The sequence below is a fragment of the Enterococcus lactis genome, from assembly GCF_015751045.1.
Lineage (GTDB): Bacteria > Bacillota > Bacilli > Lactobacillales > Enterococcaceae > Enterococcus_B > Enterococcus_B lactis.
In genome coordinates this window covers 1-57,671 of the sequence record NZ_BNJW01000017.1, presented here as the reverse complement: position 1 = coordinate 57,671, position 57,671 = coordinate 1, and the positions used below count along the sequence as shown (strand labels likewise).

Genomic DNA, 57,671 nt, shown 5'->3' with positions numbered 1-57,671 from the left:
CTGTTTTTCTTGTTTTTTCTATATGGTTTACCACCTGCCTCTTCTTGGCCTTGCTTGGTTTACATATCTGGAGGCATTCGGTTCGATCCTTTTCGGAGAATCATCTTGATCCACTTCCCAAGGATACAACCCATCTTCATTTTTCTTATATTGACTTAAATCTGATTCTTTCAGATTATTTTTATGATCATTTTTCCGACGTATTTTAAGACCTAAATAGAAAACACCAAATGCAGCTAATGCAGCAAAGCGAATGAATCCAACCATTCTTCTCACTCCTTCTTTTGATCATACATTCGATAGTTAATCAATCCTGATAAAAAGTGCTCTGCATCATCGATCCTCATACGAAAACGATCATGACGTGCAAAAAAGCCATATTTTATTGTTTCTGGTTCTTTGAAGAATTGAGCAAATTCAGGGAACATGACCCCAGTAGTAATCTCATGTCTCACCCTTTTTTTCATTACTGTATTTATTCTTTCTTTTACCTTATAGAAGTCAGTTTCTTCAGCAAAAATCGTTTTTCTCCACGTGCTGAACTCCAATTTTCTCATCATTTTTGAAGCAGCGACAAGCAATTCCAGCATCGTAGGATAAGCAGTATCTCTTTTATCAATAAAGTCGATATTATCTAACGCATTTTTTATACCGAAGCGATAATATTCTTCTGTCTGGCTATGTTTCAGCATTTCATTGGTCGCATAACTTAACCAATGATCATGATACTTTTGATAGTCGTTCGCTACGAACTGGTCCATCAAACCTTGACATATAGCAAAAACTTCTTTATTGCCTAAAATCTCATATGCTCGAAGCAAAGAGAATAAAATTTCACCATCATAATAAATGATCCGAAATTTTTCTTTCGTTTCTAGTTGTGCATTAAGTACATGAATCGTTCGATGCTCATTTGTTAAAAATTTAGCGGAAACAGTTTCTATCAGACGATTTAGGATTGGAACGTATTGTTCATCACCTGTTTGTTGGATGTATTTTGAAAAAGCTAAGATTGCTGTAGCCTGTGCTCCTAGCTTATATTCAATCTCTGTGTTTAAATAATCCTTGATTAAAAAATAACCGTCAGTCTCCGAAGTCAGATTTTCAATCCCCCAAGATAAACCTTTTTCAACATCTAAGAGCATTTTTTCATCTGAAAAGTATTCTGCTGCTTCGGCTAACGCATATAAAGACGAAAAGTGTCTCACGGAATTGTAACCTTTAAGCAGTTGATTATAACAAGGATAATATCCGTAAATAAATTTCCCTGTAGCAGTTAGCTGGTTTTGTAGATACATACTTCCTTTTTCGATCACTAAATCTGTTATTTCTGATAAATTTTCATATGAAACTTCCCGTAAGTAATTTCCATTACCGTAATCTTTCAAAGGATAAATATGACCGTCTTCAAAATAAAAAGATTTTGTTTTAAAATAATAGAACGCAGAACGCTCCAAGTAGCTGAGATCTGTCTCTTCACGACCATACTTGCGTTTCACATAACTGCGGTAATTTTGAGCGTCGATTCTTAAATCAGGAAGATTCTTCCCAACTTTATGTGTTTTACTAGGTTTGATGATCGCATTTGCTACCAGTTCTTCTTTTAAAAAACTTCTTTTTCTCAACCCATCGATTCTCACATTGAAATCAATGTAATTATTTCTTCTGATTTTTTTTAAGCGCTGTATAAACTGTTCATAGTTGGTTTTTTCTTCTTCAATAGCAATATCAATTCTTAAATAAGTCGTCTGATCCAGCTTATTGACATGGTAAGCTGTCAAAAAATTCCGCCAAATCATATCAAAATTACTGCCGTAGAATTCAAAGATCTTTCCTCTATTCGTAAAATCTCCTGTAGAGACGATCAACAATTGTTTTGATACATTTGTTTCAATTGTTTCTATCATTTCTTTGATTGCTGGCAAATAGCTTTCTTTTGTCTTAACTAGCACTCAATCACCTCATATTAAAAAGAAGTTGCGGCAAACAAAATCTGAACATCCGTTTTTATCAAAAAATCATAGATACGGAACTGCTTGCCGCAACGGCTTCTTTCTTAATTATTCATTGTTATCTGTTTTTTTATTTTTTTTGATTTTCCAAATTCCTAAACCAGATAGTGTAGACAGAGCTGCTCCTAACCAAGAAAGTGAACTATGAAGTGTCTCAGCAGTTTTTGGCAAGGATTTCGGTGTAGAACCACCTGTAGTACTTGGTTTTGGTGTATTTGAATGACCATGTCTTATTGGCATCTGGCCTGGATCTCGATCATGAGAATGTATGTCTCCCATTGGATGATTAACATCAGCGTCAGCATCGGCGTCAGCATCAGCATCGGCGTCAGCGTCGGCGTCAGCATCTGCATCCGCGTCAGCATCTGCATCTGCATCCGCGTCAGCATCCGCATCCGCGTCAGCATCCGCATCAGCATCCGCGTCAGCGTCAGCATCCGCATCCGCGTCAGCATCCGCGTCAGCATCGGCATCTGCGTCAGCATCGGCATCCGCATCAGCGTCCGCATCAGCATCGGCATCGGCATCGGCATCCGCGTCAGCATCAGCATCGGCATCGGCATCGGCATCCGCATCGGCATCAGCATCAGCGTCCGCATCAGCATCCGCGTCAGCATCGGCATCGGCATCGGCATCCGCGTCAGCATCCGCGTCGGCATCAGCATCGGCGTCCGCATCCGCGTCCGCATCCGCATCAGCATCGGCATCGGCATCTGCGTCAGCGTCGGCATCCGCGTCAGCGTCAGCGTCGGCATCGGCATCGGCATCCGCGTCGGCGTCAGCATCAGCATCCGCATCAGCGTCAGCATCGGCATCCGCGTCGGCATCCGCGTCAGCATCGGCATCCGCGTCAGCATCAGCATCCGCATCAGCGTCAGCATCGGCATCCGCGTCGGCATCGGCATCCGCGTCGGCATCAGCATCAGCATCCGCGTCAGCATCTCCTTCATCATCATCTGGAATAATTGCTGCTGTTGGCGCACTTGCTACACCATTTTCATCATAAGCAATCAATTGGATCTGTTCTAAGGGCACAACATCTTCTGCCGAGACTGGAATAGCAAAATTACCATTTTCATCTGCTTGTCCCTCTGCAATCATATTTCCTTCGTCATCATAAATACGAACTGTGGCATTGGGATCTGCCATCCCAGTCACCTCATAACCATCAGTAGAATTACCTGTAACTTCTACGTTATAAGGAGCAGTGACTTCTTCAGCTGCATAAAACACTGGAGAATAGCCATCAACATTCGAAGCAATAGAGATCGATAGAATGTCTGATTTAAGAATGGTACCGATAAATCCTGCTTCATAAGGAACAGTCATGTCGACACCTGCATTTGTTAAGTCTGCATAAGTAGGATCTTGGATCGTTGTCGGTATAGTAACAGTCGTTTCACCCAAAATACTTGCATCAGCAAGATTACCAAGGAAAGAAGAACCGACATTCACCAATGCCAAAGCGGTATTAAACGTAAGATTGAACGCTGGCTTGACTGTAACTGCTAAAGCAGTATTGATTGTTCCGGCCGCTGCATCTCCAAGAAGCCCTCCAATTGAAGTTGCCTCGATTGCTTGAACTGCATTATTGATTCCGTTCAATATATTACTTAAATTTTCTCGTATCACGGTTTCCAAGGCACCGTCTAGCTCTCCGTAGATGTATTCATCCCCTTGCATTTGAAGCTGCAATTCTACTTCAGCAGAAGTCAGTGTACTTAGATTATTCAATAAAGCAAGTTGTTCATAAACTTCCGAAAGGTTCACTGTAGCTAAAGGATTCAAATTAATCAAATCTTCTACTGCTCCTACCAAAGTAGTCACCGCTCCATCTACAATATTTAATAGAGGTGCTAAACTATTTACTGGAAGCAAAATATCTGTGTAGAAAGTACCAGTTCCATTCGGAGTGACCAATCCTTGCATTTCTTCTGGAATAGCTAAGACAGCACGACGCGTTCCATTAATCACGCTAACATCAATACCACTATTCGCTGATATAACAAAATCAACATCCCGACTCGCCCCCTGAAGAAGAAATGGGGCAGCAGCTGTAGTCCCACTAGTATTCGTTGTACTTAAATTGTTAAACAGTTGCCCACTGATTACATCTGCATGTACTTGTTGAGAACCAATAGTAAATAATGGCGTAGCCATTGAGATTGGTGTGATCCCTAACATCACACCAGCTGCAATGGATGTACCGGCAAGCAAGATTTTTTTCGATCTACTTTTTGCCCGTGCCTTCTGGTTCATACTTTTTTTATAATCCTTTTTCATTTTTTCCTCCTGTCACCCTTCTATCGTTCATCCCCAAATTTTTGATCGTTATAAAAAAGAAAAGATTACAACACCCCTTAGCTATCATTTTTTAATCAAAAAGATATCTTTTTGTGCAGATTTTGTTTTCAACTTAAGTCAGAGGAAGTTTAACAACATCTCAATGATAAATCTATTATTAAGTTTTAATCTTTTTTTAAATAACTATCCGGTTTTCACGAAAATAAAGTACAAAATAATCGATTTTCTATTTTTAGTATAAAATTATGCTTTTTTTATGAGATGAATTATAATGAAATTAAGTATAAAAGAATAAAAAATATTTTTATCTTTTTTGAAGTAAATTTATTCAAAAATAAATAAAATAACACAGAAATCAATATTTCGTTTATCAAACTAAAGGTATAGCTTTTCATATAACAAACTTTTTTTATTATAAATTGTTTTTTCTGCATACATTTTTTGTTAAAAATAACATTATTTTTTAATATCAAGATAACTTAAGTACTAATTATTGATTGGAGGAACTAAAATTCATGGATTTTTATTCATTATTGGAAAAGACCACACGTTTACAGATTACTATTCTTGATACCATCTATCATTCCAATAAAATTTGGTCTATCGAACAATTAGCTGAATTCACTGCTTGTGACAAACGTTCTGTACAAAATTATTGTGAACAAGTACGCACCCTCTCCATTAGCGATCAGTTCAGAAAGGAAGGACGTAATTATTTATTTTTAGGTACCAATTCGGATTTTCAAGAATTGATTCTTTCCATTTTGAAGCGCTCGCCTATTTTTCATCTATTGAAAAATTTATGCCTTGACTCGAAAGTAACGATTGCGGAATTCTCTGAAGATAATAATATCAGTGAATCCATCCTTCGGCGGCACATTACTCGCATCAATCAGATACTAAAAAAATATCAACTGCAGATCAAAACAAAAAAAGGCGAGATGTATTTCAAAGGAAGTGAGATGCAAATTCGTTATTTGATTTATTTGATACTATGGCCATCCTATCGCAGTGTTGAATGGCCTTTTGCTTCAATAGAGTTTCATCAATTATTTTCAGAAGTGGAGGATTCTTTTGCTATCGTTCATCAAAAACCAAATAAGATAAAAATGATCGAATGGTCCTTTATACTAGCTGTTACTTATCTTCGTTCTCAACAAGGACACGTTATTCCAGCAAAAGAGTTACCTAATTTTTCACTCGACCTTTGGAATGGCTTTGAAAAAATGGCTGAAGAGTTAACAACGAATTATAAACGTATGCGTTTCAGTCTGACAGATAGCATGTTCTTGTTTCTTTAGATGCAATCTCGGGCTGCTTTTTATTTGAAAGAGGACTATCTGCAAACTGCTTTGCGTATCCATACAAAAATTGCGACTCCTGTAAAACAACTGCAGACTAGTTTTTATTCTTATATTCACTCCAATCGATTCAAGTCTGCCCAAATCCATTCAAAAAAGTCGCTGTTGAACAGCACACTGCTCGCAAATGGGATGCATGGATTGCTATTTCCTCAATTTTCGATCGTCAAACATGAAATTACCTCTTTTATCGAGATGAGTTATCCGGCATTCCACCGAGAAATCAACCGATTGACGGAACAATTTAAAAACGAATCTGAGGAACTTGATTGGTTGCATTCTTGGAATTTAGCAGAAGCGTTCATGTTGATCATTTCTCCTACTTACTTTAATAAAGAAATCAAAATCAAATTTGAGAGTGACCTTCCGATTGGTTTGGAGTTAGCATATATGGAAATTCTTCAAGAACAGCTGAGTATGTATTTAAATGTTGTGTTTACTAACGACCTTTTATTTAAGCCGGAATTGATCATCCGAACAACTGATACTTCTTTAAAAACCGTTACTTATGAAGAAGATGTACCTTGCTTGACAATTAGTTATGAAATGTCTAGTGAACAAATCTATTTACTTAGTCAAGAAATCAAAAAACTTCTTGAATAGACAAAAAGACACGACTCCCTAAGAAGTCGTGTCTTTATCCAACAAATTATTATAATTTAGTCACTTCAGCAGCTTGAGGACCGCGCGCACCTTCAACAATCGTAAATTCTACTTCTTGGCCTTCTTCTAGGCTCTTGAAGCCGTCTCCTTGAATTGCTGAGAAATGAACAAATACGTCATCTCCGCCATCTACTGTAATAAACCCAAATCCTTTTTCATTGTTGAACCATTTAACTGTTCCGTGTTCCATAAATGTATAGCCTCCAAAAAAGTTCTTGCAAGTAACCTTGCAAGAACATTATACCCAATTTAGAAAACGCTCGCAAGCTTTCGCTCGTTTATTTTCCAAATTATTTTTAAGACTGATATGATGGAGAAAATAGTTATTTTGCTGCTTCGAAACGTTTGTTTACTTCGTCCCAATTAATAACATTCCAAAATGCTGCAATGTAGTCTGGACGTACATTTTTATATTTCAAATAGTAAGCATGTTCCCAAACATCTAAACCTAGAATTGGTGTCTTACCTTCCATCAATGGAGAATCTTGATTTGCAGTAGAGGTAATAGCTAATTTCCCATTTTCCAGTACAAGCCAAGCCCAACCAGAACCAAAACGTCCAGCTGCTGCTTTTTTGAATTCTTCTTTAAAAGAAGAAAAATCGCCAAAAGCTTCATTAATTGCTTCTTTTATTGCCCCAGTAGGTTCACCACCCGCATTCGGTGCCATGATTTCCCAGAAAAATGAATGGTTAGCATGTCCACCACCATTGTTGCGTACAGCTGTTTTGATATCTGTTGGAACAGCATCCATATCAGATAATAATTCTTCTATTGTTTTTTCGCCTAATTCTGGATATTTTTCGATTGCTGCATTTAAATTCGTTACGTAAGTATTGTGATGCTTGTCATGATGCAGGTGCATCGTTTCTTCATCAATATAAGGTTCCAATGCGTCATATGCATAAGGTAAATCTGGTAATGTGTAAGTCATAAAAATTCCTCCTCAATGTTTTCTTTATAATGTCTACATTACAAAGAATAACAAAGAGAAGGAAATTCTTCAATAGTTATGCCTAGTCGTCTTTTTCTCCTTGGCCTACTTCTTCTTCAAAAACCTCAGTTTCTTTGAAAATGAACAACTTGCTGAAAATGTAATTAGCTAGGATAACAATAATTTGAGTGATAATTTTTGCCACATATTCATTGCTGTTCATGACATTGATTAATAATACCATTGCTCCCATGTCCAACCCGTAAGAAAGGATGCGGTAAAAGAAGAACTTACCACATTCAATAAGTGCATGTGTAAAATTCGGTGATTTTGAATGGAATACCCAAAGTTTGTTCGTCACAAAAGCAAACAATACAGAACAAAACCATGAAATAGAATTGGACAGAGCCATACTTAAATCAAAATATTGGCGTGCGAGGGCAAAACTAACAAAGTTCACAATCGTAGCCAAACCACCAAAAAAGAGATAAACCAGTATCTCCCAATATCCCTTTGCTTCTAAATATCCTTTTATTTGTCGATACTGCTTCATGAGCCAACCTACCTTATTAGAAATTCTTATTTATCATACTCTATTTTTCAGTAACTTTCATCTTTATTTAAAAAAATTAATTTTTTTGGTCTTTTACATGTGTCTCTGCTTGGATCGTTACATGTGTAATCCCATACTTTAATTTTAATAAAGAAGTTATACGCGGATAAGCCTTTTCAATCTCGCTTAGCAGCTGATCTTCAAAATCAATATGTCCGTCGAAAATAATAATCTTTTCGCTATACTGCCAAATATGGACATGATGAACATCTTTTACCCCTTCGATTGCTTTGATTTCTTGCTCCATTTTTTCATAGTCGATTGTAGGTGCACTTTGTATCAAAATAGCCGCAGCTTTTTTAATCACTATTATTGCTTCTAACAATATATATATCGAAATGATCAATGTAATAACTGGATCAATCCAATAGATACCGAAAAATCGAATCAAAACTGCTCCGATAATCACACTTATCGAGGACAGTGTATCGCTTAACAAATGCAGATAACTAGATTTTATATTCAAACTTTCGTCTGCTTCTTGTCTCAACAATAACGTCGAAAACAAATTCGCGAGCAATCCGATAACTGCTACTATCAGCATCAAATGACTATTTATCTTTTCAGGGGAATTGAACCGTTTGAATGCTTCAGCAGCTAAAAACAAGGATAATATGATCAGTATGAATGAGTTGATGAACGCACTCAATATTTCTAAACGTTGGTAGCCATACGTATGCTTTTCATTTGCTTCTTTTTGGGCCATTTTTTGTGCTCCATAAGAAAAAATGATTGCTAATGTATCACTAAGGTTATGAAAAGCATCTGAAACAAGAGATAAACTTCCCGACGCAATCCCTCCAATAAATTCTGATAAAGTGATCACCGCATTCAGCACCACTACCCCAAATAGCTTTTTTGATGATCTCTGTGGCTGTGTATGCACGATTCGTTCCTCCATTTTATTTGTATTGGTTAATCTTAAATCAAGAATAACATTTTTTTGATATTTCACCAATCATTCAGATGTTTCCTTAAAGCACTTGTATTTCACTTGATACTTCGCTAGAATTGCAAGTGATGACACTACTAGATGAGGAGTACTTATGACAACAAAACAATTAATTATCAGTTCCTTTATACGATTCAAAGACCTTAAGGAGGCGAGAAACGTTCCATTTTGGAAAGCTATTGTCTATCTTCTGGTTTTGAGTGTAATTATGGCTCTGCCAATCTCTTTCCAAGTTTTTCAAGTCTTAAATAACATTCAATTGGATGGACAAAAGATTGCTACCCGCATTCCTGATTTTACAGTCCAAAGCGGACAGCTTCAAACAAAAGAAAAAGAAGGTTTCATTTACCAAACAAACTCCATTATCTTTACATTTGATCCAGAGGGAAAACGTACAGAACAAGACATCTCTACTGATTTGATGGGAAATTTCGTTAGTGTCGGGATGTTAAAAGACAAACTTATCATTGCTCTTCCCAATACAGTCACTACCTCTGCTTTATTGAATAATAATCAGTTAGAACTTCCCTACACCAATGAATCTTTAAAAAATTTAACAGGTAAGCAGCTTCGATCCTTCTTAAGTGAAGCATCTATACCGATTTGGGTAAAAGCCCTGACCTTTCTATTTTCGATTTATCCTAGTTTCTTGAATCTGCTGATCACTTTACTATTTGCCAATGTCGCTGCTTTTCTCTATGCACGCTTTCGACTAACAAAAGCTACTTTCCTTGATTGCTTGAAGACATTGATTTATTCAATCTCGTTACCGACTATCATTGCAACACTCTTGATGATCTTTCTCCCTTCTTTTGACACTAGTGCATTTATTGCTTTTGCAGGTATCTTTATTTTTGCTCAAGCTGTCAAAGGATGGTCAAAAATATCGATCAGTTAGAAATACAGACAACTTATTATTTCAACTTCAATAAACTCTTTTAGAGGTTGTGGCAGAAGCTACTTCTGGAACACCGTTTATTCGGAAAAAGAGTTGTGACACATCTTTTGTCACAACTCTTTTTTATTTATACAATATTAATTTCTAAAAAAGCATGGCACTTCAAAGTTCTTCTTATATGCGCTACACTTAAAGTAAAGAAAGGCGGGTAATTAACTATGTCAGAAAGAATCATTTACGCAGATCGTCCATTTCGTGACGAATTTATCGAAGAAATCCATACTATAGCGCCTAGTTATGTCTTCAAGACAGAATTACAACCAGAAGATCTACCAAATGTAGAAATCAGTTTGGGTTGGAACTCAAACTATCAAGAAAAACTATTAGCCTCTTCTAACTTGAAATGGGTACAGTCTATCTCAGCGGGAGTTGATCAACTCCCACTTGAAGCATTTTCAAAAAAACATATCTTACTTTCAAATGGAAGTGGTATCCACAGTGAATCGATCACCGAGCACGTATTAGGAATCATTCTAGGTTATTCTCGCGGTCTTTTCCAAGCACAAAGGGCACAGAGTGAAATGAAATGGTTAGGTTCCTCAATCCATTACCAACCTATCCAAGGGAAAAAAATATTAATCATTGGAACTGGCCATATTGGAAAAATGATTGCAAAGAAAGTCAAAGCATTGGATATGATTTGCTATGGAATCAATACATCCGGTCATCCAGCAGAAGGAATGGAAAAAACTTTTTCTTTAAAGCAACTTCAGGAAGTTCTTCCTGAAGTAGATTTCGTCGTCAATATCTTACCTCTAACGGAGGAAACAACTGGACTCTTTGATCAACACATATTTGAACACTTTGATTCAAAAGCTGTATTTATCAATGTCGGTCGTGGCGCTTCTGTTAAAACGCAAGATTTGATACAAGCATTAAACAAGCAGCAACTTTCCTTTGCAGCATTAGACGTTTTTGAGGAGGAGCCTCTACCACAAAATCATCCTCTTTGGAAAATGGACAATGTACTGATCACGTCCCATATTGCAGGTTTGACACCTGATTTTCAAAAGAAATTAATGTCTATTTTTTTAACTAATCTAAAAAGCTACCTTGCTACTCATGACCTTCAAACCAATCAAGTCAAATTGTCTGCAGGATATTGATAGCTGAATCAGCCTATTTTAAGCAAGAGGGTGTGACAACTTGTCACACCCTCTTGCTTCTATTGTTTTTTAAAGTGATAGGTTGGTTCTTCTAGTTTTGGATCATAATCTACAAGTAAATCATATCCTTTAAAAAACCATTCATCTGCATCCTCAATAAAAAACAGTGTCCCATCTATTTCCACTTTCTTGACAGGATGTTCAGGCTGTTCCACTGACATCCCAATCGAAAAACCATCATGAACTTCTGTTTTGCCGTAGACTTTTCCAAAAAAACGTATTCCGTAAGTTTCTGGCAGATCGATTTCTGATTCAAACCATTTTTGTGCTTTTGGCGTTACTGTTAATTCCATCCTAACAACCTGCTTTCTATTGATTCATCTTATCGTCTAAAATATCCACATCGCCTGTCTCACCAATCACTAGCAGATTATCGTTTTCACGAACGTATTCATCTGCTGCAGGTGAAGCGATCACCGTTTGATCTACTCTGCGAATTGCAACTACTGTTAAGTCAAAACGTTGTCTAAAATTTAATTCAGATAATGTTTTATTGAAAAATCTAGGATTGGATACTCGGATTTCTGCTAAAGAATATTTATCTGATAACTCTAGGTAATCTAAAATATTCTTTGATACTAAATTATGCGCAATCCGTATTCCCATGTCTCGCTCGGGATGGACGACGCGATCAGCTCCGATCTTTTCAAGTACTCTGGCATGATACTCATTTTGGGCTTTTGCTAAAATATTTGGTACGCCCATTTCCTTTACCATCAGAGTAACTAAGATACTGGCTTGAATATCTTCTCCAATAGCGACAATTACATGATCGAAATTTCTTATGCCTAATGATCGAAGTGTCATTTCATCCTGTGCATTTGCCACAACAGCATGAGTGGCTATATTCATATATTCATTGACCCGATCTTCATTACTATCAATAGCCAGTACTTCTTGACCAGCTTCGATCAGTGTTCGGCAGATACTTCCGCCAAATCGTCCAAGACCTACAATTGCAAAATTTTGTTTCACCGTTTTCCTCCTTTAGTATCTTCTTTTCTCAGTATAACAAAGCCTTTACAAAAACAAAAGCAAGCATTCTTTTGCGGAAAAAGAGGTTGTAAAAGAGACGTTCAACCTTGAGCGACGACAAAATCGCGCCTTATTACCGATAGCAGTCTCTTGAATACCGTTTATTCGGAAAAAGGGACTGCGACACGACTTTTGTCACAGTCCCAAACTTTCCCCACTATCTTTCTTGTATAGTTTGTTTCACTATAATTTTTCGCCAGTCACACTCTCTACAATTCCTTTGGCAATCATGTCGATATTATTTCGGATATTTGCTACATCATTTGTATTCGTTATGAAGCCTGACTCAGCTAAACGGTAAGGTATCCCTCTTGATTGCAATACATTCATGTTTAGTAAGTCGGCTCGCAGATTGATCCCTCCTGTGTTTTGTACCGATCCCCAAAGACCTACATAATTTCGTATGACATTGGCGATTGCATAATTTTGTGCAGTCAATGAGTTCCCATTACGATGAGCGATTACATGACCGCCCGTGCTAACCCCAATGACGCCACTGTCTAAATGAAATTCTGATACAGAAGAAAATGAACTGCTAATCGTATATGCACCTTGCATACGTTGAGAATCTTGATACATATCTGCAACTGTATTATAAAAAGTGATCCGATTCCTCGTTAAACGAGCAGCCCATCTTTGTAAATGAGGCATCAATTCTCCTCTAGTAAAATCACGCTCATTGACACCATTATAAGAAGCTCCAGGATCATTGACTCCATGTCCCATCACAAATAGATGATTAATAGATGTCTGATAAGGATTCGTCGTTGGTCCAGGGGCTGCTGCACCTTTTTTGACAATTACGACTTGGATTGCTTCCATTCTCAATTTTTGATTTGTTGTTCCCGAAATATTGTTGTTACTAACGTAATTTTGCCAGCCAATTGAACGAACATGGCTACTATATTCTATATTTCCTGAAAATGATGTATTCGAAATATTTAAACGAATTGCTTCCATTCTAAGTCCTTTGCCAACTGTACCTGCGGTTAATCCATTCGTTTGGCTATTTTGCCAGCCAATTGATTGATTGTGTGTTTGATAATTTAAAGTCGGAATTGTAATTTTTCCTTGATCATAATAGGCAATACCAATTGGAGGAGCTGTTTGTCCTTTAGGTACTAACTTAACTTGCATTGCTTCCATCGCAAAACCAAATCCTGAACTACCTGCCTCTTCGCCATTTTTGGTCCACCCTAACCAACCAAAATAAGCAGAATGAACGCGATAATAAATATCATAAAACCTACTTAGTTCTCCTGTTAAGCGAATACGTATAACCTCTGTTCTTAGCTTCTGATTAGTAGTTCCTGATATTTCACCGCTCTTAACATACCCCTGCCATCCAACACTTTGAATATGACTATTATACTCAATAGAACCAGGTATCTTATTACCAGAGATGCTTATTCTTATTGCTTCTATTCTTAAACCTTGGCCAACAGTACCTGCTGTTGCACCATTTGTTTGATAGGACTGCCATCCAATGGATTGACTATGTGTTTGATAATTTACATTTGGCAAATCTAAGGTATTTTTATCATAATAAGCTGTGCTAATTACTGGACCATCCATATTTTTACCCATTAATTGTATTTGAATTGCTTCCATGGCATAAGAAAAATCAGTACTACCTGCCTCACCACCATTTTTTGTCCATCCTAACCAGCCAAAATTTGCTGAATGAACACGATAATAAACATCATAATATTGACTTAACTGACCTGTTAAACGAATACGTATAGCTTCCATACGAAGTGAATTTCCCGTTGTACCAGAGTTACCACCATTTCTAATATATGATTGCCATCCTTGTCCTTGAATATGACTGCTATATTCAATGTCACCATTTAATGAACTGTTGTTCACTTGAATTCTAATAGCCTCTATCCTTTTTTTCTGTCCAGTTGTTCCAGCAACTTCTCCATTAGCAGTTGGTGTTTGCCAACCAATATCTTGTACATGTGTTTGATAGGTGATCGTAGGAGTCGCAGCTAACGCACTTCGTCTATAAATTGGTGAACGACCTGTGGTTTCGTCAGAAGTTTGTGCTGTTTCTTTTGTCTGAGATTCATTTTTTTCAGCTTCTACAATGACCGTGAATTCACCGAGGACTTTTTCAGCGTTCTTCAACTCTACCTTAGCTTCCCCAGCTTCTTTTGCTGTTACTTTACCGTTCTCATCTACTTCTATTACTGATGGGTCAGAAGATTCCCATAACGGATCCGATATGATACTTCCATCGGGGACACTCGTGTACTCAAGTTGTTTTGTTTCTCCTTTCTTCAATACTATAGATGATGAATCAGGTACGATAGAATCAGCCTCTTTTTGTTCTGGTTCCATATATTCGACCATCACTTTTACTGTCAATGTTTTTTCTGCTGCCTCTTCTAATACTGCGTCGTCTGAAAAATCTACTTCATAGATATAGCTTAATGGAGTCTGTTCGCTTGAATAAAAGTGACTCCCATCATACTGCCATTTTTCTGTTTCTAAAGTCGTTTGTTCTTTCTCTGGTTTCAGCGTCTCATCATTTATTTCCCATTTATTATCCATTTTGTTTGCAATACTTGTAACCGTTTGATTTTCTCCCTTAAAATACGTTAATTCGCTATTTTGGGAAAGATCAATTTTTGAAAGTTGGTTAGATGAAACATCTAAATACGCTAATTTCTTTAATTCGTGTACATCTAATTCTTTCAGCTCATTGTTTTGTACTTCGATCTTCGTTAAATTTTTAAAGAAATTGACTCCCTCTAGTGTCTGTATCTGTAACCCTTCCAAGTTTAACTGTGTTACTTCCAATAATTCATTTGATAAGTAACCATCTTTATCTGTATCAACCATTTCCAACAACCAATTTCGAAAATGATTATCAGGAAAATTACTTTTATTGATTTCTATTTTTTCTGTTATTTCATTATTTTCTGAATATTCTCCCGAGTCTTCTTCCTTAGCTGAGTCCTGTGGCAAGGAGTCGTTTGTGCTTTCATGGGGCGTCGACTCACTCATTGGTTGTGTGGAAGTCTCTGTTGTATGTTCCATTTTTAGCTCATCAGAAGTGCTGCTTTGAGTAACAGCATAAGCATTTGGCGCAATTGATCCTGTCAATAACAACAGGCTTAAGAATAGTCCTATCCACTTTTTCTTCATAATTTCCTCCCATGTTCTTTCGCTTTTCGGATAAAAATTTCTCCTATTACTATTAAACTATAAAAAAAGAAAAATGAACAGTTGGTGAACAGAAAAAGAGATTAAAAACAGGATGAATCCTTTATTTTATGTAAAAAAAGAGGGTAGATTAGCTAAATCTTTCCCTCAAAAAATCATTATTTCACCAAACCATGTTTGAATGCATAGATAGCGGCTTGTGTACGGTCTTCCACTTCTAGCTTAGCCAATATATTGGAAACATGTGTTTTTACTGTTTTCAGTGTAATGAACAATTCGTCCGCTATTTCCTGATTACTTTTCCCTTCAGAAATCAGCATTAAAATTTCATTTTCACGATTCGTTAGTTCTTCATGTAATACAGGCTCATTTCGCCGACTCATTTTTTCCATCATTTTTGTTGTCACTTCTGGTTCTAATACTCGCTCGCCGCGTTGCGTTGCCCTTATAGCATCAGCAATTTCATGTGCGGTAGAAGTCTTCAACAAATACCCTGCTGCACCTGCTTCAATGGCAGGATAAACTTTTTCGTCATCAATAAAACTGGTTACGATAATGATTTTAGCTTCTGGCCAATCTTTTAAGATTGCTTTTGTTGATTCGATACCATCCATTTCTTCCATGACTAAGTCCATTAAAATGACGTCCGGTCGAAGTGTCATCGCCTTCTCATAGCCTTGTCGTCCATTTTCAGCTTCTCCAATTACTTCAATGTCTTCTTGAATAGATAAATAAGAAGAGACGCCTAAGCGCACCATTTCATGGTCATCTATTAATAAAACTTTTATCATCCTTATCTATGCCTCCTTCATCAAAGGGACCTTGATTTCTACACTTGTACCTTGCCCTTTAAAACTAATGATTTTTACTGTTCCACCAATACCAGCTACTCGTTCTTTGATATTGTTCAATCCATAACTTCCCGTTTTCGTTTCATTCATATTAAACCCTGTTCCGTCGTCAATAATACGCAATAAAAGATTATTGTCTATTTTATGCAAATATACCTCTAATTCATTGGCTTTGGCATGTCTTAATGTATTTGATAACAATTCTTGAACGATTCGGAACAAGTGATCCTCAATGGAACTAGATAGTTTTACATCTTCTACATCCCATTTCAGCGAAATCTGGATTTTATTTTGCAATTCCTTCAATAACTGCTCGATACCTTGCTTTAAACTTTTCTCTTCTAAATTGACTGGACGCAGATGAAGAAGCAGCGCACGCATCTCAGACTGGGAAGCGTTGATGATCTCTGCTACCATTTTCAACTGCTTGCGGAACATTTCTGGTGTCTCGCTTTTTTCTGCTTGCTCCGTTAATGCCGACATCATCATCATTGCTGCAAATAATTGTTGCGAAACTGAATCATGCAGCTCACGGGCTAATCGATGTCTTTCTAATTCTAAAATTTCTTCTTTGGTTTGTCCATCTACATATTGGGGACGGCTCGTTACAATTTGTAATTCACTAGATACTTCAATCATTTTTTCTTTTATTTTAGTGATTTCCTTATCAATATCTTTGATGTATAAATCGTCCGATGCACTTGGGATCGGAAGAAGCAACAATTTGGATTCATAATTGCCAGAAGAGAGTGCACGCAGCTTTTCTTCGATTTTCCCGTATTTTGTCTTTTGAATAAGTGATAATAATAGAAAGACGATTAATCCTACACCTAAGGAAATAGCTAACAAATGGAAGATAAGCGGAACATATAATAAACGTGCACGCAGTAATTCTCCCCACCAATGACTTTGATTACTGGCATAAAAATAAGTAAAAAGTGAAAATAGAATAATAAGGAAAGCCGCAATCCCCGAATAAACAGCTAGCATCGCTCTGGATATTTTTCCCATCATATTCGTATCACCTCGATATCTCCAATCAAGGTATTAGTAATAATCTTCAGTCTACGAGGATTTTCATCATAATCACTGCTGTAGATTTTGATTTGTTCATTTTTCAAAGAAAATTGCTCTTCTTCAAACAAGACATTTCCTACTAATGTCGCATGCTCTAATCGGATGGCTACGCCCAAAGGTACTAAGATTCGTGTTCTGCCTATCCCTTTTCTTACAATCACAATATTATCATCTTTTGGCAAAAGCGTATTGCCCAAATCTATGATAGTATCACCAGAAATGACGGCGATGTTGATATCGTCCCATTCATAGACGTCGTTTCCAATACGTTGGTTACCGAATAATTGCTGTCTTTTCCGCTCATTATTATGTGTTTTTAATTGCTCTGTTTGGACCATCATGATCTGTTTCTTTCGCCAAAAAGCATTTTTGGTTAAATCTATCCCTGAAATCTCTACACCTTTTAGTCCAATAAATAAAACGGCAAATACAGCCATCATCCATAAAGCAGGACTGTTGACTAAGCTAAAAAAAATGACCAAACTTCCTAATATCAATTGAAAATTTTGAAATTTAGTACGAGGATGTTTGCGCATAGCTAGATATATATTGAAAATACCGAATATCACTAAAAGCAAAAGTCCAGTATTGTTTACGATTTGCCAAACAGCAAATAACAGCAGTAGTGCTTCAACTACCACAAAAAAACGCCAAGAACTATTCATCGCTCTTTCTCCCTCCTGACACATTCTCATTTCATCATACCTATTTTTTTAACTGTTGGCTATAGGACTTTAGATGTAAGATCGTTTGTTGAAATCTAAAATACACAAAGAGAAAAAGATCTAGAGTGTATCATCAGTAAGATGAACTCTCTAGATCTTTCAGTCAGACTACGCTTGTTCTACTTTGACGATTTTAACTAACATATCGCCACCTGGAGTAGCAATAGTTACTTCATCATTTTTACGTTTGCCAATCAATGCTTGCGCAATAGGAGAATCATTGGAAATTTTGCCAGAAAACGGATCTGCTTCAGCACTTCCGACAATCGTGTACTCTTCTTCTTCTCCATCTGGTAGTTCGATGAATGTAACTGTTTTACCAATTGATACCTCATCTGCATCTACACCGTCGTTATCGATGATTTGAGCAAAACGAATCATATTTTCAATTGTTGTGATTCTTCCTTCAACAAATGCTTGTTCATCTTTCGCTGATTCATATTCAGAGTTTTCGGAAAGATCTCCGAAACCGCGGGCAATTTTGATTCGTTCAATGATTTCCCCGCGTTTGACTGTTTTTAGTTCTTCTAATTCTTTTTCTAATTTTTCTTTACCTTCTAGAGTCATTGGATAAACTTTCTCTACCATGTGTAACGTCTCCTTTTTTCGATAAAATACCGCAAAAGGTAATCTTTTGAGGAATATAGTCCAAAAAAGATTACCACGCTTTTCTTCAAATGTAAATGTTTTTCTAAAAATGATCAATGTCTAGAGCCTGTTTTCTAAGAATTATTTACATATTTTTCCACTAATTCCATATGTTCTTCATAAGTTTTAGCGAAATAAACATTTCCAGTGCTCGTATCTGCTACGAAATAATAATAGTCATTTTCTGCTGGTTCTAATACTGCCTTGATTGCCTCTTCGCTTGGATTGTCAAAAGGTCCAGGTCCATAGCCGGTATTGGTATACAAATTATATGGTGAATCTACAGCTGTATCTTCATACGTCACTAATTCTTTGTGTTCACCTAATGCGTATAAAACAGAGATATCTGACTGAAGTGGCATATTTGCTTTGATTCGGTTAAAGAAGACTTGTGCAATGTTTTTACGATCATTTTCTTTTACGCCTTCTTTTTCAACTAGAGAAGCTAGAGTTAAAACTTCTTGTACAGTCAAATTTTTCTGCTTGATAGCTGAATAATAGTTTTGCATGACCGTATTCGTCTTGTTCACCATTTCAATCACTAGATCCTTAAGCGAAGTACTCGTGTAATAATCATATGTGGCTGGGAATAAGTAACCTTCCAAACGGTATTTTGTGTTCTCAGCTTTAGATGCACTTTCCAACAGTTCTGGGAATTTTTGGTGCAACTCGTTAAAGAAAGTCTCATCATTCACTAAATCTAAAAATTCTTTCTTGTCTTTACCAGTTACCTTCGCTACCCGTTCAGCAATCTGATCGATATCGTACCCTTCTGGAATGGCAATTTTCCCATCTGCAACTTTTGTTGGCTCAGAAGTGCCGCCTTCTTGCAGCTGTTTGCCAATCTCGTCAAGAGTCATATTAGGCGCTAACTGATAATAGCCAGCTTGAAAGCCAGTTAAATTTTTAAATTTTGTATAATAATTGAAAACAATCCCGCTTTTAATAATATTGTCCTTCTCCAAAATCTCACCAATCTGCTTGTTAGAAGAGCCACTCGGGATCTCCACTTGGACTAATTGGTCATCTGATTTATCTAAAGGCTTCAACCCGCTATCTACATAACGATACACAGTAAATCCAAGAAATCCGCCAATAATTAATAATGTAAGAGCAATCACTAAAATGATCTTCCTCACAATCTTATCTTCTTTTTTACGCAGATTTCTCCGCTTGTCGATTATATCTGCTGTAGCTGCCTTACTGGCTTCTTTTTTATCTTTACTTGGGTGTTGTTTGTTTCCTGACAAAACAACTCCTCCTTACTATCATCTTCGTAACTCTGTTTATTATACATGAAATTTCTACTGCCGTGAATTATTTTACCAAATATTATGTCAAAATTGTAAGTGGCAAATACTCTTTTTGAGGATTACAATGAAAAATAGTTAAAAATGGATAGAAAGGAATTAACATGTCAAAAGGAAAACATCGAAAAAAACAAAAAATTTCTATTTCTTTTCTTGTAATTTTATTATTGTCTGTCAGCTTCTTTTCAACAGGCATCATTATAGGAGGTCAATTAACAAAAACACCTCAGTCCCAAACTTATAAAACGGAGCCAGCACAACTTACTTCCAATTTAACGCCCGATGAGCAGAGGCTTGCTAGCAAAATTGATCAATTACTACAAAAATCAGATTATATCGGTTCGATTTATGTTCGCAAAAATAATCGCGTACTATTAGAAAAAGGATATGGATACGCAAATCTGCGCGTAAAAGAATCGAATTCACTTTCTATTTACTATCAAATCGGTTCGATTCAAAAAGCAATGACTGCTTTACTGATACTAAAACAAATCCAAGCTGGTAAGTTAACTTTTGACACAAAGTTAGCAGAATTTTATCCTCAGATTCCTGGAAGTCAGCAAATCACAATCAAAAATATGATTTATATGCGCTCTGGTCTTCATCGAACTGCTTCTCCCGACAAACCTATGTCGGATAGTGAAATCATTCAGTTCGCCCTTCATCATTTGAAACTTACTGATTATGATACGTATCATTATGAACCATTGAATTATACATTGCTTACAGGGATATTGATCAAACTAACGAATCAGCCTTATGAAACTCTTCTAAAAAAAGAAATCATTCGTCCACTCCATCTAGAACATACAGATTTTTATGACAATGTAAAAAATTCGCCTCAACATGCTGTATCTTACCAGATGTCTGCAACTGACGATTATTCAAAAGCATTGATCGAGCCTGAAACCGACATCCGAAATGAATTAGGTACAGGAAACATAAGTATGTCTGTTTATGACTTGAACAAATTCTTTACCAGTGTTCTTTCTGGCGGTATCATACCAAAAGAACTACTTTTTTCATTGTGGCAAAATAATGGTGATAAACATCCTTACAGCGGCGGTGTTTACAGTGGAAACGATTATATCCTTGCTCAGGGGAATATCAATCGATTCCATGCAGTAGTGGCGATGAAAAAAGACACTAAAGATGCCATCGTTATGGAAAGTAATATCCAATCAGATAAAAACATCAAATTGCTGGCCACTGATTTAAGAAATCAGATTTATGAACTGATGGAAGGTGTTAATTTAAAAAGCTAAGTCGAAACAAAAAAACCAGCATCTTGCTGGTTTTTGTTTTAGTTGATTTCTGACTTTAAATACCGTTCCATTCCGCTCAATATATCAAATTTAGGCTTATAGCCTAAAGAACGAATTTTTGAAATATCCGCTAAGGAATCACGAATATCCCCTGAACGCTCCGCTTCATATTTAAGCGCTAGCTCTGTTCCTAAGATTTGATCAATTGAATGGATCAATTCAAGTAGCGTAGTGCTTTTTCCTGTACCGACATTGAATTGCTGTCCTAAAGCTTTTTCTTCCTTGGCAACAAGTAAAAGTGCTTGTATAACATCTTCTATATAAACAAAGTCTCTAGACTGACTCCCATCGCCAAATAAAGTAAATTCCGCTTTTTCTCCTGCCAATTGTTTTTTGTAACGATCCACTAGAATCGAAATGACTCCGCTATATGGAGAGTTCGGATTTTGATTTGGGCCATAAACGTTAAAAAATCGGACAGCACTAGTCGGAACATCATATAAATGACAGTAATCCAAAACATATTGTTCTGCTGCAAACTTATCGATGGCATATGGTGTTAATGGACGGATGACTGATTCTTCTTTTTTTGGCAATGTTGGTTCATCACCATAAACTGCAGCTGAGGAACTAAATACTAATCGTTTTAAATCAGATTGATATTTTCGTGCTAATTCAAGCAATAAAAGCGCACTGTCAAAATTTACACGATGTGTTTCTAAAGGCCGTTCCACAGAATCTGCCACACTAGCTACAGCAGCTAGATGAAAAATATAGGCAAACTGATATTCTTTCATGATTCTTTCCATCAATTGAGGATCTGATACATCCCCCTCAATGAAAGTCACTTGTTTCTCCATATCCAAGTTTTCTTTTTTTCCCATTGATAAATCGTCGACTACTACGATTTTGTTTTCTTTTCCCAAATAATTCGCTAGCGTTGAACCGATAAAACCAGCTCCGCCAGTAATCAATATAGTGTCCATCAAATTCACTCCAATTGCACATTTTCGTATCAAATAATATTAGTTTACCATTTTTATATTGTAAAAACTATAAAATTTGTTGAAGTTGGGATAACTAGTTTTCTTTTCTACTTTCATATACCTAAAAATAGTTTCAATTAGTTACTCCTTCTTCTTTAGATATAGTTTTTTGGATAGAACCCAGATATCCCCAAAAAATAAATGAACCTATCGTACTAACCAAAATGAGTTCTGTGATAAATAATGCCGAAACTGCTATTGTAAGAATCATTAAAATAGCAAAAAAGTGCTTATCTTTTACTAGATTTGGTTGTGTGAAACAATAACGCAAGGCTTTAAAGCATTGGATAAATAAGAAGGTTAACAATGTCAATAGACCTAATCCTCCTGTAGCAGCCATCACTAAGAAAATAAAATTATGAGCAGTTAAAGTATCTTTTCCCATTAATGTATATGGTAGTTTATCATGTGCATATTCAATATAGTAGCCTGGAGAACCTCCGGATATCGGCTTACTCTTGAATATTTCAATTGCACTTTTCCAAAGTTCAAACCTTAAATTAGAAACATCCCCGCTATCAGTGTCAGGGCGTTTTAAATCAACTTTATTGCTGCTAGTTGTTCCTGATGAATCAGATGTATCTTTTTTTACTTCTGTAATATGCGGAACATGTGCCCATGCATGAGCAGTTATATCTGTTACATAATACATCGCAATTATACTTAGCAATCCTACTACTAATGCAGTTAGCCATCTTTTTAAAGTATTAGTTTTAAGAAAACGACTACTATAACTTGTAAAGAAACTAAAAACAAAAGTTGTTATTAATAAACAAACTAATGTGGTGCGTGAACCCGATAAAGCAATAAACGAGAATTGAATAAAAATATTAATTACAAAAAATATTTTAAATAGAAGATTTAAATGCTTGTAAGTGACCAAATAATATATAGCAATAATGATGACGATTAATGATATAACCGCACCAAAATTTGGATCTGTATATACACCAAATAAACGGTTGCCTAACCACCCTAAACGAACTGGGTAATACTTATATTTTATTGGAATTTTTATGCCATATTGAATGACAAACCAGTATAATGATACTAAATTAGCTAAAAACCATACCAATGAAAGTATCCAGGTAAATACTTTGAAAAAAAAGTTACTACTATAGTCTTTGCCAAACTGATAAATCATAAAGAAAAAGATTAATTGCCACATGATTAACTTAATATTTTCGCTATATCCATATTTTAAATTCATTAAACTGCTTACTAGCATCGCGCCAATAAAAGCAATTAATAGCCAATCATATTTTTTTAGATTTTTTTCTCTAAATGCAATAATTGCATCTATAATGATCAAGACAACTCCCGCTATTCCAGCAGGCCAAAAAAGTAAAGTATCATATCTAGTAGGTAATAGTAAATACGGGCCTATTGCTCGTAACATTAAAATAAAACCAAAATAAATAAAATACCAACCTTTCACATATTTTAAAAATCTTTCATTCAACATTTTTCCTCCATCCACCTATTTCTCATAAATATTTCTTATCCTTTTTAGGATAAACTGTCCTTTCAATTCTAACAAAAAAATGCTAAACTAACAATGTATATTAATGAATTTCGAGAGGTGAAAGATGAAAAGAGTAATTACTTACGGTACCTTTGATTTGCTTCATTACGGGCATATCAATTTACTGAAACGAGCAAAACAATACGGAGACTATCTTATTGTTGCCCTTTCTACAGATGAATTCAATTGGAATGCGAAACAAAAAAAATGTTATTTTAGTTATGAAAAAAGAAAACAGTTACTTGAAGCTATTCGCTACGTTGATTTAGTTATTCCTGAAGAAAATTGGGAACAAAAAGTAAAAGATATAAAAGAATACCATGCAGATTATTTCGTGATGGGTGATGATTGGGCTGGACATTTTGATGAACTTGAACAACTAACAGATGCACAAGTGATTTATTTACCAAGAACACCTGAGATCTCTACAACTCAAATAAAGAACGAACTTAATTCTTTAAATAGTGATAAATAATATTTTTTAAACAATAAAAGAACAATATATCTGGATAAGACGTAAAAAAATGGCTCTATAATTTCTAGGACTGATAGAATTTTCTGTCGGTCCTAGATTTTTTGTAAAAAAAAACAGACATAAAAAAATTCCGATAGAATAGAGTCGTCTAAAACATCAATCTGAAAGGAAGTTTTTGATATCCATTTCTCATTCTATCAAAGAGCTCTTCACTATTAAAGATAAAAATATTGAAATTAATTCTTTTCATGAAACTTTTTATAAGGACAAGAAAGCCATCGTAATCGAAGGTCCATTAGTTCGCACTTTTAGACATTGTCTATTTTGTAAAGAATCTGCAAAGCAGATCGAGAAAAACGGCAAGAAGATTTCAATGATTATCTTAAATCGCAGTGGGAATAAACAAACCTATTTGCGTCTTAGAAAACAACATTACCACTGCCAATCATGCGGGAAATATTTTACTGCTCATACGTATCTTGTCGCTCCTTCATGTTTTATTTCGAAACAAGTTCATTACACGATATTAGAAGAGTTGACCGATCGTCAAGCATTAAAGACAATTGCGAAACGTTGTGATTTTCAGTAACGACAGTTCAACGGACATTATCTGCTCTATCGGCAACGCTGCGACAGAAGCTAGACTATTTACCTCATTGTTTACTATTCGACGAGTTTCGCTCTCTTTCAATTTTCCATGGGAAGTTCTCCTTTTCTTGTATGAATTGAGAGACAGGGAAGCTCTTTGACATTTTGTCCAGCCGGAGAAAAAAAAAGATTTGATTGCTTATTTCATGCGTTTTACAAGAAAAGCTCATATGGGGGTTCGATACATTGTCACAGATATGAATGCCCCTTATTTTTCATTAGTCAAAGAACCCTTCCCAAATGCACAAATCATCATTGATTGCTTTCACATTGGGCAACACTTGAACAAGTTTTTCGATCGTGTTCGAAAACGTGTGATGAAGCAGTTGAATCAAAAAGACACTTCACAAGCTAAGTGCTATCGACAATTGAAACCTTTGTATAAATTACTTCTATAATCAGATGACGAGTTGGATTATACAACATTCAAGAAATGGCAGAATTTTTAATGGCGCTATTTAACAGAAAGTGAAGTAGTTGATTGTCTACCCTCAATCTCTTATGAACTTAAAATGGCTTAGCAGTATTATCAAAAGCTGCTTAGCAATTATCACAAGAAACAGCTAGCTACTTCGAGAAATGACCAAAGAAGTTCCCTCGATACTTCACTATCTTAAAAAGCCTTTTTCATATCTGAAAAAGGCTTTTAACTAGCATTTTCGAAAAAGTATTTTAATACAAAATTAGAGAATCTTCGCACACATATCAAAACATTGAAACGATTTGCTTATGGATTTTGCAGTTTTACCAATATGCGCTTGTGGATTTTTCTAATCAACGGGTTAATAAGCTATGCATTAAAAGCTAGTAAATCTTACTAACTTTGTTGATCATAAATGACCTTATCAGCCCGATTTGACAAAGAACTACTTTTTTACAACATTATTTTATTTTCGAATAATCTTTCTTACTTCATTTCGTATATCTGGAAAAAGAAAATAAACAAACGGAAGATAAATAATGAAAATCATTATTGATTTAATTGCCATATCTAAAAATGAAGAAGAGAATAATTGTGGAAGAAAGTAATAGGCCGAAGTAGTCAAAGTAAGATTGACTATAAAAAATAAGATAACGTTCTTCCCAAAGAAATAGGATATTTTTATTTCTTTTCGTACAAAAAATACTCTAAAGAAAAAGACTAATAATTCTACTACCACGAGTACGATTGTAGCCGCTACAGCGCCATAAGTAGGCACAAAAGCTACATTTCCAATAATACTTACAATCGCACCAATGATCATTGGATAAGCATACTCCTTATCTTTTTCTATAGCAATTGCAAATTGGTTAGCAAAAACTCCACCAATTGGACTAACAACTATAATTAGACAAGAAATAAGCATGTTTATTGTCATCGGTTTGAAATTCTCCCCAAAAAACCATGGAACAAATTCTTTTGTATTGATAAACACCACACTAAAAAGAATTAATGCAATAATAATCGTGTAATCAAAAGATTTTTTTGTGTAAACTAAAATATTTTCTGATTTTCCCTCTGCCTGTGCTTTAGATATTTTAGGCAACATAACAATAGTAATTGATGTTAAGACTGCCAATATAATACGAGCAATTTTTTGAGACTGATCATAATAAGATAATGCTGTTGGATCCACAAAATACCCAACTATCGTTTTGTCTAAAGTTGTGTACACTTGCATAAACAACTGAGGAGTCAAAATAATAAAAGCTGGTTTCCACAACTGTTTAAAAACATTAGAGTTAAAGAGTGGTTTACCTACTTTTCCGTGGATACTCAACCAGAAAACTAAACTTCCTAAAAAGTTAGTAATTGAAGTAATGAACACATAAATCCACAAATCATCTTTAGTTGAAACAAAAAGGATTATTAACAATACCGATGATAATTTGATAACTGTATTTCTAATAACCACTTTCGAAAATTCTTCAATTCCTTGAAAAAACCAAGAAATATCTAATGTTAGCCCTGCAATAAATATCAATTGAATTAAGTATAAATTTTTATACTTTACATCAAAAAAATAAATATAGGCTATATAGAGAAAGGAAACACTCAAGCCTATTAAAAATTGAAGAAAGTAAATATTCCAGAATTGTAAAGATAGTGCTTTTTTATCTTTCCTTGATTTAGCGATATTTCGAATACGAAAAGGATTCATTCCCACAGCAATGACAGTCATTAAAAATTGTGATATTGAGAAAACATACCCATAAATCCCTAAACCAGTTGAACCTATTCTACGACTAAGTATAGGTATAGTAAGTAAGGGCAAAACAATCAAAAAGACTTGATATATCGCATTATAAAATATATCTTTTACTGTTTTTTTCACTTTATATCCCTCTCTAACAACTCAAGAACCTTTTCTGTACTTGCCCCTGTTTCATAATTTCCAATATAATCAAGTAACTCTTGAGAACTTTTCAAAAGCTTTTCTTGTTGGTTTTTAAAAACATCAACAAGGCCATAACTATCTTGTACGCTTATAATTGGTAACTCACTTAACTGTATATAAAAACCTCTTTCTAAGCTGTATTCTTTTTCATCATAGTTAAAAAGAATAATTGGTTTTTTTGTTAGCGCAAAATCGAAAAAAATAGATGAATAATCTGTGATTAAAACATCTATCTCTTCAAAAAGCATTTCAAGAGGAATCCCATCATTAATTAAAGTAATTTGATGTTTTTTCATATATTCTATACTTTTAGAATCAGTTGCTAATTTACTATGAACATTAGGATGAAATTTAGTCATTAAATTTAATTCTTGTTGTTGCTTTTTAAAAAATTCACGTAAGTTATCCACACCTAACCATTCTAGTTGCGTAATTCCGTTGTCCTCAATATTATTTCGAAAAGTTGGAGCAAATAAGACATTGATTTGTTTCTTTTTCAAGTCAAACACTTGCTCTTTACTAGAGGCTAATTCATCGTTTCTAGGAGTTCCTACTTCTAATATTTTAGAAGGAACGATATTGAATGCTGAAACATACTTCTCAGAACTATAGCGATTACCAGATAATAAATATGTAATTGACTCACTATCTTTTTTCGCATAGCTTAGGTAACGTTTAGGTAACTTATCTTTTGCATCAAATTCAATTTTTTTTAAAGGCGTACCGTGCCATGTTTGAAAATAAAATTGTTTTTTCCTTTTTGCATACTTAATCGTTTTCCGACTATCGTCTATCCAATACTTAGCTGTATACAAATAAAAGGCAGCTAAAAAAGAATCGGAATCAATTCTTTTAATATAATCTGGTAAATCAGTTATAATCGCTTCTTTTTTAATTAACCAAATAATTCTGTAATTCAATTTTTTTTCATGAATTTTCTCTGAAATAACTCTTGGATTTCCAGAATAATTACGCCCGCCAAAACTTGAAAATACAATTAAATTTTTTTGAATAGGTAATATTTTAATAAAAACCGGGAAAATATTCCTTGAAAAAAATTTTTTTATATTCTTCATCTCTTACCTCACAGATTCTATCTTAATCAAAAATTTACTTGCTATCTTACTACTTGACATATAGTAAGGCAAGTTTTTATTTATTAATAAAAACTTTACTAATTTTTTTAATTTTGGTGAAAAGTCGGGATCAATTTTCACTTCTTTTTCAAAGCGTTGTAAAATATTTATAGAACGTAAATAATCTTCTTTATTGGTATAGTTATTTTTAATCATTGTCATCATCATCCTTATTGCTTCATAGACATAGCGAGTTCTAACATTAATTGATAATTCCGGATAAAACTTATCTATGAATACTAGTATATCTTCATGGACTTCAAAAGAATCAAAAATTCTAGGATTGAAGCTTCCTCTCAGTATACTTTTAGGGCTTTGGTAATAGTGATATTTAGCAGATGAATTGACAGCAACTTTTTCGGAATGATCGATCAACAAATAAGTAGTAGCCTTATCTTCCATTAATTTACCCAGTGGGAATCTTATATTATCAAATAAATTTCTATTGAATAATTTATTATTTGCAGAATAGCCAATTTTATTATTTATAAATAAGTTTTTCATTGCTTGTTCTCTATCAAATATTTCCCATTTTCTCTCAGCAATTGTATGTTCTTTTAGTTGTTCTAAACTTGAAATCTTTTTTATTTTTAGCACCGAGATATCTGCTCCATAAGTTTGCGTACCAAAATATAGTAACTCAAGATAGTCTGGTTCTATCCAATCATCGCTGTCAATAAAGCACACAAAATCTCCTGTTGCAGAATCAAGACCAGAATTCCTAGCCGCACTTAAACCACCATTCACTTGATGTATCACTTTTAATCGCATATCTTTCTTTTTATATTCTTCTGCAATTTCCCCACTTCGATCCGGGGAACCATCATCGACTACTATTATTTCAATATTTGAATGTGTCTGATTGGAAATAGATTCTAAGCAGTTTTCTAAATAGTTTTCTACGTTATATGCGGGTACTATAACACTAATTTTATGCACTCTCTTCACTTCCTAAAAATCATCTTTTTTATTTTTACAAATGTATCATTACCAGTAACAATTTTAGTCTTCCGAAGTTAATAAACATAAAAAATAACATATCGAAAAAAACTTTATTTTTTTAGAACTTTTTTATATAAAATAAAATAAGTTTTAGGATTAATTAAGTATAAAAATAAAGCTAATTTTTTAGCAATTGATATCTCATTGTTACTTCTTATTTTTGAATATATACTTTTTATTTCTCTTTTAGACTGATTATAATATTTTTGTTTTTCTTTCTGATTTTGATTTTTGCCAGTAATTTTAAACCCTGTTGAAAGATATCCGTCTACTAACCGAGCATTGGCCAAATTAATAAGTCGAGGATAATCTTTCTTTACTTCATCAACTAATATTTTTCTTTGCAAAATATTATCATACTGTTTTGAATTAAAAGACTGATAAACGATGCTATCGTTATTTTGATAATAAAAAATACCTGAAAATGGCAAAATATCAATTTTACCAGCCGCCCTAAAAGCTTCATACATAGGAACCATATCCTCATATAATTTATTTTCTGGAAAAACTATATGATTGAATAATTCCCTTTTAAAAAATTTATTCCATACGTAAAAGTCCACTGCCTTACTTCTAAACATTTGCTCAATTGCTTCTTCACTTGAACAACCAATCTTCTTTTCGGGAACAAATAAATTTGCATTTTCTATATTTTTTCCTTTACTTAATCCAAAAGCAATGATATCGGGGTGATTCCTATGGTAGTCTTTCAAAACATTATTAAAACAATCAGGTAAAAAATAATCGTCACTATCTAAAAATCCTACCAAATTTCCAGTTGCTTCTTTTATCCCATAGTTCCTAGCAACTGATGGACCAGCGTTTTCCAAGTGATAACATGCTACTTTACTCTCTAGATTGGCAATTTCGTCACCAATGTCACTACTACCATCTGTAGATCCATCATCAATTAACAAGATTTCAATATTGGGATAACCTTGCGTTAAGACGCTGTCTACAGCTCTTATTAAAGTATTCTTTGCATTGTAAAAAGGTATGATTATAGAAAGTTTAGTTTGTTTTTCTAAGTTTTGATTCATATACTTTTCCCCTAATTTTATTCGGTAATAAACTAATTACAAGATGTCCGCAAATAACTATCAGAAAATCTTTTAGTGATCCTAGACCATCTTTCCATACGCGATATCGGCCTTTAATTCCTGGTAAAAGATATTTACTTCCTCCACGTCTAGCATACATGTCAGCACCTGCTCTAGCATGTACTAGAATCTCTTGGATATTATATCCTTTATATCCCGCCTTCAATAGTCTTACCCACAAATAATAATCTTCAAATCCAATTAATGGGCGATAGTTTCCCACTTCTAAAATAGCATTTTTATCAAACATGACTGTCATATGATTAAAAGGGTTTCTTCTTTTCGAAAACACACGGATTTCATCATTATACTCAGGTACAATCCTTCTTCCGATAACATTGCTAAGTGTGCCAGTAAATTCTTCAATATTACTCCCAACAATCGCTATTTCTGGATATTCTTGGAAGATCTCTAATTGTTTTTCCAATCTGTGTGGTTCCATGATGTCATCTGTATCCATTCTGGCCACTAAGCGATTTTTAGTATGTTCTAATCCAGTTGCTAAAGCAATCCCCAATCCTTGATTTTTTTCTAATTTTACAACTGTAAACAAGTGAGGAACTTTTTGCTGGAAATAAGTGACAACTGCCTGAAGCTTCTCATTTATAGGGCCATCATAAACCAATACGATTTCTGCCGGCATCACCGTTTGCTCAAAGATACTAGCTAATGCTTCCTTTAAATATTCCGGCTTTTCTTTATCATACAAAGAAAGCAGTATACTTATATTTTTATTTTCCAATGTTCTCTCCTACTTCTTTGCTCAAAATTTTTCCAATCTAACGATACGTTTTTTCTTTTGGAAATGCACTTTCTGCTAATGAACTGATATTTTCATCTTCATCTAGTCCTTGTGAGGACATCTTATCAAATAAGATTTTGATTGTTTGAAGTAAAATCTTCAAATCTAATAGTAAGGAATACTTTTTGATATACAACAAATCAAAACGTAGTTTACTATTATAATCTGATACATATTTTCCGTATACTTGTGCATATCCGGTAATCCCTGCACGTACATTGTGTCTTAAATAATAATAAGGATTTTCTTCATTGAACTGATCAACGAAAAATGGTCTTTCTGGACGTGGTCCGACAATCGACATATCGCCTTTCAATACATTAAAGATTTGAGGTAATTCGTCAAAACGTACGGCACGGATAAATTTGCCTACTGGTGTCACACGTGCATCATTGCTCTTTGCCAAGACTGGTCCTGATTTTGCTTCAGCTGTTGCACTCATGGAACGAAATTTATAGATTGAAAATTCCTTTTGATTTTTCGTAATACGTACTTGTTTATAAATAATTGGTCCAGGTGAAGTTGTTTTTACCAAAATCGCTGTGATTAGCATAAAAGGTGAAGCGAGGATCAATAAAATAAGCGAAACGATGATATCAAAGAGACGTTTGAATAATTCATATTCCGGCTGAATTTTGAAACCGGAAGCTTCAATGATACTTTCATCTTCGAAATTCATGATGTTCGGATTGATCATCGTTAAATTTTCAAAAGTTGTATTTAAAAACAGCTTCTTCTCTTTTTTAGTCACTAATTGATAAATATTGATTTTTTCATCTTCTGGGATTTTTGAAGCTAGGTAGACAATATCGATGTCATCAATCAATTTTTTTGTGTTTTCATAATAATTGTCGATCACTACTGCTTCAACCTTATGTTTGTTGTTTTTCTTAGATTGAAAGTTTTGGATCGCTGGTGCGACATCTTTCTCCAAACCTACGATAAGTACTTTCTTATCACGACTGACTCTTAAGTATAGTTTATAAACGACTATCCGATAAACGCTAAGTAATATCGTGCCAAGTATAAACGAGAGCACGATGACGCCACGCGGAAATGCAAACCAACGTCCAGCAAAAGTAACCACCATGATCCCCAATGCTATCAGCACCTGTCCAATAACAGTAATGAAGACGATATCACTGATCATTCGGTTATAGAATACATAAGCTCCTAACAAAATATTCAACGCAATAAAGATAATGGAAATAAAAACTGCTGAATGCTGAAAGGTCTCTAAGTTTCTTGCTGGGACTTCTCCTTGGAACTTCAGCAAAAAGCTAAGATAGATCGACACATTCAATACAAGTACATCCATGATGATAATGAATATCCTGCGTGCCGCATTCCACTCCCCATTTTTATTCATATATACACTCCTAACCATAAAATAATGCCTCTATCATCTTACCATAGCAAAGTTTAAAAACCTAGTGAATAACCAAATTGTAAAATAAATTAAAAGAAAAATTCTTGTCTTTTAATAAGAATTGTTGTAGATACCTATACAATATTGCATAAGTAAAAAACTATTTCACCATCTATTTAGATGACGAAACAGTTTTTTATTTTTAGTCAGGTCTCAACGAAAAATCGCCGATTCCTTCTTTAGTTAGATTATCGTTATAAAATGGGTCATGAGCAATATAAGAAGGCCACTTATCTTGCATTTTTTTGATTTCCCCAGCAAAACGTCTTTGTTTTTCTGGTGTATCTTCATAACCTCTTGATTTAGATTCGAAATGGTACAATTCTGCTTGATGTGCATAGACATTGTAACGACCCAGTTCATAAACTTTCAAGCACAAGTCAACATCGTTGAATGCTACTTCTAATGTTTCATCAAATCCATTGACAGCATTGAAGTCAGCTGCCTTGACCATCATACAAGCTGCAGTGACAGCTAAGTAATTGACATCAATGACCAATCGGCCGAAATAACCACAATGTGTTCGATCATAGTTATTCAATGCATGCCCTGCAACACCACCGATTCCTAATAATACTCCTGCATGCTGCGTTGTATCATCTGGATAAAACAGTTTTGCTCCTACACAGCCGATTCGATCAAACTGTGCATAAGAAACCATCGCCGTCATCCAATCTGGCTCAATCACTTCTGTATCGTTATTCAAGAATAAAAAGTATTTGCCGTTTGCTTTTTCTGCTGCTAAATTGTTGATTCGAGAATAATTGAATGGAATGTCAATCAATTCTACGATAAAGCGGTCTTTCAGCTGATGCTTGTATTCTGCAAATAATTCTTGCATTTTTGGATCTGTACTTCCATTATCCGCAATAATGATTTCATAATTTGAATAAGATGTTTTTTCGATGATCGAATCTACACAAGTTTTTAGATCTTCATAGCCATTCTTCGTTGGAATGATCACACTGACCAAATCCTCTTGCAAGACGTCATAAGTAATCTCATAAAATCCAGAAATTCTGCCAGGACGTACGCTTCCTTTGATGTTCCTTCTAGACAGGGCATCTGTCAATGCTTTCACTCCGGAATCATAGATATAACTTTTGGCTTCACCATTACTTGCCGTTGATCCTGGGATCGTCCGCCAATGATACAAGACTCGGTCAATGTGGTAAATATGATCTGCAGGGATTTGTTCTGTCACACGAAGGACCAAATCATAATCTTGAGAACCTTCATAGCCTTTACGGAAACCGCCAAGTTCTTTAACAATGCTTGTTCGATATACGCCTAAGTGAGAGATATAATTATTTCCCATCAATGTATCAGGAGACCAGTCTGCTTTGAAGTGCGGATCAAAGCGATTGCCGTCTGCATCGATTTTATCTTCGTCACTGTAGATCAAATCCAGTTCTGGATGTACGTTTAGCACTTTTGCCACTTCATATAATGCAAATGGCGGTAATTCATCATCATTATCTAAGAGTGCTATAAACTCTCCTTCTGCCATTTCCAATGCAGAATTAGTTGCCAGACTGATGTGTCCATTTTCTTGTCGGAAAACGACTTTGATTCTATCATCTTTTGCTTGATAGGATTCCAGACACTTTCGGATAGCTGGATCAGTAGAAGCATCATCACTGATACATAGTTCCCAATGATCATACGTTTGATCCAGTACCGAATCAATGCATTTTTCGAGCCATTTGATTTCAACGTTATAGACAGGCATAAGTATGGAAATCAATGGGCGGTAGGCAAATCCTTGTACTTCTTTCCTTTGCTCTTTCAGATCAGGTTTCTCATGACGACTGATCCATTCTGCATAGTCGATCGATCCTGGCTTCAATTCCAATTTGACTCGGCGGATTGCTTTTTTTACGCCATGAGTCCTTGCATAATTTATCCCTTTTTTCAGTAATCTTTTTTTTCTTTCCCATGAAGATTCAATGCCGTCATCATAAGGGTATTTACCGTTTAATTTCACAGCTATGCCATTTTGATGTCTCGCTGTTTGGAAGTCTAAGATTGCTTTTCCTCTCATTTTCCCCGATAAACGTACCTTAAAACCGCTTTGGGTCTTAACATCAAGATTATATAAATGATTGATATCCAATCTTACGACATGTGTCGCTTCAGCAATCACATTTTCTTTTTCTACCTTTATCGTAGGGATTTCTTTGATCACTTCATCAATTGCCCAGCCCACAATAAGCAAATCGCCAGTGGCCCGTTCACGAGTGATTTGATCGATAAATACGGCAATTTCTTTTTTTTGCACGATTCGTTTACTCCTTATCTTTATAAGTTAATCATTATTTACATTTCAATGATCCATGATTGGCCATTTTGAGCTACTGCTTCCACTAAGAATGAACGTTCTTGCTCGCAAAGGATTCGTAACTCAAATCCCGCTTCTGTTCCTTTTGCGAGCTGTTCTGCTTGATTGACTTCTTCTCGTGAAACAGGAATTGCTTCGAAAAATGGCGATTGGTCAGCTGATAACTTATAGGACAATGGCTGGCGATCCGAATTAGCGATCCCCCATCCGATGATTTTTAATATTTTTGTTTCTGCATCCCAGATTTTCTCGTCAATACATATAGAAAGCTCTTTTTCTTGGATTTTTTTCGATGTTTCTTTCTTACGTTGTCCTAGTCTATGTTTGATTGTCCATTCATCACTTTCCAACAATGTGCAATAGCGATTTGTGGTTGTTTTTAACGTATGGACTAGTCTTGTATTTTCCTCAAGAAGATGATGATTTTCTCTTTCTAATTCATCATTTTTCTCAGAAAGCTGCTTTGTGACTTCAGCCATGGGACGAATCGTTTCCAACAATTCTTTCATTGTTGGTGTCAATTCCCCGATAAAGCGATAGTGACAATGGATAGTCACTTCTTTCCCAGAAATATCCGTTAGAACGAACTCTGGTAATTCTTTCCCATCAAACAAATAACAATCATTTACTGTTTTGACTACGGCATTCGAATCGATAAATGTGAGTTTTTCTCCAGCAGCTTCTGCGCTGAATTCGATAAAGCTAGGTTGTTGCGCGAAGCGAAACACCATTCTTTCCGTTGTTTCTGATACGGGGAAACTTAGTGTCTCATTTTCCCCTGTGAAATTATTGAATGGTATTTGTTGGATTGTTTCATCTTGTTTCGTTTGCTGGGTTACTTCTAACACTTTTACATAATTAGAATTTTGTGGCTGTGCAATGGAACTTTGTGCTACTGGATGTTTCATCAATGAGAAAAAGTATTGGTAGACTTCACCAAATGGTCGCATTTTGAAATCATAGCGTACAGCTTCCGGCAATTCTTCATAAGTTGATTTTAATTCTGTATCACCTACAGCTAAGTACAAATAATCTTCAATATTAATGAATAATCCCGCTTTTTCAAAAACTTTTTGGAAGCCATCATGAGTATAAAAAGAATTATGGGTTTCATCTAGGAGACCATAAGAAGCCCACGGCAATTGGTTATTGAACAAATCGATCATGACAGAATTATGCGCCAAGTTAGGGAATGTAATCAGGATCTCTCCTTCTTCATTCAAAAATTCTCTGACTTTCTTCAATGTTTTTCCAGGATCTACCAAATGTTCTAAAACATCGGCAAACAAGACGTAATCAAATGTCTGTCCAGCATAATAGTTTGCCCACTCAAAACTTTCGATATCACCATAAAATCCATCTTGAGCAAATTCGCTGACAAAATCGAACAATTCCTTATCTAACTCAACAATGCTCACTTCACATTGTTTTGCACCGATTAAATGTTTCGTTAATCGGCCGTTTCCGGGACCAAACTCTAAAACTTTACTTCCTGGTTTGATCTGTGCGGCAATTTTTCCCACACTGCTTTGTTCATCTAGGTCCATTTCAAAATCATATTTCATTGCTATGAGTCCCTTCTTCCCATTTATGGTCTAAGACCACGATGCCTTCTCCGATATAAGAACCGCTGACAAACAAATTCATGTACTTTGTCTTATATACCAAAGGAACCGTTGCATTTTCTTCAAAGACCGCAACGTCAAAATAATATTCACCAGCTAACAAACCTAACTTTTCATACTCCAGATAAAAGATATTCTCTCCTTTTTTCCAAGGAATCTTGATACCATCTAGTAGAGTATTGAGTCCGCACACATAAAAATTGTCGACTGTTCGTAGCGCAATTCCTAAAACCGGATTTTTGATTGTATCATCTTTTACTTCATAAGTTACTTTAACGTATAGTTTTTCTCCTTGTTCCAGCATATCCACCGGATTTTTGTCTTTATCCAACAATTCCGCTTTCGTCACGTCGACGATATCTGGAGCGGCGAACCGTTCTACTTGGTTTTTATTCCGATCCACTGTTTTAACTGATTTTTTCTTTAAAAAGTTTTCATAATTCGTCGTTACTTCCATCGTATCGCCATATTCGACGACTTCTCCGTTTTTCAACCAATAGGAACGATCACAAAAACGGCGAATCGAACTGATATCATGAGAAACGAATAAAATCGTCTTTCCCGAGTTCTTGATTTCTGTAAATTTTTCCATACATTTTAGTTGAAATTCAAGGTCTCCTACTGCCAATGCTTCATCTACAATCAAAATATCAGGATTCACATTGATTGCTACAGCAAAAGCTAGACGAACGAACATCCCACTTGAATAAGTTTTTACAGGTTGATAAATATGGTCGCCGATGTCAGCAAATTCAATGATATCATCGACCATTTCATCGACTTCTTCTCTTGAAAAGCCTAGTACCATCCCATTTAAATAGATATTTTCATAGCCAGAATACTCAGGATTAAATCCTGAACCTAGTTCTAGCAAAGCAGAGATTTTCCCTTCGATTTCCATCGTACCGGATGTTGGTGTCAGTACCCCTGTAATGATTTTCAACATCGTAGATTTTCCGGATCCGTTTTCTCCAACGAAACCGATCATCTCACCTTTTTTTATTTCTACATTCACGTTTTTCAACGCATAAAACACATCATGATAGGATTTCTTAAAAGGATTAAGAGCTTCACGAAATCGATCCGACGGTTTTGCGTACATATTATAAGATTTTGTGATATCTTTTAGTCTAATTGCATATTCTGTCATAGCTATTCTCCTTACAGCACATCTGAAAAATGTGGTTTCAATCTACGGAACACTGCAGAGCCGATTACGAACATTACTAATGTGAACACCCAGAAATACAAAGTATATGTTCCATGCTCCCAGAACCAAGCTTCACTTAAAAACGACTCACGATAGCCTTGAACAACATAGTACAGCGGATTTAATTTCAATATGCTTACAAGACCTGAGTCAAACTGGTTCGGGCTCCATAATATCGGCAACGTCCACATGATCAACTGCAAGACGATCGTAATCAATTGCATGATGTCTGGTAAAAATGGTTGGATGGATGCTGTCAGCCAAGTCAATCCTGTCAAGAAAGCACACATGCAAAATAGATAGTAAATCAGCTGTAAAGACATGGCTGAAGGATATATACCATTTATAAGCGCAACAGCTATGCCAATCAGAATGAAAAATAAATGGGTGTACAAATTGGATAGGATTTTCGTCGTGGGCAAGATACGAATATTGAATACGACTTTCTTTACTAAATAAGTATATTCCCGAAAAACAACCGTAGTTGATGCAAAGGCATCAGAGAAGAAGAACCAAGGAATCATCCCGGTAACTAAATATACGATAAATGGGTATTTTGCATCGATCATTTGTGCTTTCAATCCAACGCCAAATACCAGCCAATAAATCAATACAGTAAATAACGGATTGATAAACGCCCATAAGATCCCTAAAAACGATCCTGCATATCTTGATTTGAAGTCATTGATCGAAAACTGTAGCAGTAATTTTCTGTTCTGATAAATGTCCTTCATAAATAAATACAAATCTTTAAACATTTGTGTTCCTCCAAGCGATTTCAGTGAATTACAGTCAAGTGCCATTTTACCATATTTTTGGTACCTAGCTGCGTTCTTATTTATTTCTTAATTTTCTATGATACAAGATTTTCTCTAACGTTTCTATTTTACAGAAGATGCTAGACAATTGCAATAAACCAAAAAAGGCTGCGACGGTTGTCACAGCCTCTCTCGTATTTTGCGCCTATCAATGATAGCGTTGGATCCTAGAAGAATGAGCGCTATCTGGTTGTTCCTCATAACTTGGATCTCCAGCATTCATGTCGTCATATGGCTCTTCTATGTCATAGTATTCTTCCATAACTTTCGTTTCGTCATAGCGATGAACGGACATAGCCAATAGGATATAAATAATCGGAACCCATGGGTATGAAGTCAATGTATCTTCCATAAATGACTGCATCATCACCGCAAAAAAGGCCCAGATAAAAGTCATCTGCCCGTTGGATAAATCTGCTTTCAACGTTAAGCGACCAATAAAAAGGATAAGCAGCAAAGCAGCAATTCCAAACCCTATTAACCCATAGATATTCAAAATAGAATTATAACTATTGTGGTTTCCTAAAAATTGGTTTCCTCGTTGGAAGATGAATGTTTTCATCCCTAGTAAAACTTGCTCAGATTTTTCTCCTAGCGTCTGATAGAATTTATGCCAAATATCTTCTCGACCGGTAAACAAATTGACTTTTTCGGAAACAGCGGCTAGATAAGAAATCGGTAAAGCCAAAAGAATCGTAGCCGTATAGGCAATAAACGGTGCACGAATGACACGCATCAATGATTTAGGTAAAAGATCCAATATCGCAAAAACAATCAATGCAACTAATGCGCCTCTTGATTGGCAGACCCAAATACCTAAAAAGGCTGCAACGACTGCTATCCCACCGATGATACGAACATACCACCGTTCAAAAGAACTGGCAAATCCGCTGATCAATAAAGCAAGAGTCATCAAAGAACTTCCGATTGTATTCGTATTGATCCAAATATCAGAAAGCGAATTTCCTGGAGCCCAGATGCTTTGTCCTTCTGGTACTTGGATCTCTGTAAATACACGATATAACGTGATTCCGAGGAAGACCGTAAAGACAAGCAGATAAATCCCGCGATCCCATTTTGTCCACTCAATCCATTTAATTACTAAACAAAATAAAATAATCAAAGGAAACAGTAAATCTCCAAATAAAGACTCATTTCTTATTTCCCGAAAGTAAGAAAAGAAAATGAAAAGTGCAAGCGCAACACCTAGATAAAGAAAATCGACGCCTTTTGCTTTATAAACATTTAAAATGAGCAAAATAGCCACACTAAAAGTGATAAGTAGCGAACTGTTGTTATATATAAACAAAGTGGCTGGGAAGCTTAATCCTGCTGTCCAAACAGAAAAGACCAGCGTCAGCAGCAAAAGCAAGAAACCAGCACTCATTTTGTTGACAAATTTTTGTACGATTGCTTGAATTATCTCCACTCTCCTTTCTAATAATACTTCAGGGTTATTCTCAGCTAGCCCATTACTGTAAGACTAGCTGATTTTCCTGAGTTTGTGTTTGTGGTACATCTGGATAATCCGGATATTCTACTTTAAAAATCATATAACCATCTTTATCCGGTCCATATAGTTGTGTGAATTGAGCTTCATATAACTGATTGTAATCAGTTAACGGTCGCTTACTGATTACATAGTTGATCCCTAACTTTTCTGCGTCTTCAAAATTCAACGTGACCGAGAACATATCTGGACGATCTAAAATGAACTTTGTATCTTCCTTAGCGATAAAAGCTCTTGTGTGAGCATACCGATTATAATACTTCTCATATTCTTCTTTTGGATCGATTTTCTTCCATGCAGCCATATCTGGATAAAAGCGGACTGTATTGAAAGATTTCACACCCAAAGTTGGGGTGAAATTATACAGTTCATCTTCAGTCAACCAGACTTTGCCAGGGTCTTGTTGATCGATTTTTCGGATTTCTTTTGCCAGTGTTTTTTCAAAAATCGCTCCAGTACCTTCTACGACTGGATTGACAAAGAAACCAGATGCGATGATCACGGCGGCAAAAGCAAGATAAAACAAGCGTCTCCAGCCAAATAATGCAAAAGCTAAAATCACTGTTCCCAACACAACGACTGCGATGGTTTCGAAATCTGAAAAATAATTATCCATCTTCGAATGAGTAATTGCATAGAAATAAGACCATGCGTTTACTGCCATTAAAATGAATTTATACCAAATAGGAATAACATCTTCTCTCCAAATATAAGCGATGAACCAAATTGATAATAGGCAAGCCGCAAAACTAAAAGTAAGGATGGCTCTTAAAGGAGGAACATAAGACAGCAGAGTAATTTCTGCTAGCCATTTTGGCAATCCAACGGTAATCCAAAAGATAGAAAACAGACAAAAAATCATCAAAATACGTCCCAATAACTTTTGTTCACTATCTTTTTTGCCAAATAACACAAATGGACTGGCTAGGAATACAGTTGGAAAGAAGTGATAGAACAAAGCCACTTCAGAGTTATTCGAATAGTTGATGTCTTCAAAAGGAATTTTCCAGTTTGTCAGGAAAGAAAAAAATTCGCCAATCGTCCACTTTCCACCGGTACTGACTCGTTTTCCTGGATATAAGGTATTCAAAGAAGCTAACAATGCGTCTTTTGACGTCAGCCAGAAATGAACCATGACTCCGCCAATAAATAAAACTGCCCCTCCAATCAACACTACATCCAACAGATCCCAAGAAATTTTCTTGCTGTAGTAAATAAGCAAGCCAACAAAATAAAAAATCAGCAAGTACGCCAGCATCACTTGATGGGCTGGGTAAATCACTAAAATAAACCCAATACCGAAAATAACCACCAAAAGCATCATCAACGTTCGCAGCCATTTTTTATCATGATTGTAGAAATAATGATAAAAAGCAGTCATCAGTCCCAAAGTAAAGAAAATCAAATCGCCCACATGCTGCATGAACCACCACTGGACTGCGGGAGAAAATGTCAGCGCAAATGCGCCAATCAGCGATAATGCTTTTTTTCTCTTCGTTAATATCATCAGTACTTCGAATCCAAGCAAGACCATGACGACTAATTTCATCGCCCAATAAAAGGAAAGGCCTCGATCTCTTCCGAGGAAAAAGAATCCCCAGTTGAATGGTTTTCCGATAACCGTAATATCCTTTACAGGAGAATTATACGCAATGATCATGTTTTGTCCGTTCAATGAATAATCTTCGTTCACCAACGGAAAGTCCTCTTCAGCTTGTGAGAGGTAAAAAGGTGTCTGCACCAGCCATTCATCTGACCGCACTTCCCGATTCTGTCCAAAAATCACATCAGTTTTTTTCCCATCGTCTCTTTGCGACACATATTTATCCCAAACACCAAGTGAACTTCCGTTTAAATTAAAAGTAACAATGACCACGATGACTAAAACACCAATAAGGTATCGGAGTTTTAGAAACAGGTCAAGCACCAAATTCGAATCTGCCTGATTCGCTTTTGGTTTTTCTTTTCGTCGTGCACTTCTTGTTTGTTTTTCCATATCATGCTCCAAATTCTATTTGATAAAAAGGAAATTACTTATTCATTTTTTTGGCAGCTTCCAGCATTTGCGCAAGTGCTTCTTGCCAAGTTGGTATGGCAAATCCTAACGCTTCTGTCTTTTTCAGGCTCATGACTGAATACTGCGGACGCGTTGCTTTTTGTGGAAATTCTTCCGATGTAACAGGCGCTACTTCCACATCTGTATCTTTCAATATTTCTTTGGCAAATTCATACCAAGAACAGCTATTTTCGTTCGACAAATGATAAATACCGAATGGTGCTTTTTCTTCGATAACATATACCATAAATTCTGCCAAAGTACGTGTCCAAGTTGGCCGCCCGAACTGGTCATTTACTACAGTCAGTTTGTCGCGGGTTTCCGCTAGGCGTTGCATCGTGAAGACGAAATTGTGTCCATAAATCCCGAAAACCCAAGAAGTTCGTATGATATAATAGTCTTCTAAAATCTCTTCTACTGCTTTTTCGCCTAATAATTTCGTACGACCATATTCATTTAGTGGATTTGTTTGGTCATCTACTTCGTACTCTACATTTTTGTTTTTTCCATCGAAGACATAGTCTGTACTGATATAGACGAATTGAGCATTCACAGCTTTTGCTGCAAGCGCTACATTTCTTGTGCCATCGACATTGATTTTCTCATCTAATTCTTTTGCTTCTTCTTCTGCTTTATCTACTGCTGTGTAAGCTGCGCAATGGAAAATAACATCCGGTTTTAATTCTGTAATATAAGCCATTGTTTTCTCAGCATCTGTGATATCCAAGTCTTTTGCATCTGTTGAAACATATGGCAGATTTTTTTCATCTAATAAATGGCGCAATTCTGTACCTAATTGTCCATTTCCTCCAGTTAATAAAAACATATGGTTATCCGCTCCTTGATTTTTATTTTAAAAAAGAGACAGGCGAGCGCCTGCCTCACATGTGTTTTTCCATTAATACAGTGAAATTTTCTCTGTATTATTGTCCATTTTTGGCATATGCTGCTTCAACGGCCTCTTTTTCTTTTTTCCACCAGTCTTCATGTTCTTCGTACCATTTGATCGTGTCAGCCAACCCATCACGGAAGTTCGTAAACTCAGGCTGCCAACCTAGCTCTTCTCGCAATTTTGTCGAATCGATTGCATAACGCAAATCGTGCCCTGCACGGTCGTTTACATGGTCGTATGCGTCTTTTGGTTGACCCATCATTTCTAAGATCAATTCCATCACGGTCTTATTATCTTCTTCGCCGTCCGCACCGATCAGGTAGGTTTCGCCAATTCTGCCTTTTGTCAAAATCAACCACACTGCTGAAGAATGATCATTTGTATGGATCCAGTCACGAACATTTTTCCCTTCACCATATAATTTTGGACGAATACCGCTTAAAATGTTCGTTACTTGGCGAGGTATAAATTTTTCAATATGCTGGTAAGGACCATAGTTGTTTGAACAATTTGAAATAGTTGCACGTAAGCCAAAAGAGCGTACCCACGCTTTTACTAACAGATCTGAACCAGCTTTTGTAGAAGAATATGGGCTTGAAGGATTATATGGTGTTTCGGCAGTGAATTTTTCTCCTTCGCCTTCTCCATGTCCCGGTAGGTCTTCACGTAATGGAAGATCTCCGTAAACCTCGTCAGTAGATACGTGATGATAGCGTATATCATACTTGCGGCAAGCTTCTAAAAGTGTATACGTACCAATGATATTCGTTTGTACAAATGGGAAAGGATCTTTTAATGAATTATCGTTATGGGATTCTGCCGCGTAATGAACAACTGCGTCCGCTTCTTTTACTAGACGGTCCACTAATTCTGCATCTGCAACATCTCCTACGACCAATTCTACGCGATCGCTAGGAAGTCCAGCCAAGTTCTCTTTGTTTCCTGCATAAGTCAGTTTATCCAAAACAGTGACATGCACTTCTGGATGATTGTTTACCACGTAATGAACGAAATTAGAGCCGATGAATCCGGCACCTCCGGTAACAATGATGTTTTTCATAAGAAAATTTCTCCTTAATTCTTAGATTTCTCCGTAAACAAATGGATTTTCTGCTTCAAATTCTTTTAATGTCGGATGACGGTGATCTTTTTCCGACATAATCGCTCTTGATGGATCAATTGGCCAATCAATCGCTAAATCTGGATCATCAAATGCGATGCCTCCATCTGCTTCTGCATTATAGTAATTATCACACTTGTAAAGGAAGTTCACGTTTGGTGTCAAAGTAACGAATCCATGTGCATATCCTTTAGGTACAAGCAACTGACGATGATTATGTTCAGATAAGATAAATCCGTCCCATTGACCATAAGTCGGGCTGCCTTTGCGGATGTCCACTACTACGTCTAAAACTGCTCCAGTAACCACACGAATCAATTTTGTCTGTGCAGCTTCTCCCTTTTGGAAATGAAGCCCGCGAAGAACACCAGCTTCAGCAGATAACGAATGATTGTCTTGAACAAAGTCATAATCTAATCCATGTTCTGCAAATTTTGCTTTTGAATAGCTTTCTGTAAAAAAACCGCGATGGTCGCCAAAGACATCCATTTCCACGATTTTTACATCTGTTAATTTTGTATCTGTTACTTTCATCTGTAGGAACTCCTTATTCAGCGGCCAAATTCAATAAATATTGACCGTATTGATTTTTTTTCAAAGGCTGTGCAAGGGCTAGCAGTTGTTCTTTATCAATGTAGCCCATACGGTAAGCAATTTCTTCCAAACAAGCCACTTTTAAGTTCTGACGTTTTTCAATCGTTTCGATAAAGGTAGATGCTTCAAGCAATGATTCATGTGTTCCTGTATCAAGCCAAGCAAATCCGCGTCCCATAAGTTCTACAGATAATTTTCCTTTATCCAAATATGCTTTATTGACATCTGTGATTTCTAGTTCTCCACGTTCTGACGGTTTGATTCCTTTAGCAATAGAAATCACCTCATTGTCATAAAAATAAAGGCCAGTTACTGCGTAATTTGATTTTGGCTGAGCAGGCTTTTCTTCAATCGACAAAGCTTGCATGTTCTCATCAAATTCTACTACACCAAAGCGTTCTGGATCATTGACATGATAGCCAAATACTGTCGCGCCTGTATCTTTTGAAGCTGCTCGTTGCAACATTTTAGACAGACCGCCACCATAGTAAATATTGTCTCCTAATACCAAGCAGACACTATCATCTCCAATAAATTCTTCTCCAATGATAAACGCTTGTGCCAATCCATCTGGACTTTCTTGTATTGCATATTCGATCTGCAGTCCTAAATCATTTCCGTTTCCAAATAATTCCTTGAAACGTGGTGTATCTTGTGGCGTTGAAATAATCAGAATTTCTTTGATTCCCGCCAACATCAGAGTAGACATTGGATAATAAATCATTGGTTTGTCATAAATCGGCATCAATTGTTTCGATGTTGCCTTTGTTAAAGGGTACAGACGTGTTCCGCTGCCCCCAGCAAGAATGATTCCCTTCATGGATATATGCTCTCCTTTTTGATTTCAAATTTCACTTTGCTATTATCTCATCAATCGTTATATTTGTCATGGAAATATTAAGGATTTAAACATCTTTTATCAACGTTTAAACCATTTTCGTTTGATCAACGCCGTAATCAGATGAACACGCCAGGAAATTTTTTGGCGTAATTTAGAATGCGTTTCAATCTCACTCGCATTTAAATCATGTCTTCGATACAGTGTCAAAGGTTCTCTCAGAAACCCAGTCTTCCTTCCTCCCAACAAACCGATCCACATGTCATGCATAGGCACTTCTGACGGAATCGGCAAAATATCGGATTTCAACGAAGAGCGAAAAGCCATACCTGCACCAATATAATGACTTCGTATTACATTATTGACCCATCCTTCTTTGGAATTTCGGAATGAAAAATAGGAAGCATGGATCTCTTGCAGCTTACTGTTCACAATGATCAAATCTGAAACGACTACTAATTGATCCGGATGCTGTTCAAAATAGTCAGTGATTTTTTTCACTTTTGTCTCTAACCAAACATCATCTTGATCTGCCAAAAAGATTAGCTCTCCTTTCGTCTGCTGGATCGCATAGCCAAAATTAGCGATCAACCCTTGACGAGGTCCTGAAAAAAGCTTTATCCGTCTATCTTTTTCTGCGTATTCAGTCAATATATCCCATGTATCATCTACTGACCCATCATCAGAAATGATCACTTCATCTTCTGCTGAAAGCTGAGATAAAATACTATCCAACTGCTCTCTTAAATATCTGCCCCCATTAAAGGTAGCTATACAAACCGAACGCACGAATTCACACCTTCCAATTCTTAACATATGAGCGCAAAGTCATCCGCCAGATATGCCGGTTTTTGACGGTCAAAAACTGTTTAACTGTTCTTAACAATAATTGTTGTCGGTGACTGGATAAATGTCTTTGATCATATTCATGATAAAATCGATTTTCTGCTTGTAAAATAGAACGGTATCTATTGCTTGAAACTTTTTCATAGTCTAATACCGAAAGATCATGTTCCAGTCGTACTGGTAGTATCTCCACCGTTTTTTCCAACTGATTCACTTTCCAAAACAGCCAATGGTCCAAAAAATCTAAAGAAAAAGCAGGATTAAACCCGCCAATCTTTTTTAGAAATTTGACAGACCATGCCACACCTGAATTGATTGCCATGATTCTTTCAGCTGTCGTACCGTCTACTTCTACTGCATGTGCTGTACGATTGATATAATGATTCGAATAGACGGGAGAAACTTGCCGTCCCCCAGAAAAAATCATCGGAACTGCAGCAACACATTCATCTGTAAAAGCTACTTTACGCAAGATTTCAAAATAGTCGTCGACTAGCCTCGTATCCTGATCCAATGTAACGATACAACGTGTTCTTTCATTTGCTTGAGACAACGCATAATTATAAGCCGCCGCTAATCCAGGGTTTTGCGGATCATGATAGTAAATGGTGTTTTCTTTTTCAAACAGCTCATTTTGCTGTCTTTGAGGACTATTATCGTAAATAATAAGCTGAATATGCTTTTCGCTAAGTGCTTTGCTTAATGGTCCATAAGTTGGAGATTGGCTGAATAGTTGCTGATAGAGCACTACTACTACTACTATTTCTGGTTTCATCAGAAAAAACGCCACCCCCACTTATTGAAAAATTTCATCATAGAAGTCAAAAACACACGAAAAAGTTTTGCATTTCGATGTGCACCCTTTCCATAAAAATGGACGACTGCATAAAAGGGTGTGTACAATAATTTGTAACCTGCTTTTTCAAAACTCAAACACAAGTCATTATCTTCAAAGTACATGAAGAAACGCTCATCAAATCCCCTTATCTCTTTAAATTTATCAATATCAGCTACCATAAAACTGCCCGAGATCATTCGCACATAACTATCAACATCAGTGGGCAAGCCACGGCATTCAAAGACAGCCAGCCGTTTATCAAACCTTTTTTTGACCCATTTGAAAGGCACAAAGCGCAAAACATAATCAAAAACAGCCAGCCGCTCACGGATGAGGTGCTGAGTGGTCCCATCTTCATTAAGAATCTTAGGTGCTAACATCGCGCATTCGGGATGTTCTTTCAGTAACAACACCAATGCTGTAACTGTTTCTTCATCCACTAAAATATCTGGATTACAAATAATGCCATAGTGGCAATCGCTGTTCAGCAGATTGTGATTATGTCCATAACCAAATCCGGAATTTTCATCATGAAAATAGATTTCGATATACGGATATGTCACATATTCTTTTAGTCTGCTTTTATATTCCGGAAGGGAGTTGTTGTCAAAAATCCGAATTTTTATCGCTGTTTCATCTTTTACAGTTGAAATAAAATTATCTAGTGTCCGAAAAATCTTATCACTGTTCGCCGTTACAATACTAATAAGAATTGGCTGGTTTAATTTGTTATTCATCTATATGACGGTTCCATTTCTTCAAATATTTCTGTTTTACTTGCGTACGATACTCTTTATTCCCTAAAAATCGCAATGTTTTTAAAATAAACTGATGTTTTTCGTTAATCAGACCAATCAATTCAAATAATAAAATTGCAGCAAATAGCATAGCAATAATCAATACAATCGTTCCGATTCTTCCAGTATAATTCATGACCATAGCTGTGAAAGAAAACATCAAAGCCATCGCATAAATCGTCAGGACGGCACCTTTATGAGTAAATCCTAAACTGATTAGTCGGTGATGAAGATGTTTTTTATCTGCTGTAGAAAAAGAAACACGGTTTGCTTTTCTTCTAATGATAGCAAAAAACGTATCTGTTACCGGAACGCCCATGACGATCAGTAGAGAAATTGACGAAACAAAAGTTACGTTCTTCAGCCCTTGTAGTGAAAGGACGGCCATCATGAACCCTAAGAATAACGCTCCTGTATCGCCTAAATAAATCTTTGCCGGATAAAAATTGTACGGGAAAAATCCGATAATGCTTGCTACAAGACAGAAAATAACGACCGGGATGTACACTGTGGAAGCATGAAGGAAAAAATACCCAATGATGCCTATCGTGATTAAACCAATCAATGAAATCCCTGCCGCTAGCCCATCTAAACCGTCAATCAGATTGATTGCGTTCGTGATACCGAAGATCCAAAAAATCGTTACAGGGAAACTAAGCCATCCTAATTGGATATAGCCAATAAAAGGAAGCGTAAAGGAATCAATACGTATATCTGCTACAAAATAAATAATAAGAGAGGCAAGCAAGATCCCTACACTCTTTTGTTTAGGCGTCAGCTCAAATTTGTCATCGAGTACTCCTGTAACGATGATCACCAAAGAAGCGAGCAAGATGGGCACAATATACGATTGTGGAATGATTTTACGAAATAAGAATAAAGTCGATATAACAAATGAAATAAAAATGGGCAGTCCGCCTGCGGAAGGCATTGGAACTTTGTTTATCCTTCTTTCATTTGGTTTGTCGACCATACCCGTTTGTACTGAAATGATTTTAAATACAGGTGTTAATATCAGTGATAATAAAATTGTCAGAAAAAATCTTATAACCATACTAAAAGAAACAAGCATATGGGCACCTACTTTAATTAAGAGTCACAATTATTATAAATTACTGATATAAATTTACAATAAGAACTCTTGTTTCTACTTTTTTTTATGAGAAAATTTAGCTTTCAGTTTATTGAACCATTTTCGGCTTGGATCTCGACGTTTTTTGATTTGATGTCCCGTCACGTATTCTTGAACAACTGCATTGATGATTCCGCCCAAAATGATGATCGTAGCAGCAAAATTAAGCCAAAGCATGAGGACAATAAAACTTCCTATGATCTGATAACCGCTGATCCTCGTTGCAAAATATCTGGCATAGATACTAAACACTTGTGATAACAGCATCCAGCCGACAGTAGCGAAGATCGTACCTGGAATAATCGTCTTCAACTTCAATTGAGCATTAGGGACAATTAAATAAATCAAGAACATGATGACAAATAAAGCCACCAATGTGATTGGCCATTTCAACGTTTGGAACTGATCAATAAAGTTTACAGGTATTTGTACAATCGGTTGAATCGCATCTAAAATCAGCTGTCCTAAACCAAGAACGATAGTTACTCCACTAATGGCAATCATGAACAAGACGATTACGATCAGCGAGAAGAAGCGAACGATCAAAAAATTTTTTCTATTTTCTACGCCATACGCTTTATTCATCGCAATTTGTAAAGCGTTGATACTTTGACTGGCAGACCACAAGGCCGCCAAAGCAGAAGCGGATAACAAACCGCCTGAACTTTGTGTCAAAAGGTCCTTGATTGCAGGACCAATAAACTGGTAAACGGTCTCAGGAATCACTTCTCGTAAATAGGTCAGTACAGTCTCTTGATCGATGTGGAGAAACGGCAAAATATTACCAAAAGCAATAATCAATGGAAATAAAGACAAGAGTAAATAATAAGCAACGACAACCGAGGTCGTACTCATTTCTGAATCAGTGATGCGCTTTTGAGTCGTCTCGATAAAGCGCATCAGATTTTCATTTTGTTTTATTTTGTTCCAAACTTTCATGTACCTCTCCCGTACCTATTGATTGGCTGGATCAATAGGTACCTTCTTCTCCTTGTGATGTCAAGATTCTAGGGCCATCTTTAGTAATAGCCAATGTATGTTCATATTGGCAAGATAGTCCGCCGTCTCTTGTATAAGCAGTCCAGCCATTAGGATCCATTTTCATTTTCCAAGTTCCGGTATTGACCATAGGCTCGATCGTGATGACCATACCTTCTTTCAATCGCAAACCTTTTCCAGCTTCTCCGTAATGAGGAACGGCTGGTTCTTCATGGATCGTAGGACCAACGCCATGACCAATAAAATCACGGACGATTGCTAGATTTTCACCTTCTACATACGTTTGGATCGCATGACCGATGTCGCCGATTCGATTTCCTACTTGTGCTTGCTCAATACCGATGTACAATGCTTTCTTCGTTACTTCCATCAATCGGTCGATCTCAGGTGTAGATTCTCCCACTACATAAGCCCAACAAGAATCGGAAATGCCGCCTTTCAAATCGATACACATATCGACTTTTACCAAATCGCCGCTTTTCAAAGGTTTTTTCCGAGGAAATCCATGACAAATTTCGTCATTGATACTGATACAAGTCGCATATTCATACCCTTCGAAGCCAATTTGCGCAGCGATTCCTCCATGACTCTCGATATAGTTTCTGACAAATACCTCAATATCCCAACTTGTTATGCCTGGTTTGATAAAATCACGCAGATTTTTATGTACATCTGCCAATAAAGCGCCAGATTCTGCCATCATTTCAATTTCACGTGCTGATTTTAAAGTAATCATATTTTCGTCTCCTTTTTACAAATCTCTCTCATTTTAACATAGCGGCATACATTTAGCCAAATGACATTTCCCATGTGTCTCTAGGTTTTATTTTCTTTTCAACGATGTTTTGGTATAATTCATAATTGTTAAATAATTTTAAACAAGGAGGCACATCATGGCTTTAGCAAAAATCGTATATGCTAGCATGACAGGAAATACTGAAGAAATCGCCGATATTGTTGCAGAAGCATTTGAAAATATGGATATCGAAGTCGAAATCAACGAATGTACCCAAGTAGATGCAGATGAATTTGAGGAGGCAGATATTTGCGTCGTAGCTACTTATACATACGATGATGGCGATCTTCCTGATGAGATTGTAGATTTTTATGAAGACTTGCAAGAGTTGGATCTATCAGGAAAAATCTACGGCGTCTGCGGATCTGGTGATACTTTTTACGATGAATTCTGTAAATCAGTGGATGACTTCGATGCTGCTTTTGGAAAAACAGGCGCATCAAAAGGCGCAGAAAATGTAAAAGTAGACTTAAATGCTGAGGAAGAAGATATCGAGAATCTAGAAGCTTTCGCTAAAGAATTAGTCGCAAAACTTTAATATGCTTGAGATATAAAAGAGCCGTCCAGATTGAATCAATCTAGACGGCTCTTTTATTGTATTTATGGAAGAGTTCTTCGGGAGTTAAAAATGTATACGCTGTAAGAAAAACGAAATTTTCCTTATGTTGACACATCTCTTGTTATCTACTGATTTGTGAAACTCTTGAGTATATTCAATCGATTTCGATTGGTTCTTTGAGATTCAAGATTGCATCAATGCTGTCTTGGATCATTTTTTCAATCTGCTCATCAGTTGGATGGATAATGCTTGAAGACATCAAAGCTGCAATCCCGGTAGCTATGATCCATGTACCGTTATGCAAGGATTCGATCTGCTCTTCTGAAAGATCCGCATAGGTTGGGTCCCGTTTCACTGTATTCACAAAGTAAGTATAAGAGAAATTTTGCATCTCTTTTCCTCCACCATATTCTTCTAAGTACAGTGAACGATACAACTTCTTCTCTCTTCTTGCAAAATGGATATAATTAAAAGCAAGATCGATAATCGTATTCCCTGTATGCTCAACTGGAAACACTTCGTATTGCAAATAATCATAGATTTGTTCAAAAAGTGCTTGTCTCAAATCATCCATATTTTTGAACTCAAGATAGATCGGCTGCGTGGAACAATTCATTTTGTTCGCGATGTTTCTCGCAGTAAATCGTGTAAATCCCTCGGTGGCAGCTACTTCATAAGCAGCTGCCAAAATCTGTTCTTTAGTAATCGTCTTTTTTCTTGCCATATTTTTTTAATCTCCTCAATTTTTTTATAACGCTTCCACCATTGATTAATTTTATTGTAACATGTTTTTTTTGATATGCAAAATTAGTTTTCGATTTTCTTCACAAGCTAAAATAGCAAGTCGTGTCATAGAATGTGAAACGCAACCATAAAAAAATAACCTCCTTTTTTTATTTAAAGCTACATTGTTTGAATCATGATTAAATGGTATCATGCTAATAGTTACCAGAAAAAATGGTGAGGAGGAATTTTTATTATGTTATCCGATTTTAATGAACTTCTAAAAAAATATGCACGCTTAATTGCAGAAACTGGCGTGGCCACAGAAAAAGGTCACACAGTCGTTTTACAGATCAGTGTGGACCAAGCACCCCTTGCTCGCTTGATCACACAAGAAGCTTACAAATTAGGAGCTGCTGAAGTCATCGTTCAATGGACGGATGATCAGATTCAAAGAGAATTTCTTTTACATGCAGCAACAGATCGTATTGAGAATGTACCACAATCTAAAATCGATCAAGCGGATGAATGGCTTGAAAAAGGAGCAAGCAGGATCAGTGTCGTTTCTGCCGACCCTGATGCGTTTGCCGGTGTAGACAGCCAACGAGTAGCATCTTATCAAGCAGCTGCCGGTAAAGCACTAATGAATTTGCGCAAGGCAACTCAGGCAAATAAAGTCAGTTGGACTGTTGTAGCTGCTGCTGGTAAACAATGGGCAGCAAAAGTTTTTCCAGATCTGCCAGAAGAAGAACAAGTTGATGCATTATGGGATCAAATTTTCAAAACAACTCGTGTCTACGAAGAAGACCCTGTTTTAGCATGGAAAAAACACGATGAGAAATTAGCAAAAAAAGCAGAAGAATTGAATCAAGAACAATTTTCTGCCCTGCACTACACTGCTCCTGGTACGGATATCATCATTGGATTGCCTAAAAACCATCTTTGGGAAGGTGCTGGAAGCTACAATGCTCGAGGGGAAAAATTCATGGCAAATATGCCAACAGAAGAAGTGTTCACCGCACCTGACAGTCATCGAGTAGATGGGTATATTTCAAGCACAAAACCGCTAAGTTATGCTGGTACGATCATCTCTGGTATGAAATTTACTTTCAAAGATGGAAAAGTAGTTGACTTTTCTGCCGAACAAGGCGAAGATGTCTTAGCAAAATTGCTTGATACCGATGAAGGTGCGCGTCGTCTAGGAGAAGTGGCACTTGTTCCCGACCCTTCCCCTATTTCTCAATCTGGTATCATTTTCTTCAATACATTATTTGATGAAAACGCATCGAACCATTTAGCCTTAGGGTCTGCTTATGCCTTCAGTGTGAAAGGCGGTACAGAAATGTCCGACGAGGAATTAGCAGAAGCTGGTTTGAATAGAAGTCAAACCCACGTAGATTTCATGGTAGGATCTGACAAGATGGATATCGATGGAATCCGCGAAGACGGTTCTACAGTACCGATTTTCCGTAATGGAGATTGGGCTTGAGCAAAATCTTGTTAGCACAAATAAAATAAAAAAAACATATAAAAAAGAGAGTGGGACAATAGTCAGAAAAAAATCTGATTATTGCCCCACTCTCTAGATATAAGTCAAAAAGATTGAACGTATTAGTGTACTTCCATTTTATCTTTTAAACTTCTCCTTCAACTTGCACAATGAATCTTTGCTCACGATTCCAATCAAATGCAGTAGAAAACACCCCCAGATCAGTATGACCTCCTCTGCTCCAATTCAAATAGGTCCCGCTTGACATATTTTCTATAAAATATATATTTCCCAACGAGTTCTGTCCGGCTGAATATAACTTCCACAGAGTCCCTACATTCTCTCTGTTACTCGAGAAGTCCACAAAGCCTCCTCCCCTGCTATCCCTCCAAATATAATTCGGACTAGAATTCACACCTCCCGGAATCTGCTCCCGGATATAATAACCACCGGCATTTGCATTGTACTCCATTACCCAACGTTGGGTTGAGTCAGATTGATTATAATTTTCCATTCCAATTTCAAAATATAGAATAGGATTATAAGGTATGCGTGACACAGTAAGCGTTGTGTCACTAGCAGCTCGAAGCGAAACAACTTTATTATTATATGCACTGGCATCCACCGTCCCACTCCCTAAAAACCCACTACTTAAAGATGTCAAGACGATTGTGCTAAGTATCAATTTTGCTTTTTTCATTTTCTACTTCCTCCTTTTTTATCAAAGATTGAGAAAACCTTTGATTTCTCTTTTAAATGTTTTTTATATTTTTTATTAAGTGCTAAATAAGAAGATTCTTTATGTACTTATTCAAACTAACTAGGTATTTCAAATCGAACAAAAAACTTCTGACTTTCCAATTATTCTAGCTGTGAAGTGCTGTTTGTATCAACTATACTTAGTACTATCCCACTTTCGTGATTCTCTATGTAGTGCGCCTGTACATTATGTGTCAAGATTAGCATAAGAAGTTAAACATACTTATGCCCACTAGAAAGGCTCTAGCTCCATAGCATTGGAAAAGCTACGCGCCTACCAGTAAAACCACTTTGTTCTATTACCCTTGCATCTGCGAAAGCCCTAAGTAAAATAATCAATGTAGCGCTAAGAATCCATTTTTTTAATTTTTCTCCCTCTTTCATTTTTATTTTTATTTTTATTTTTTACTTTCCGTTTTAATGAAAATGTTTTTTTATCACCTTCCTTCAATAAAAATTGTACTCTTATATCAATAAAAAATGAAGTTTTTTTAATTATAAAATATTTAATTTTCGTTGTTTTAAAATAAAAAAACCTGTATCACAAAGGATACAGGGGTTATTTGTACGTTCCTGACTAACTATTACACGTCTTCTGTTGTGTTTGTTATTATAAGAAATGTTATCATAATAGGATTCCTTTTTGTTTGTGTTTTATTAAATTCGATTTTTTTTGGCACATAATTGGCACAAGTACTTGTTCACCTATTTATTTAGTATAATAAATTCCACCTTTACAAAAAGAACATTAGTTCGTATACTCTTTTTGAGGTGAACATTATGTTGATGGAAGGAAAAACACAATTATGGTTTAAATTTGACCCTTCGAATAGATTTATCAAAGATTTTTATAAGGTGTGGGATTCAGAAGTTTTCTTTTTAGCAATCGAAGATAGCTTATTAATCAATCTCTACTATTCTAATAAGAACTATTTCAAAATTCCTGCTGTGAAAACTAGAATGAAGAAAGACGTATATTTTTTGTTTGATGTCGTGACTGACGTGCCAGACGCACGAAGCGATCATCGGCGTTATGACTATATAAAGTATACTTTCGTTGATCCAGAAAGATACAAAGATTAAAATAGGCTACCTAAAAAGGTAGCCCGGAACGGATTTTATCACCATACTTATGAAAGGAGATATTTTTTAAGTTGGTATTAAGATTGTGTAATATGATGATATCTATATTTTATAGTATCAGTGCTATAAAATCAAAAATAAGTCACTAATTAACTATCACTCCAATTATAAGTCTTTTTCCCATTATTTTTTACAGTTATATGGTATGCTTTTTAATGGCTTCAAATATAAAAGAGTTTAAAGCGTAACGCACTTATGGGGGAGTGGTTTTTGGGGAACGCTTTAAACTCTTCTTTATTATTATCTCACAATTTAACCCGAATGTCTTTCTATTTTAAAAGTCAAAGTAAAACTTTTCAAATATACAGAAGTATAACTATGTGAAACATCCTTTCATTAATCCAATCCATAAAAAGATACATAAAAAAGCCACTCATTTGTTTATGAGCCGTCTGCTCTAACCAGCTGAGCTAAGTACGGAATCGCAGCACCGCTCGATCATTTATTCGGAAACAAGCTACCGCTGAAGATTTAGAAGAAATAGCTGAGATAGCAGAATCAAGACAGTTGATTAAAACCGTTAACTATTCTTTGGAAAAAATAAAAGAGTTGGATTTTCTTCTTGCTAAAGATATCAATAAAGTGAATTATGAAGAGAAGAAAAAATTATTTAATGATATACAAAATATAATCAACTATATAGCAGATGAACGAGAAAAACTTTTTAAATCTATAGAAAATGATAACATAATAGTAAGTTTAAATCCTGTTATAGAGCAAAAACTAACTGTTGCTATAAAGCGCCTAGGAGAACTTTTAAACGAAATATAGATATACACAATGTAACGAAAAAAGGCCTCGCCCACGTTTAAAGGATGAGGCTTTACTTCTATATAAATGATAAAAAGCGTGTCTTTTTAAGATGCGCCAAAAGCGTTATATTATATGATAAAGGTATAATCATTCTGGCGATTAGTAATATGGTATATAATTATGTATAATAGTTAATTTTTTATATACAGAACTTCAAAAAAAAGATAAAATAAACTATATATATTATTTTATTTAAAAAGGAGAACACGAATGGCAGCTAGCTTATCTTCTATTTTCAGTTTACTAAAAGAAATTTTAACAACAGTTAAAGAACTCAAAACAATAAGTTTAACTGATAGAAAAAATTTCCAGCTTGAATACGTCACTTCCGAACGAGCAAATTGGCGAATCATGATTAGAGAAATTTTGCAAGAATTAATAAAAATAAGGATGGTTACTTTTCCTTGTGATGATGAAGAACGTAGAAAATATAGAAGTTGTTTAATTCGATTACACCCCCTTATAAATCCTTACGGTGAATCAGAAGAAGAAAATTCAGATAGTTATTATATTAAGGATGGTCATATAAAAAAAATAATTGATAATGACGATTTGAATGACATAGATAAACTAATCACGTTTCTCTCATATCTTTTAAAATTTGATTGGGAGCGATCAAAATATGAAGCTACAAGTATCGAAATTGACGATGAAATTACACAGCCCACCAAAGAATTATCAAAACCTGAAGCTCAATATATTGAAATGATAAGAAAATATAACGACAAATGATTATGTTGAAATTGATTTATAGATAGAGCATAAAATTGGCTTAGCTCTATCTATAAATTAACAGATGTCCCTCAATAGAGGGGCTATTTTTATTTACAACGTCAAATAAATATCAGTGATACGCAAATCCTTCACCGCGCCTTCATCATTGTAATGATTCATTATATCCTTAAAACTTTTTTTGATGAACTAATATTGGAATATATTCAAATTTATAGTATTTTAGATATAGAAAATCTATGCGTCAAATTTATTCATAGAAAATATTGAGGTGAACTTTGTTGGTAAAAGAAAATTTAGAGTTAGAAGATATTCATCAAAAGAGTAAAGTTATTGCAAATGAAGTTATGGTTACTGCGTCCAAGGCAGCTGTACCTTTAAGTTCTAATGACAAAGCAGACATAGAAAAAGTATTTTCAGAAAAAGCTATTGCATTAAGTGAACGAGCTGATCG

The 57,671-nt window shown here is 35.8% G+C and carries 54 protein-coding genes and 1 pseudogene; 14 read left to right on the top strand and 41 right to left on the bottom strand.

The window, feature by feature from the left end:
• Nucleotides 1-27: 27 nt before the first annotated feature.
• From KFO35_RS09940 to KFO35_RS09930, 3 genes are all read right to left on the bottom strand, one after another.
• Nucleotides 28-267, bottom strand: coding sequence for a hypothetical protein (locus KFO35_RS09940; protein ID WP_024635873.1), 240 nt, complete (start codon nucleotides 265-267; stop codon nucleotides 28-30).
• Nucleotides 268-272: 5 nt separating this feature from the next.
• The gene (locus KFO35_RS09935; RefSeq protein ID WP_024635872.1) at nucleotides 273-1,952 is read right to left on the bottom strand and encodes a hypothetical protein; all 1,680 of its coding nucleotides are present in this window, start codon (nucleotides 1,950-1,952) and stop codon (nucleotides 273-275) included.
• Nucleotides 1,953-2,060: 108 nt separating this feature from the next.
• Entirely contained in the window at nucleotides 2,061-4,295 is a 2,235-nt protein-coding gene (locus KFO35_RS09930) for an adhesive domain-containing protein (RefSeq protein ID WP_156272143.1), read from the bottom strand.
• 536 nt (nucleotides 4,296-4,831) lie between these two features.
• Here KFO35_RS09930 and KFO35_RS09925 point away from each other — a divergent pair.
• Together KFO35_RS09925 and KFO35_RS09920 are read left to right on the top strand one after the other, a co-directional pair.
• Nucleotides 4,832-5,617 (top strand): AcpB/EbpR/MafR family transcriptional regulator, encoded by a 786-nt coding sequence (locus tag KFO35_RS09925; protein WP_002315310.1) that lies wholly within the window; start codon nucleotides 4,832-4,834, stop codon nucleotides 5,615-5,617.
• A gap of 24 nt (nucleotides 5,618-5,641) precedes the next feature.
• Entirely contained in the window at nucleotides 5,642-6,280 is a 639-nt protein-coding gene (locus tag KFO35_RS09920) for a hypothetical protein (protein WP_227140487.1), read from the top strand.
• 49 nt (nucleotides 6,281-6,329) lie between these two features.
• On the opposite strand, the gene KFO35_RS09915 is transcribed toward KFO35_RS09920, so the two are convergent.
• The 4 genes and pseudogenes from KFO35_RS09915 to KFO35_RS09900 all read right to left on the bottom strand — a co-directional run bounded on the left by KFO35_RS09915 (nucleotide 6,330) and on the right by KFO35_RS09900 (nucleotide 8,786).
• A complete protein-coding gene (locus tag KFO35_RS09915) occupies nucleotides 6,330-6,530 on the bottom strand; it encodes a cold-shock protein (protein ID WP_002292860.1) in 201 nt (66 codons plus the stop codon).
• A gap of 133 nt (nucleotides 6,531-6,663) precedes the next feature.
• Nucleotides 6,664-7,272 (bottom strand): superoxide dismutase, encoded by a 609-nt coding sequence (locus KFO35_RS09910; protein ID WP_002315311.1) that lies wholly within the window; start codon nucleotides 7,270-7,272, stop codon nucleotides 6,664-6,666.
• 82 nt (nucleotides 7,273-7,354) lie between these two features.
• Nucleotides 7,355-7,825, bottom strand: a complete 471-nt coding sequence (locus KFO35_RS09905) for a GtrA family protein (RefSeq protein ID WP_002310319.1) — start codon at nucleotides 7,823-7,825, stop codon at nucleotides 7,355-7,357.
• Nucleotides 7,826-7,872: 47 nt separating this feature from the next.
• Nucleotides 7,873-8,786: pseudogene (locus KFO35_RS09900) on the bottom strand (cation diffusion facilitator family transporter).
• Nucleotides 8,787-8,931: 145 nt separating this feature from the next.
• On the opposite strand from KFO35_RS09900, the gene KFO35_RS09895 reads away from it, so the two are divergent.
• Nucleotides 8,932-9,735, top strand: coding sequence for a DUF1189 domain-containing protein (locus KFO35_RS09895; RefSeq protein ID WP_002315313.1), 804 nt, complete (start codon nucleotides 8,932-8,934; stop codon nucleotides 9,733-9,735).
• 218 nt (nucleotides 9,736-9,953) lie between these two features.
• Nucleotides 9,954-10,901 (top strand): phosphoglycerate dehydrogenase, encoded by a 948-nt coding sequence (locus KFO35_RS09890; protein WP_156272141.1) that lies wholly within the window; start codon nucleotides 9,954-9,956, stop codon nucleotides 10,899-10,901.
• A gap of 59 nt (nucleotides 10,902-10,960) precedes the next feature.
• Here the strand turns inward: KFO35_RS09890 and KFO35_RS09885 are convergent, their stop codons facing one another.
• The 8 genes from KFO35_RS09885 to mltG form a co-directional block, all read right to left on the bottom strand.
• Nucleotides 10,961-11,254: a HesB/YadR/YfhF family protein gene (locus KFO35_RS09885; protein ID WP_002292868.1), complete on the bottom strand. Its 294-nt coding sequence runs from the start codon at nucleotides 11,252-11,254 to the stop codon at nucleotides 10,961-10,963.
• Between the two features lie 16 nt (nucleotides 11,255-11,270).
• Nucleotides 11,271-11,936: a potassium channel family protein gene (locus KFO35_RS09880; protein ID WP_002315315.1), complete on the bottom strand. Its 666-nt coding sequence runs from the start codon at nucleotides 11,934-11,936 to the stop codon at nucleotides 11,271-11,273.
• 243 nt (nucleotides 11,937-12,179) lie between these two features.
• Entirely contained in the window at nucleotides 12,180-15,152 is a 2,973-nt protein-coding gene (locus KFO35_RS09875) for an N-acetylmuramoyl-L-alanine amidase (protein WP_156272139.1), read from the bottom strand.
• Between the two features lie 176 nt (nucleotides 15,153-15,328).
• Nucleotides 15,329-15,961: a response regulator transcription factor gene (locus KFO35_RS09870; protein ID WP_002315318.1), complete on the bottom strand. Its 633-nt coding sequence runs from the start codon at nucleotides 15,959-15,961 to the stop codon at nucleotides 15,329-15,331.
• A gap of 6 nt (nucleotides 15,962-15,967) precedes the next feature.
• Nucleotides 15,968-17,035 (bottom strand): two-component system sensor histidine kinase LiaS, encoded by a 1,068-nt coding sequence (gene liaS / locus KFO35_RS09865; RefSeq protein WP_002289154.1) that lies wholly within the window; start codon nucleotides 17,033-17,035, stop codon nucleotides 15,968-15,970.
• Nucleotides 17,032-17,763 (bottom strand): cell wall-active antibiotics response protein LiaF, encoded by a 732-nt coding sequence (gene liaF, locus KFO35_RS09860; RefSeq protein ID WP_002315319.1) that lies wholly within the window; start codon nucleotides 17,761-17,763, stop codon nucleotides 17,032-17,034. Before liaF ends, liaS begins: the two co-directional genes overlap by 4 nt.
• Before the next feature lie 168 nt (nucleotides 17,764-17,931).
• Nucleotides 17,932-18,411, bottom strand: a complete 480-nt coding sequence (greA, locus tag KFO35_RS09855; RefSeq protein ID WP_002289156.1) for a transcription elongation factor GreA — start codon at nucleotides 18,409-18,411, stop codon at nucleotides 17,932-17,934.
• Nucleotides 18,412-18,545: 134 nt separating this feature from the next.
• The gene (gene mltG / locus KFO35_RS09850; RefSeq protein WP_002289159.1) at nucleotides 18,546-19,721 is read right to left on the bottom strand and encodes an endolytic transglycosylase MltG; all 1,176 of its coding nucleotides are present in this window, start codon (nucleotides 19,719-19,721) and stop codon (nucleotides 18,546-18,548) included.
• Nucleotides 19,722-19,885: 164 nt separating this feature from the next.
• On the opposite strand from mltG, the gene KFO35_RS09845 reads away from it, so the two are divergent.
• On the top strand, nucleotides 19,886-21,046 hold the full coding sequence (locus KFO35_RS09845; RefSeq protein WP_156272137.1) for a serine hydrolase domain-containing protein: 1,161 nt from the start codon (nucleotides 19,886-19,888) through the stop codon (nucleotides 21,044-21,046).
• A gap of 38 nt (nucleotides 21,047-21,084) precedes the next feature.
• On the opposite strand, the gene KFO35_RS09840 is transcribed toward KFO35_RS09845, so the two are convergent.
• Nucleotides 21,085-22,032: an NAD-dependent epimerase/dehydratase family protein gene (locus KFO35_RS09840; protein ID WP_024635868.1), complete on the bottom strand. Its 948-nt coding sequence runs from the start codon at nucleotides 22,030-22,032 to the stop codon at nucleotides 21,085-21,087.
• 133 nt (nucleotides 22,033-22,165) lie between these two features.
• Nucleotides 22,166-23,557: an O-antigen ligase family protein gene (locus tag KFO35_RS09835; RefSeq protein ID WP_002325481.1), complete on the bottom strand. Its 1,392-nt coding sequence runs from the start codon at nucleotides 23,555-23,557 to the stop codon at nucleotides 22,166-22,168.
• A 124-nt stretch (nucleotides 23,558-23,681) separates the two neighbouring features.
• On the opposite strand from KFO35_RS09835, the gene tagD reads away from it, so the two are divergent.
• The 4 genes from tagD (at nucleotide 23,682) to KFO35_RS14465 (ending at nucleotide 25,561) form a co-directional block, all read left to right on the top strand.
• Nucleotides 23,682-24,092, top strand: a complete 411-nt coding sequence (gene tagD, locus KFO35_RS09830; RefSeq protein WP_002315323.1) for a glycerol-3-phosphate cytidylyltransferase — start codon at nucleotides 23,682-23,684, stop codon at nucleotides 24,090-24,092.
• A gap of 373 nt (nucleotides 24,093-24,465) precedes the next feature.
• Nucleotides 24,466-24,681, top strand: a complete 216-nt coding sequence (locus KFO35_RS14200; protein ID WP_227326630.1) for a hypothetical protein — start codon at nucleotides 24,466-24,468, stop codon at nucleotides 24,679-24,681.
• 190 nt (nucleotides 24,682-24,871) lie between these two features.
• Nucleotides 24,872-25,138: a transposase gene (locus KFO35_RS14195; protein WP_002315325.1), complete on the top strand. Its 267-nt coding sequence runs from the start codon at nucleotides 24,872-24,874 to the stop codon at nucleotides 25,136-25,138.
• A 306-nt stretch (nucleotides 25,139-25,444) separates the two neighbouring features.
• The gene (locus tag KFO35_RS14465; protein ID WP_228841166.1) at nucleotides 25,445-25,561 is read left to right on the top strand and encodes a hypothetical protein; all 117 of its coding nucleotides are present in this window, start codon (nucleotides 25,445-25,447) and stop codon (nucleotides 25,559-25,561) included.
• 66 nt (nucleotides 25,562-25,627) lie between these two features.
• Here KFO35_RS14465 and KFO35_RS09820 read toward each other — a convergent pair whose 3' ends face one another.
• The 22 genes from KFO35_RS09820 to map all read right to left on the bottom strand — a co-directional run bounded on the left by KFO35_RS09820 (nucleotide 25,628) and on the right by map (nucleotide 50,939).
• Nucleotides 25,628-27,055 (bottom strand): lipopolysaccharide biosynthesis protein, encoded by a 1,428-nt coding sequence (locus KFO35_RS09820; protein WP_002315326.1) that lies wholly within the window; start codon nucleotides 27,053-27,055, stop codon nucleotides 25,628-25,630.
• Nucleotides 27,052-28,194 (bottom strand): CDP-glycerol glycerophosphotransferase family protein, encoded by a 1,143-nt coding sequence (locus tag KFO35_RS09815; protein WP_002335549.1) that lies wholly within the window; start codon nucleotides 28,192-28,194, stop codon nucleotides 27,052-27,054. The genes KFO35_RS09820 and KFO35_RS09815 overlap by 4 nt, the downstream gene beginning before the upstream one ends.
• A 3-nt stretch (nucleotides 28,195-28,197) precedes the next feature.
• A complete protein-coding gene (locus tag KFO35_RS09810) occupies nucleotides 28,198-29,193 on the bottom strand; it encodes a glycosyltransferase family 2 protein (RefSeq protein WP_002315328.1) in 996 nt (331 codons plus the stop codon).
• 113 nt (nucleotides 29,194-29,306) lie between these two features.
• Nucleotides 29,307-30,296: a glycosyltransferase family 2 protein gene (locus KFO35_RS09805; protein WP_002315329.1), complete on the bottom strand. Its 990-nt coding sequence runs from the start codon at nucleotides 30,294-30,296 to the stop codon at nucleotides 29,307-29,309.
• Entirely contained in the window at nucleotides 30,268-31,098 is an 831-nt protein-coding gene (locus KFO35_RS09800; RefSeq protein ID WP_002315330.1) for a glycosyltransferase, read from the bottom strand. The genes KFO35_RS09805 and KFO35_RS09800 overlap by 29 nt, the downstream gene beginning before the upstream one ends.
• Before the next feature lie 37 nt (nucleotides 31,099-31,135).
• Nucleotides 31,136-32,527 carry a sugar transferase gene (locus KFO35_RS09795; RefSeq protein ID WP_002315331.1) on the bottom strand — a complete coding sequence of 464 codons (1,392 nt, stop codon included), beginning with the start codon at nucleotides 32,525-32,527 and terminating at the stop codon, nucleotides 31,136-31,138.
• 202 nt (nucleotides 32,528-32,729) lie between these two features.
• On the bottom strand, nucleotides 32,730-34,868 hold the full coding sequence (locus KFO35_RS09790; RefSeq protein ID WP_002315332.1) for a glycosyltransferase family 2 protein: 2,139 nt from the start codon (nucleotides 34,866-34,868) through the stop codon (nucleotides 32,730-32,732).
• 38 nt (nucleotides 34,869-34,906) lie between these two features.
• Nucleotides 34,907-36,493, bottom strand: a complete 1,587-nt coding sequence (locus KFO35_RS09785) for a class I SAM-dependent methyltransferase (protein ID WP_002315333.1) — start codon at nucleotides 36,491-36,493, stop codon at nucleotides 34,907-34,909.
• Nucleotides 36,483-37,703, bottom strand: a complete 1,221-nt coding sequence (locus KFO35_RS09780; protein ID WP_002289079.1) for an ABC transporter ATP-binding protein — start codon at nucleotides 37,701-37,703, stop codon at nucleotides 36,483-36,485. The genes KFO35_RS09785 and KFO35_RS09780 overlap by 11 nt, the downstream gene beginning before the upstream one ends.
• Before the next feature lie 11 nt (nucleotides 37,704-37,714).
• Nucleotides 37,715-38,521 carry an ABC transporter permease gene (locus tag KFO35_RS09775; protein ID WP_002289081.1) on the bottom strand — a complete coding sequence of 269 codons (807 nt, stop codon included), beginning with the start codon at nucleotides 38,519-38,521 and terminating at the stop codon, nucleotides 37,715-37,717.
• A gap of 208 nt (nucleotides 38,522-38,729) precedes the next feature.
• The gene (locus tag KFO35_RS09770; protein WP_002315334.1) at nucleotides 38,730-40,010 is read right to left on the bottom strand and encodes an EpaQ family protein; all 1,281 of its coding nucleotides are present in this window, start codon (nucleotides 40,008-40,010) and stop codon (nucleotides 38,730-38,732) included.
• 43 nt (nucleotides 40,011-40,053) lie between these two features.
• Nucleotides 40,054-42,087 (bottom strand): DUF7657 domain-containing protein, encoded by a 2,034-nt coding sequence (locus KFO35_RS09765; protein ID WP_024635864.1) that lies wholly within the window; start codon nucleotides 42,085-42,087, stop codon nucleotides 40,054-40,056.
• Between the two features lie 34 nt (nucleotides 42,088-42,121).
• Nucleotides 42,122-42,973 (bottom strand): dTDP-4-dehydrorhamnose reductase, encoded by an 852-nt coding sequence (gene rfbD / locus KFO35_RS09760; RefSeq protein ID WP_002315336.1) that lies wholly within the window; start codon nucleotides 42,971-42,973, stop codon nucleotides 42,122-42,124.
• 97 nt (nucleotides 42,974-43,070) lie between these two features.
• A complete protein-coding gene (gene rfbB, locus KFO35_RS09755; RefSeq protein WP_156272135.1) occupies nucleotides 43,071-44,099 on the bottom strand; it encodes a dTDP-glucose 4,6-dehydratase in 1,029 nt (342 codons plus the stop codon).
• A gap of 21 nt (nucleotides 44,100-44,120) precedes the next feature.
• Nucleotides 44,121-44,693, bottom strand: a complete 573-nt coding sequence (gene rfbC / locus KFO35_RS09750; RefSeq protein ID WP_002292883.1) for a dTDP-4-dehydrorhamnose 3,5-epimerase — start codon at nucleotides 44,691-44,693, stop codon at nucleotides 44,121-44,123.
• A gap of 13 nt (nucleotides 44,694-44,706) precedes the next feature.
• Nucleotides 44,707-45,573, bottom strand: coding sequence for a glucose-1-phosphate thymidylyltransferase RfbA (rfbA, locus tag KFO35_RS09745; RefSeq protein WP_002315337.1), 867 nt, complete (start codon nucleotides 45,571-45,573; stop codon nucleotides 44,707-44,709).
• A gap of 99 nt (nucleotides 45,574-45,672) precedes the next feature.
• Complete coding sequence (locus KFO35_RS09740) at nucleotides 45,673-46,380, bottom strand: glycosyltransferase family 2 protein (protein ID WP_002292885.1); 708 nt, start codon at nucleotides 46,378-46,380, stop codon at nucleotides 45,673-45,675.
• A gap of 4 nt (nucleotides 46,381-46,384) precedes the next feature.
• The gene (locus KFO35_RS09735; protein ID WP_002315338.1) at nucleotides 46,385-47,212 is read right to left on the bottom strand and encodes a glycosyltransferase; all 828 of its coding nucleotides are present in this window, start codon (nucleotides 47,210-47,212) and stop codon (nucleotides 46,385-46,387) included.
• Nucleotides 47,212-48,012 carry a glycosyltransferase gene (locus KFO35_RS09730; RefSeq protein ID WP_002315339.1) on the bottom strand — a complete coding sequence of 267 codons (801 nt, stop codon included), beginning with the start codon at nucleotides 48,010-48,012 and terminating at the stop codon, nucleotides 47,212-47,214. Before KFO35_RS09730 ends, KFO35_RS09735 begins: the two co-directional genes overlap by 1 nt.
• Nucleotides 48,005-49,144 (bottom strand): MraY family glycosyltransferase, encoded by a 1,140-nt coding sequence (locus KFO35_RS09725; protein WP_002329034.1) that lies wholly within the window; start codon nucleotides 49,142-49,144, stop codon nucleotides 48,005-48,007. The genes KFO35_RS09730 and KFO35_RS09725 overlap by 8 nt, the downstream gene beginning before the upstream one ends.
• Nucleotides 49,145-49,219: 75 nt before the next feature.
• On the bottom strand, nucleotides 49,220-50,143 hold the full coding sequence (locus KFO35_RS09720; protein WP_156272133.1) for a YihY/virulence factor BrkB family protein: 924 nt from the start codon (nucleotides 50,141-50,143) through the stop codon (nucleotides 49,220-49,222).
• Nucleotides 50,144-50,174: 31 nt separating this feature from the next.
• Complete coding sequence (gene map, locus KFO35_RS09715) at nucleotides 50,175-50,939, bottom strand: type I methionyl aminopeptidase (RefSeq protein WP_002292891.1); 765 nt, start codon at nucleotides 50,937-50,939, stop codon at nucleotides 50,175-50,177.
• A gap of 157 nt (nucleotides 50,940-51,096) precedes the next feature.
• Between map and KFO35_RS09710 the strand changes: the two genes are divergently transcribed.
• Nucleotides 51,097-51,537, top strand: a complete 441-nt coding sequence (locus KFO35_RS09710) for a flavodoxin (protein ID WP_002292892.1) — start codon at nucleotides 51,097-51,099, stop codon at nucleotides 51,535-51,537.
• A gap of 175 nt (nucleotides 51,538-51,712) precedes the next feature.
• Here the strand turns inward: KFO35_RS09710 and KFO35_RS09705 are convergent, their stop codons facing one another.
• Entirely contained in the window at nucleotides 51,713-52,282 is a 570-nt protein-coding gene (locus KFO35_RS09705) for a TetR/AcrR family transcriptional regulator (protein ID WP_002315341.1), read from the bottom strand.
• Nucleotides 52,283-52,537: 255 nt separating this feature from the next.
• On the opposite strand from KFO35_RS09705, the gene KFO35_RS09700 reads away from it, so the two are divergent.
• Nucleotides 52,538-53,770, top strand: coding sequence for an aminopeptidase (locus tag KFO35_RS09700; protein ID WP_002315342.1), 1,233 nt, complete (start codon nucleotides 52,538-52,540; stop codon nucleotides 53,768-53,770).
• Nucleotides 53,771-53,915: 145 nt separating this feature from the next.
• On the opposite strand, the gene KFO35_RS09695 is transcribed toward KFO35_RS09700, so the two are convergent.
• Nucleotides 53,916-54,470 (bottom strand): hypothetical protein, encoded by a 555-nt coding sequence (locus KFO35_RS09695; protein ID WP_002315343.1) that lies wholly within the window; start codon nucleotides 54,468-54,470, stop codon nucleotides 53,916-53,918.
• An 839-nt stretch (nucleotides 54,471-55,309) separates the two neighbouring features.
• Here KFO35_RS09695 and KFO35_RS09690 point away from each other — a divergent pair.
• From KFO35_RS09690 to KFO35_RS09680, 3 genes are all read left to right on the top strand, one after another.
• The gene (locus KFO35_RS09690; RefSeq protein WP_156272131.1) at nucleotides 55,310-55,612 is read left to right on the top strand and encodes a DUF5960 family protein; all 303 of its coding nucleotides are present in this window, start codon (nucleotides 55,310-55,312) and stop codon (nucleotides 55,610-55,612) included.
• Between the two features lie 567 nt (nucleotides 55,613-56,179).
• On the top strand, nucleotides 56,180-56,443 hold the full coding sequence (locus KFO35_RS09685; protein ID WP_113813236.1) for a hypothetical protein: 264 nt from the start codon (nucleotides 56,180-56,182) through the stop codon (nucleotides 56,441-56,443).
• A gap of 252 nt (nucleotides 56,444-56,695) precedes the next feature.
• A complete protein-coding gene (locus tag KFO35_RS09680) occupies nucleotides 56,696-57,217 on the top strand; it encodes a hypothetical protein (protein ID WP_156272129.1) in 522 nt (173 codons plus the stop codon).
• Nucleotides 57,218-57,671 lie beyond the last annotated feature (454 nt).

Excerpts from the sequence above, each read along its gene's own strand:
- KFO35_RS09940 (WP_024635873.1), bottom strand. The coding sequence starts at position 267 with ATGGTTGGATTCATTCGCTTTGCTGCATTAGCTGCATTTGGTGTTTTC.
- KFO35_RS09930 (WP_156272143.1), bottom strand. The coding sequence starts at position 4,295 with ATGAAAAAGGATTATAAAAAAAGTATGAACCAGAAGGCACGGGCAAAA.
- KFO35_RS09925 (WP_002315310.1), top strand. The coding sequence starts at position 4,832 with ATGGATTTTTATTCATTATTGGAAAAGACCACACGTTTACAGATTACT.
- KFO35_RS09915 (WP_002292860.1), bottom strand. The coding sequence starts at position 6,530 with ATGGAACACGGAACAGTTAAATGGTTCAACAATGAAAAAGGATTTGGG.
- KFO35_RS09910 (WP_002315311.1), bottom strand. The coding sequence starts at position 7,272 with ATGACTTACACATTACCAGATTTACCTTATGCATATGACGCATTGGAA.
- KFO35_RS09905 (WP_002310319.1), bottom strand. The coding sequence starts at position 7,825 with ATGAAGCAGTATCGACAAATAAAAGGATATTTAGAAGCAAAGGGATAT.
- KFO35_RS09895 (WP_002315313.1), top strand. The coding sequence starts at position 8,932 with ATGACAACAAAACAATTAATTATCAGTTCCTTTATACGATTCAAAGAC.
- KFO35_RS09890 (WP_156272141.1), top strand. The coding sequence starts at position 9,954 with ATGTCAGAAAGAATCATTTACGCAGATCGTCCATTTCGTGACGAATTT.
- KFO35_RS09885 (WP_002292868.1), bottom strand. The coding sequence starts at position 11,254 with ATGGAATTAACAGTAACGCCAAAAGCACAAAAATGGTTTGAATCAGAA.
- KFO35_RS09875 (WP_156272139.1), bottom strand. The coding sequence starts at position 15,152 with ATGAAGAAAAAGTGGATAGGACTATTCTTAAGCCTGTTGTTATTGACA.
- KFO35_RS09870 (WP_002315318.1), bottom strand. The coding sequence starts at position 15,961 with ATGATAAAAGTTTTATTAATAGATGACCATGAAATGGTGCGCTTAGGC.
- liaS (WP_002289154.1), bottom strand. The coding sequence starts at position 17,035 with ATGATGGGAAAAATATCCAGAGCGATGCTAGCTGTTTATTCGGGGATT.
- liaF (WP_002315319.1), bottom strand. The coding sequence starts at position 17,763 with ATGAATAGTTCTTGGCGTTTTTTTGTGGTAGTTGAAGCACTACTGCTG.
- greA (WP_002289156.1), bottom strand. The coding sequence starts at position 18,411 with ATGGTAGAGAAAGTTTATCCAATGACTCTAGAAGGTAAAGAAAAATTA.
- KFO35_RS09845 (WP_156272137.1), top strand. The coding sequence starts at position 19,886 with ATGTCAAAAGGAAAACATCGAAAAAAACAAAAAATTTCTATTTCTTTT.
- KFO35_RS09840 (WP_024635868.1), bottom strand. The coding sequence starts at position 22,032 with ATGGACACTATATTGATTACTGGCGGAGCTGGTTTTATCGGTTCAACG.
- KFO35_RS09835 (WP_002325481.1), bottom strand. The coding sequence starts at position 23,557 with ATGTTGAATGAAAGATTTTTAAAATATGTGAAAGGTTGGTATTTTATT.
- tagD (WP_002315323.1), top strand. The coding sequence starts at position 23,682 with ATGAAAAGAGTAATTACTTACGGTACCTTTGATTTGCTTCATTACGGG.
- KFO35_RS14200 (WP_227326630.1), top strand. The coding sequence starts at position 24,466 with ATGATTATCTTAAATCGCAGTGGGAATAAACAAACCTATTTGCGTCTT.
- KFO35_RS09815 (WP_002335549.1), bottom strand. The coding sequence starts at position 28,194 with ATGAAGAATATAAAAAAATTTTTTTCAAGGAATATTTTCCCGGTTTTT.
- KFO35_RS09805 (WP_002315329.1), bottom strand. The coding sequence starts at position 30,296 with ATGAATCAAAACTTAGAAAAACAAACTAAACTTTCTATAATCATACCT.
- KFO35_RS09795 (WP_002315331.1), bottom strand. The coding sequence starts at position 32,527 with ATGAATAAAAATGGGGAGTGGAATGCGGCACGCAGGATATTCATTATC.
- KFO35_RS09785 (WP_002315333.1), bottom strand. The coding sequence starts at position 36,493 with ATGAAATATGATTTTGAAATGGACCTAGATGAACAAAGCAGTGTGGGA.
- KFO35_RS09780 (WP_002289079.1), bottom strand. The coding sequence starts at position 37,703 with ATGACAGAATATGCAATTAGACTAAAAGATATCACAAAATCTTATAAT.
- KFO35_RS09775 (WP_002289081.1), bottom strand. The coding sequence starts at position 38,521 with ATGTTTAAAGATTTGTATTTATTTATGAAGGACATTTATCAGAACAGA.
- KFO35_RS09765 (WP_024635864.1), bottom strand. The coding sequence starts at position 42,087 with ATGGAAAAACAAACAAGAAGTGCACGACGAAAAGAAAAACCAAAAGCG.
- rfbD (WP_002315336.1), bottom strand. The coding sequence starts at position 42,973 with ATGTTTTTATTAACTGGAGGAAATGGACAATTAGGTACAGAATTGCGC.
- rfbB (WP_156272135.1), bottom strand. The coding sequence starts at position 44,099 with ATGAAAAACATCATTGTTACCGGAGGTGCCGGATTCATCGGCTCTAAT.
- rfbC (WP_002292883.1), bottom strand. The coding sequence starts at position 44,693 with ATGAAAGTAACAGATACAAAATTAACAGATGTAAAAATCGTGGAAATG.
- rfbA (WP_002315337.1), bottom strand. The coding sequence starts at position 45,573 with ATGAAGGGAATCATTCTTGCTGGGGGCAGCGGAACACGTCTGTACCCT.
- KFO35_RS09735 (WP_002315338.1), bottom strand. The coding sequence starts at position 47,212 with ATGAAACCAGAAATAGTAGTAGTAGTAGTGCTCTATCAGCAACTATTC.
- KFO35_RS09730 (WP_002315339.1), bottom strand. The coding sequence starts at position 48,012 with ATGAATAACAAATTAAACCAGCCAATTCTTATTAGTATTGTAACGGCG.
- KFO35_RS09725 (WP_002329034.1), bottom strand. The coding sequence starts at position 49,144 with ATGCTTGTTTCTTTTAGTATGGTTATAAGATTTTTTCTGACAATTTTA.
- KFO35_RS09720 (WP_156272133.1), bottom strand. The coding sequence starts at position 50,143 with ATGAAAGTTTGGAACAAAATAAAACAAAATGAAAATCTGATGCGCTTT.
- map (WP_002292891.1), bottom strand. The coding sequence starts at position 50,939 with ATGATTACTTTAAAATCAGCACGTGAAATTGAAATGATGGCAGAATCT.
- KFO35_RS09710 (WP_002292892.1), top strand. The coding sequence starts at position 51,097 with ATGGCTTTAGCAAAAATCGTATATGCTAGCATGACAGGAAATACTGAA.
- KFO35_RS09705 (WP_002315341.1), bottom strand. The coding sequence starts at position 52,282 with ATGGCAAGAAAAAAGACGATTACTAAAGAACAGATTTTGGCAGCTGCT.
- KFO35_RS09700 (WP_002315342.1), top strand. The coding sequence starts at position 52,538 with ATGTTATCCGATTTTAATGAACTTCTAAAAAAATATGCACGCTTAATT.
- KFO35_RS09695 (WP_002315343.1), bottom strand. The coding sequence starts at position 54,470 with ATGAAAAAAGCAAAATTGATACTTAGCACAATCGTCTTGACATCTTTA.
- KFO35_RS09690 (WP_156272131.1), top strand. The coding sequence starts at position 55,310 with ATGTTGATGGAAGGAAAAACACAATTATGGTTTAAATTTGACCCTTCG.
- KFO35_RS09680 (WP_156272129.1), top strand. The coding sequence starts at position 56,696 with ATGGCAGCTAGCTTATCTTCTATTTTCAGTTTACTAAAAGAAATTTTA.